Origin of the sequence: Flavobacterium chungangense LMG 26729 (assembly GCF_000735715.2) — a bacterium.
Classification (GTDB): Bacteria; Bacteroidota; Bacteroidia; order Flavobacteriales; family Flavobacteriaceae; genus Flavobacterium; species Flavobacterium chungangense.
Window position 1 is genome coordinate 57,672 of sequence record NZ_JASY01000011.1, and the last position, 57,671, is coordinate 115,342.

Annotated in this window: 57 protein-coding genes (2 of these 57 cut by a window edge); 15 read left to right on the plus strand and 42 right to left on the minus strand. The window is 31.4% G+C overall.

Translation table 11 applies throughout. From position 1 onward, the window contains the following. From JE46_RS17265 to JE46_RS17320, 12 genes are all read right to left on the minus strand, one after another. Window positions 1-816, minus strand: partial view of a DUF2157 domain-containing protein gene (locus JE46_RS17265; RefSeq protein ID WP_031456531.1) — the 5' portion only. The gene continues 180 nt to the left of window position 1, outside the view; only the first 816 of its 996 coding nucleotides appear in the window; it begins with the start codon at window positions 814-816; its stop codon lies off the left edge, out of view. A 131-nt stretch (window positions 817-947) separates the two neighbouring features. Then, window positions 948-2,228 (minus strand): argininosuccinate lyase, encoded by a 1,281-nt coding sequence (gene argH / locus JE46_RS17270; protein WP_031456532.1) that lies wholly within the window; start codon window positions 2,226-2,228, stop codon window positions 948-950. Between the two features lie 229 nt (window positions 2,229-2,457). After that, window positions 2,458-3,528 (minus strand): M20 family metallo-hydrolase, encoded by a 1,071-nt coding sequence (locus JE46_RS17275; RefSeq protein WP_031456533.1) that lies wholly within the window; start codon window positions 3,526-3,528, stop codon window positions 2,458-2,460. 96 nt (window positions 3,529-3,624) lie between these two features. After that, entirely contained in the window at window positions 3,625-4,398 is a 774-nt protein-coding gene (gene argB / locus JE46_RS17280) for an acetylglutamate kinase (protein ID WP_031456534.1), read from the minus strand. Between the two features lie 79 nt (window positions 4,399-4,477). Then, the gene (locus JE46_RS17285) at window positions 4,478-5,425 is read right to left on the minus strand and encodes an N-acetylornithine carbamoyltransferase (RefSeq protein ID WP_031456535.1); all 948 of its coding nucleotides are present in this window, start codon (window positions 5,423-5,425) and stop codon (window positions 4,478-4,480) included. An 86-nt stretch (window positions 5,426-5,511) separates the two neighbouring features. Then, window positions 5,512-6,273: a glutamate 5-kinase gene (gene proB / locus JE46_RS17290; RefSeq protein WP_031456536.1), complete on the minus strand. Its 762-nt coding sequence runs from the start codon at window positions 6,271-6,273 to the stop codon at window positions 5,512-5,514. Window positions 6,274-6,369: 96 nt separating this feature from the next. Then, window positions 6,370-7,566 (minus strand): glutamate-5-semialdehyde dehydrogenase, encoded by a 1,197-nt coding sequence (locus JE46_RS17295; protein ID WP_031456537.1) that lies wholly within the window; start codon window positions 7,564-7,566, stop codon window positions 6,370-6,372. Between the two features lie 26 nt (window positions 7,567-7,592). Beyond that, on the minus strand, window positions 7,593-8,732 hold the full coding sequence (locus JE46_RS17300; protein WP_031456538.1) for an aspartate aminotransferase family protein: 1,140 nt from the start codon (window positions 8,730-8,732) through the stop codon (window positions 7,593-7,595). An 85-nt stretch (window positions 8,733-8,817) separates the two neighbouring features. Further along, window positions 8,818-9,795: an N-acetyl-gamma-glutamyl-phosphate reductase gene (argC, locus tag JE46_RS17305; protein WP_031456539.1), complete on the minus strand. Its 978-nt coding sequence runs from the start codon at window positions 9,793-9,795 to the stop codon at window positions 8,818-8,820. Beyond that, the gene (locus tag JE46_RS17310; RefSeq protein ID WP_031456540.1) at window positions 9,788-10,981 is read right to left on the minus strand and encodes an argininosuccinate synthase; all 1,194 of its coding nucleotides are present in this window, start codon (window positions 10,979-10,981) and stop codon (window positions 9,788-9,790) included. The genes argC and JE46_RS17310 overlap by 8 nt, the downstream gene beginning before the upstream one ends. Window positions 10,982-11,035: 54 nt before the next feature. Continuing rightward, a complete protein-coding gene (locus tag JE46_RS17315) occupies window positions 11,036-11,683 on the minus strand; it encodes a GNAT family N-acetyltransferase (protein ID WP_031456541.1) in 648 nt (215 codons plus the stop codon). 466 nt (window positions 11,684-12,149) lie between these two features. Continuing rightward, window positions 12,150-14,417 carry a M1 family metallopeptidase gene (locus JE46_RS17320; RefSeq protein ID WP_031456542.1) on the minus strand — a complete coding sequence of 756 codons (2,268 nt, stop codon included), beginning with the start codon at window positions 14,415-14,417 and terminating at the stop codon, window positions 12,150-12,152. Between the two features lie 185 nt (window positions 14,418-14,602). On the opposite strand from JE46_RS17320, the gene JE46_RS17325 reads away from it, so the two are divergent. After that, window positions 14,603-15,457, plus strand: a complete 855-nt coding sequence (locus JE46_RS17325; RefSeq protein ID WP_031456543.1) for an aldose 1-epimerase family protein — start codon at window positions 14,603-14,605, stop codon at window positions 15,455-15,457. Window positions 15,458-15,519: 62 nt separating this feature from the next. Here JE46_RS17325 and JE46_RS17330 read toward each other — a convergent pair whose 3' ends face one another. The 5 genes from JE46_RS17330 to JE46_RS17350 form a co-directional block, all read right to left on the minus strand. After that, complete coding sequence (locus tag JE46_RS17330; protein WP_031456544.1) at window positions 15,520-16,362, minus strand: DUF2911 domain-containing protein; 843 nt, start codon at window positions 16,360-16,362, stop codon at window positions 15,520-15,522. Between the two features lie 72 nt (window positions 16,363-16,434). Then, window positions 16,435-17,097 carry an HAD family hydrolase gene (locus JE46_RS17335; protein WP_031456545.1) on the minus strand — a complete coding sequence of 221 codons (663 nt, stop codon included), beginning with the start codon at window positions 17,095-17,097 and terminating at the stop codon, window positions 16,435-16,437. 22 nt (window positions 17,098-17,119) lie between these two features. Then, complete coding sequence (locus JE46_RS17340; protein WP_031456546.1) at window positions 17,120-17,839, minus strand: tRNA threonylcarbamoyladenosine dehydratase; 720 nt, start codon at window positions 17,837-17,839, stop codon at window positions 17,120-17,122. A gap of 25 nt (window positions 17,840-17,864) precedes the next feature. Continuing rightward, window positions 17,865-18,521: a TatD family hydrolase gene (locus JE46_RS17345; protein ID WP_031456547.1), complete on the minus strand. Its 657-nt coding sequence runs from the start codon at window positions 18,519-18,521 to the stop codon at window positions 17,865-17,867. After that, complete coding sequence (locus tag JE46_RS17350; protein WP_031456548.1) at window positions 18,521-19,120, minus strand: DUF1684 domain-containing protein; 600 nt, start codon at window positions 19,118-19,120, stop codon at window positions 18,521-18,523. Before JE46_RS17350 ends, JE46_RS17345 begins: the two co-directional genes overlap by 1 nt. A 385-nt stretch (window positions 19,121-19,505) precedes the next feature. On the opposite strand from JE46_RS17350, the gene JE46_RS17355 reads away from it, so the two are divergent. The 4 genes from JE46_RS17355 to JE46_RS17370 all read left to right on the plus strand — a co-directional run bounded on the left by JE46_RS17355 (window position 19,506) and on the right by JE46_RS17370 (window position 22,919). Further along, window positions 19,506-20,408 (plus strand): right-handed parallel beta-helix repeat-containing protein, encoded by a 903-nt coding sequence (locus JE46_RS17355; protein ID WP_031456549.1) that lies wholly within the window; start codon window positions 19,506-19,508, stop codon window positions 20,406-20,408. A gap of 185 nt (window positions 20,409-20,593) precedes the next feature. Then, on the plus strand, window positions 20,594-20,965 hold the full coding sequence (locus tag JE46_RS17360; RefSeq protein WP_031456550.1) for a BlaI/MecI/CopY family transcriptional regulator: 372 nt from the start codon (window positions 20,594-20,596) through the stop codon (window positions 20,963-20,965). 5 nt (window positions 20,966-20,970) lie between these two features. Then, window positions 20,971-22,698, plus strand: a complete 1,728-nt coding sequence (locus JE46_RS17365; protein ID WP_031456551.1) for a M56 family metallopeptidase — start codon at window positions 20,971-20,973, stop codon at window positions 22,696-22,698. A gap of 80 nt (window positions 22,699-22,778) precedes the next feature. Further along, a complete protein-coding gene (locus JE46_RS17370) occupies window positions 22,779-22,919 on the plus strand; it encodes a hypothetical protein (protein ID WP_031456552.1) in 141 nt (46 codons plus the stop codon). 2 nt (window positions 22,920-22,921) lie between these two features. Here JE46_RS17370 and JE46_RS17375 read toward each other — a convergent pair whose 3' ends face one another. From JE46_RS17375 to JE46_RS17390, 4 genes are all read right to left on the minus strand, one after another. Further along, window positions 22,922-23,437, minus strand: a complete 516-nt coding sequence (locus JE46_RS17375) for a DinB family protein (protein WP_031456553.1) — start codon at window positions 23,435-23,437, stop codon at window positions 22,922-22,924. Between the two features lie 11 nt (window positions 23,438-23,448). Next, window positions 23,449-26,034 carry a phosphoenolpyruvate carboxylase gene (locus tag JE46_RS17380; protein WP_031456554.1) on the minus strand — a complete coding sequence of 862 codons (2,586 nt, stop codon included), beginning with the start codon at window positions 26,032-26,034 and terminating at the stop codon, window positions 23,449-23,451. A 92-nt stretch (window positions 26,035-26,126) separates the two neighbouring features. Next, window positions 26,127-26,606 (minus strand): Lrp/AsnC family transcriptional regulator, encoded by a 480-nt coding sequence (locus tag JE46_RS17385; RefSeq protein ID WP_007805990.1) that lies wholly within the window; start codon window positions 26,604-26,606, stop codon window positions 26,127-26,129. Window positions 26,607-26,683: 77 nt separating this feature from the next. Next, window positions 26,684-27,838 (minus strand): M14 family metallopeptidase, encoded by a 1,155-nt coding sequence (locus JE46_RS17390; protein ID WP_031456555.1) that lies wholly within the window; start codon window positions 27,836-27,838, stop codon window positions 26,684-26,686. A gap of 313 nt (window positions 27,839-28,151) precedes the next feature. Between JE46_RS17390 and JE46_RS17395 the strand changes: the two genes are divergently transcribed. Then, a complete protein-coding gene (locus tag JE46_RS17395) occupies window positions 28,152-28,598 on the plus strand; it encodes a helix-turn-helix domain-containing protein (protein ID WP_031456556.1) in 447 nt (148 codons plus the stop codon). A gap of 122 nt (window positions 28,599-28,720) precedes the next feature. Here the strand turns inward: JE46_RS17395 and JE46_RS17400 are convergent, their stop codons facing one another. Both JE46_RS17400 and JE46_RS17405 read right to left on the minus strand, forming a co-directional pair. After that, the gene (locus JE46_RS17400; protein ID WP_031456557.1) at window positions 28,721-29,731 is read right to left on the minus strand and encodes a hypothetical protein; all 1,011 of its coding nucleotides are present in this window, start codon (window positions 29,729-29,731) and stop codon (window positions 28,721-28,723) included. Between the two features lie 124 nt (window positions 29,732-29,855). Continuing rightward, complete coding sequence (locus JE46_RS17405) at window positions 29,856-30,407, minus strand: 1-acyl-sn-glycerol-3-phosphate acyltransferase (RefSeq protein ID WP_031456558.1); 552 nt, start codon at window positions 30,405-30,407, stop codon at window positions 29,856-29,858. Between the two features lie 63 nt (window positions 30,408-30,470). On the opposite strand from JE46_RS17405, the gene JE46_RS17410 reads away from it, so the two are divergent. From JE46_RS17410 to JE46_RS17430, 5 genes are read left to right on the plus strand one after another with little or no spacing between them, the layout of a single operon-like run. Then, complete coding sequence (locus tag JE46_RS17410; RefSeq protein WP_031456559.1) at window positions 30,471-31,136, plus strand: spermidine synthase; 666 nt, start codon at window positions 30,471-30,473, stop codon at window positions 31,134-31,136. A gap of 6 nt (window positions 31,137-31,142) precedes the next feature. After that, window positions 31,143-31,820, plus strand: a complete 678-nt coding sequence (locus JE46_RS17415) for a peptidoglycan DD-metalloendopeptidase family protein (RefSeq protein ID WP_031456560.1) — start codon at window positions 31,143-31,145, stop codon at window positions 31,818-31,820. A gap of 6 nt (window positions 31,821-31,826) precedes the next feature. Further along, window positions 31,827-32,297, plus strand: coding sequence for a hypothetical protein (locus tag JE46_RS17420; protein ID WP_031456561.1), 471 nt, complete (start codon window positions 31,827-31,829; stop codon window positions 32,295-32,297). Window positions 32,298-32,317: 20 nt separating this feature from the next. Further along, complete coding sequence (locus JE46_RS17425) at window positions 32,318-32,842, plus strand: hypothetical protein (protein ID WP_031456562.1); 525 nt, start codon at window positions 32,318-32,320, stop codon at window positions 32,840-32,842. Window positions 32,843-32,892: 50 nt separating this feature from the next. Then, window positions 32,893-33,369: a nuclear transport factor 2 family protein gene (locus tag JE46_RS17430; RefSeq protein ID WP_031456563.1), complete on the plus strand. Its 477-nt coding sequence runs from the start codon at window positions 32,893-32,895 to the stop codon at window positions 33,367-33,369. 56 nt (window positions 33,370-33,425) lie between these two features. Here the strand turns inward: JE46_RS17430 and JE46_RS17435 are convergent, their stop codons facing one another. The 6 genes from JE46_RS17435 to JE46_RS17460 form a co-directional block, all read right to left on the minus strand. Next, complete coding sequence (locus JE46_RS17435) at window positions 33,426-34,688, minus strand: nucleoside permease (protein WP_031456564.1); 1,263 nt, start codon at window positions 34,686-34,688, stop codon at window positions 33,426-33,428. A 65-nt stretch (window positions 34,689-34,753) separates the two neighbouring features. Beyond that, window positions 34,754-35,446, minus strand: coding sequence for a (d)CMP kinase (gene cmk / locus JE46_RS17440; RefSeq protein ID WP_031456565.1), 693 nt, complete (start codon window positions 35,444-35,446; stop codon window positions 34,754-34,756). 34 nt (window positions 35,447-35,480) lie between these two features. After that, complete coding sequence (locus tag JE46_RS17445) at window positions 35,481-36,080, minus strand: murein L,D-transpeptidase catalytic domain-containing protein (RefSeq protein ID WP_031456566.1); 600 nt, start codon at window positions 36,078-36,080, stop codon at window positions 35,481-35,483. Window positions 36,081-36,089: 9 nt separating this feature from the next. Beyond that, window positions 36,090-37,109, minus strand: a complete 1,020-nt coding sequence (gene porQ, locus JE46_RS17450) for a type IX secretion system protein PorQ (RefSeq protein ID WP_031456567.1) — start codon at window positions 37,107-37,109, stop codon at window positions 36,090-36,092. A 196-nt stretch (window positions 37,110-37,305) separates the two neighbouring features. Then, window positions 37,306-38,406, minus strand: a complete 1,101-nt coding sequence (locus JE46_RS17455) for a BT_3928 family protein (RefSeq protein ID WP_031456568.1) — start codon at window positions 38,404-38,406, stop codon at window positions 37,306-37,308. A 59-nt stretch (window positions 38,407-38,465) separates the two neighbouring features. Next, window positions 38,466-39,008, minus strand: a complete 543-nt coding sequence (locus tag JE46_RS17460) for a DUF1599 domain-containing protein (RefSeq protein WP_031456569.1) — start codon at window positions 39,006-39,008, stop codon at window positions 38,466-38,468. A 155-nt stretch (window positions 39,009-39,163) separates the two neighbouring features. Between JE46_RS17460 and folP the strand changes: the two genes are divergently transcribed. Both folP and JE46_RS17470 read left to right on the plus strand, forming a co-directional pair. After that, the gene (gene folP / locus JE46_RS17465; RefSeq protein WP_031456570.1) at window positions 39,164-39,985 is read left to right on the plus strand and encodes a dihydropteroate synthase; all 822 of its coding nucleotides are present in this window, start codon (window positions 39,164-39,166) and stop codon (window positions 39,983-39,985) included. 6 nt (window positions 39,986-39,991) lie between these two features. Beyond that, window positions 39,992-40,618: a hypothetical protein gene (locus JE46_RS17470; RefSeq protein ID WP_031456571.1), complete on the plus strand. Its 627-nt coding sequence runs from the start codon at window positions 39,992-39,994 to the stop codon at window positions 40,616-40,618. Window position 40,619: 1 nt separating this feature from the next. Here the strand turns inward: JE46_RS17470 and JE46_RS17475 are convergent, their stop codons facing one another. Beyond that, window positions 40,620-41,432 (minus strand): M48 family metallopeptidase, encoded by an 813-nt coding sequence (locus JE46_RS17475; protein WP_031456572.1) that lies wholly within the window; start codon window positions 41,430-41,432, stop codon window positions 40,620-40,622. Window positions 41,433-41,758: 326 nt separating this feature from the next. Between JE46_RS17475 and JE46_RS17480 the strand changes: the two genes are divergently transcribed. Together JE46_RS17480 and JE46_RS17485 are read left to right on the plus strand one after the other, a co-directional pair. Continuing rightward, window positions 41,759-43,921 (plus strand): histidine kinase, encoded by a 2,163-nt coding sequence (locus JE46_RS17480; RefSeq protein WP_244881899.1) that lies wholly within the window; start codon window positions 41,759-41,761, stop codon window positions 43,919-43,921. Window positions 43,922-43,939: 18 nt separating this feature from the next. Next, complete coding sequence (locus JE46_RS17485) at window positions 43,940-44,581, plus strand: response regulator (RefSeq protein ID WP_031456574.1); 642 nt, start codon at window positions 43,940-43,942, stop codon at window positions 44,579-44,581. A gap of 35 nt (window positions 44,582-44,616) precedes the next feature. On the opposite strand, the gene JE46_RS17490 is transcribed toward JE46_RS17485, so the two are convergent. From JE46_RS17490 to JE46_RS17545, 12 genes are all read right to left on the minus strand, one after another. After that, window positions 44,617-45,129 (minus strand): imm11 family protein, encoded by a 513-nt coding sequence (locus tag JE46_RS17490; protein ID WP_157505942.1) that lies wholly within the window; start codon window positions 45,127-45,129, stop codon window positions 44,617-44,619. Between the two features lie 130 nt (window positions 45,130-45,259). Next, window positions 45,260-45,922 (minus strand): hypothetical protein, encoded by a 663-nt coding sequence (locus tag JE46_RS17495; RefSeq protein WP_031456576.1) that lies wholly within the window; start codon window positions 45,920-45,922, stop codon window positions 45,260-45,262. Continuing rightward, on the minus strand, window positions 45,923-46,315 hold the full coding sequence (locus JE46_RS17500; RefSeq protein ID WP_031456577.1) for a hypothetical protein: 393 nt from the start codon (window positions 46,313-46,315) through the stop codon (window positions 45,923-45,925). It abuts the gene before it with no gap. A 207-nt stretch (window positions 46,316-46,522) separates the two neighbouring features. Then, window positions 46,523-48,217: a leucine-rich repeat domain-containing protein gene (locus JE46_RS17505; protein WP_031456578.1), complete on the minus strand. Its 1,695-nt coding sequence runs from the start codon at window positions 48,215-48,217 to the stop codon at window positions 46,523-46,525. Between the two features lie 246 nt (window positions 48,218-48,463). Then, window positions 48,464-49,471, minus strand: coding sequence for a hypothetical protein (locus tag JE46_RS17510; RefSeq protein ID WP_031456579.1), 1,008 nt, complete (start codon window positions 49,469-49,471; stop codon window positions 48,464-48,466). Between the two features lie 16 nt (window positions 49,472-49,487). Next, window positions 49,488-50,138, minus strand: a complete 651-nt coding sequence (locus JE46_RS17515) for a hypothetical protein (protein WP_157505943.1) — start codon at window positions 50,136-50,138, stop codon at window positions 49,488-49,490. 68 nt (window positions 50,139-50,206) lie between these two features. After that, a complete protein-coding gene (locus JE46_RS17520; protein WP_031456581.1) occupies window positions 50,207-52,120 on the minus strand; it encodes a tetratricopeptide repeat protein in 1,914 nt (637 codons plus the stop codon). A gap of 3 nt (window positions 52,121-52,123) precedes the next feature. Beyond that, entirely contained in the window at window positions 52,124-53,200 is a 1,077-nt protein-coding gene (locus tag JE46_RS17525) for a hypothetical protein (protein WP_157505944.1), read from the minus strand. Window positions 53,201-53,290: 90 nt separating this feature from the next. After that, entirely contained in the window at window positions 53,291-54,442 is a 1,152-nt protein-coding gene (locus JE46_RS17530) for a hypothetical protein (protein WP_031456583.1), read from the minus strand. 1 nt (window position 54,443) lies between these two features. Beyond that, the gene (locus JE46_RS17535; RefSeq protein WP_031456584.1) at window positions 54,444-55,547 is read right to left on the minus strand and encodes a hypothetical protein; all 1,104 of its coding nucleotides are present in this window, start codon (window positions 55,545-55,547) and stop codon (window positions 54,444-54,446) included. A gap of 148 nt (window positions 55,548-55,695) precedes the next feature. Next, window positions 55,696-57,204 carry a leucine-rich repeat domain-containing protein gene (locus tag JE46_RS17540; RefSeq protein ID WP_051872919.1) on the minus strand — a complete coding sequence of 503 codons (1,509 nt, stop codon included), beginning with the start codon at window positions 57,202-57,204 and terminating at the stop codon, window positions 55,696-55,698. A gap of 97 nt (window positions 57,205-57,301) precedes the next feature. Further along, window positions 57,302-57,671 carry the 3' portion of a T9SS type A sorting domain-containing protein gene (locus tag JE46_RS17545; protein ID WP_031456586.1) on the minus strand. Its footprint extends 1,508 nt past the window's final position, so 370 of the gene's 1,878 nt are visible here — the last part of the coding sequence; the start codon falls outside the window, past its right edge; its stop codon occupies window positions 57,302-57,304.

A 57,671-nucleotide genomic window follows, 5' to 3' on the forward strand; every position in this document is an offset into this window, starting at 1 on the left:
ATATATTGAAATTGCCTTTAATGATAAACTAACTTTGTAAAAATACAAAGATGAAAATGATATTGGGATTATAACAAGCAACCAAATATCTGAATACCATTTTAATAAATTATTAATCAATGCAATGCTAATTATATGTAGTGCAAATGTTTGAAAAATTAAATTAAAGTGAATTTTAAGAGCTATTCTGGTACTATAGATTGTCCAAAAAATTAATAACAACCCTAGTATGATTGCCGAATAACTTAAATTTTGATTAGAATAAAAGTCATTATGAAGCAAATCCTGTGGTGTAACAGAAAAACCGACATAAGCTGCTAAACCAGTAATAGCAATAGTGAGAACACTTTTATTATCAAAATAATAAGCACAAAAAAAACTGACAATGGTAGGAATCAAAGTTGCCGAACCATAATTTGTTCCAAAAAAATCATATTGAAATTGCAAATAACCAATAAAAATGCAGGTTAGAATATTGGCAATAAGTACTAAATACTCTAAAACCGGATTCTCAAAAATAGTTTCTGACTTTTGAAAACCTTTTGAATTTTTAAAACAAAAATAAAAACTGACAATGACAACGATTAACAATAAAGATAAAATTGCAATATGCCCAATTGTATCAATGTTTTTATAAATTAAAATTCCGACACCAGAGGTAAAAAGTAAAACAGATATATACAGAAACATTTTCAACTCTGCATTTAATGAAAAAACTTCTAAACTTCGATAATTTTTTATTTGGTTCAATTGTTCTTCCGTGATGAATTTTTTCTCAAAAAGATTTTGAGTTTGTTCTTCTTCAAATTTTCTCATATTTAATACTATTAACTACACTTCAAATTCATACATTTTAGGTCGAAATTTCTTAAAAATTAACCTCTATGATTAAAAAAACCGATTTGTATTGATACCAAATCGGTTTTGTAATTTTTTCAAGATGAGATTCAAAAGGCTACACTCATTTTATCTTTTATATTCGCTAAACACAAATTATTAATACTTCCCTCATGAGTATGCTTTGTTTCTCTTGGAGATTTGTAAGTTCCTGCTTCTAACTGTTCAGCAACTGCTTTGTAGGCATCTCTAAAAGGCATTCCATCAACCACCATTTCATTTAAAGTATCAACTGTAAACAAATAATCGTATTTTTTATCTTCTAAAATATGATCTTTTACGGTAATGTCTTTTATTGAAAAGATAGCAATATCCAGACATGCTTTCAGGTTTTGAATCGCAGGAAACAAACCTTCTTTTAAAAGCTGTAAATCCCTGTGATAACCACTTGGCAGATTATTGGTAATTAAAGTGATTTCGTATGGAAGTGCCTGAATCTTATTGCATTTTCCTCTGATTAATTCGAAAACATCCGGATTTTTTTTGTGAGGCATGATGCTCGAGCCTGTTGTAAGATGCGCCGGAAGACCAATAAAATCAAAGTTCTGGCTCATATACAAACAAACGTCCATGGCGAATTTTGATAAAGTTCCTGCAACACTTGTCATGGCAAAAGCAACTATTTTTTCTGCTTTTCCACGGCTCATCTGAGCTGCAACGGCATTGTATTTTAAGGTTTCAAAACCTAATTCCTGGGTTGTAAAGGTTCTGTTGATCGGGAATGAACTTCCGTAACCTGCCGCAGAGCCTAACGGATTCTGATCAACAATTTTTAAAGCAGCATTTAGCATTGTAATATCATCGATTAAACTTTCCGCATATGCCGAAAACCACATTCCGAATGACGATGGCATCGCAATTTGCAAATGCGTATAACCCGGCAATAAAACGTTTTGATGTTTTTCTGCAGATTCCATTAGCAAATCAAAAAGCGTTTTTACCTGTTCTTTTATGGCTTTTAATTCGTCTTTTAAATACAAGTGAACATCTACTAAAACCTGATCGTTACGGGAACGCGCGGTGTGGATTTTTTTTCCGGCATCACCTAATTTTACCGTTAATAAATACTCGATTTTAGAATGAACATCTTCAAAACTGTCTTCGATTTCGAAATTCCCAACCACAATGTCGGCAATGATGTCATTTAGGGCATCAACCAAAGAAGTGGTTTCTTCTGGGGTTAATAATCCTATTTGTCCTAGCATTTTGGCATGGGCGATTGATCCTAATGCATCGTATTTTGCCAAAACTAAATCCAGTTCACGGTCGTTTCCTACTGTAAATTGTTCAATTTGTTTATCGGTTGGTATTCCTTTTTCCCAAAGTTTCATAACTTAGATTTTTAGACTTCTTAGATAGATTAGATTATTAGACTTCTTAGATTTTAGACTTTTAGATTATTCTCTTTGTCGAATCTTTGAAGTTATTTTCTAATTTACTTCTAATGTCATTGTTTATATTGATAGTGTTTCTAGCCCCGATAGTAGTGGAAATCCTTTTGTTTTTTTCTTTAAAAAATAAAAGATTGTAACGGATAGCGGGATTAGCTCCTTAAAACTATTATAATTTAAAGAAATCGGTTAGTATTTTGATATACAAATCGACTCCTTCTTCAATTTCATTTACAAAAATAAATTCGTCTGCTGAATGCGACCGCAGAGTTTCTCCAGGTCCTAATTTCAAGGACTGGCAACTCAACACCGATTGATCTGATAATGTTGGAGAGCCATAAGTCGTTCTTCCTAAAGCTATTCCGGCCTGTACTAAACCGTGAGCGATTGGAATAGATGACGAATTTAAATGCATTGATCTTGGTGTAACTTCAGCATTTACATTTGCTTTAACTACTTCCAGAATTTCAGCATTGTTATAACAGTCCGTAACACGTATATCAACCACCAAATCACATTCTGATGGAACAACATTATGCTGTTTCCCTGCGTTGATCTGGGTTACAGTCATTTTTACCGGACCTAAAACGTCTGAGATTTTGTCGAATTTATAGTTTTTGAACCATTCCATTACCGGAATTGATTTGTATAAAGCGTTATCATCGTTTTGGTGTGCAGCATGACTTGCGGTACCTTTTACTTTTACGTCAAGAACTAATAAACCTTTCTCTGCGACAGCTAATTGCATCAATGTAGGTTCTCCAACAATGGCGCAATCGAGTTCTGGTAAATGTTTTAAAACACTGTTTAAACCATTTTTTCCACTGCTTTCTTCTTCTGCCGAAGCAACAATAACGATATTGTGTGATAAATTTTGGTTTTCGTAAAAGTGTACAAACGTTGCTAATAACGAAACCAGACAACCTCCGGCGTCATTACTTCCTAAGCCGAATAATTTACCATCTTTTTCAATCGCTTTGAAAGGATCATTTGTATAAGCCTGATTGGGTCTTACAGTATCATGATGAGAATTTAATAAAAGTGTTGGTTTGTTTTCGTCAAAATATTTATTGAAAGCCCACACATTGTTATTTTCTCTTTTAAAAGGAATCTCGTTTTGACTGAACCAATTTTCTATTAAAAGAGCTGTTTGATCTTCTTCACTTGAAAATGAAGGGGTTTCAATCAGGTTTCTCAGTAAATCAATTGCTTCCCGGGTAAGCGTTTCTATATTTTTCATTTTAATTAGGTACTGATACTATCCCGATAGCTATCGGGACTGAAATTCTAAGACTGCAAAAGTCTTGGTTTCTTTGAAACTTAGCAACTTTTTCTTTTATAAAGTAATCGTTGTATGCAGAACATCTGAATTTTGAAGCATTCTGTGATGCCCAATCTTAATTTTCTGCACACCTCGTGACAAACTATTGAAACAGTTATCCAATTTAGGAATCATTCCGGAATGGATTACTTTTTCTTCTTTTAGTTTGTTGTATAATGTTTCGTTGATTTCTGTAATTACAGAGGAATCGTCTTCTGAATCCTGTAAAACACCTTGTTTTTCAAAACAATATGTTAGTGTTACATCAAAAATTTCAGATAATGCAATTGACAATTCACTTGCAATGGTATCTGCATTTGTGTTTAATAACTGACCGTTTTTGTCGTGTGTAATGGCACAGAAAACTGGTACGATTCCAGCTTCTAATAAAGTCGCCAGTAATTTGGTATTGACTTGTTTTACATCTCCTACAAATCCGTAATCAATAGTTGGGTGGTTTCTTTTTGTTGACTGAATTAAATTCCCATCAGCTCCAGAAAAACCAATTGCATTATTGTTTTTTGCCTGCAGTTGCGCCACAATATGTTTGTTGATCTGACCAGCATAAATCATGACCACAACATCCAGCATTGGAGCATCTGTGATTCGGCGTCCGTCAATCATCTGAGGAACCAATCCAATGCTTTGCGCCATTTTCGTAGCCGATTTTCCACCGCCGTGAACTAATACTTTATATCCTTCAATTTTAGAAAAATCAGTTAAAAATTGTTCTAATTCAGTTGGATTATCGATGATGTTTCCACCTATTTTGATTACTGATACTTGCATAAGATTCTAAGCTGCTAAGTTTTTTTTTAGATTCTGAAATATTTAGCAGCTTAGTACCTCAGAATCTTAGAAGTTTTTTTTACAATTTCTTCAAAATCTTCTGTAGCACTAATTGCGCAGAATACGTTCTATTATTTGCCTGTTCGATTACAATAGAATTTTCACTATCGATTACTTCATCGCTTACAATTACGTTACGACGAACCGGAAGACAATGCATGAATTTTCCGTTGTTGGTTAACGCCATTTTTTCGGCAGTAACTGTCCAGTTTGGATCACTATTGGTTACTTTTCCGTAATCATTAAAATTACTCCAGTTTTTTACGTAGACAAAGTCCGCGTTTTCAAAAGCTTTATTTTGGTCGTATTCTATTTTGCAGTCTTTTGTAATTTCCGAGCTTAGCTCATAACCTTCAGGATGTGTAATGACAAAATCCATATCTTTTTGCATCTGCATCATTTCTACAAATGAATTGGCAACAGCCTGTGGCAAAGCTCTTGGATGCGGAGCCCACGAAAGTACTACTTTTGGTTTGTGCTTTGTTTTGTATTCTTCCATTGTGATTGCATCTGCCAAAGACTGTAATGGATGACGTACAGCACTTTCCATGTTTACGATGGGTACCGTAGCATGTTTTAAAAATCCTGAAATTACAGTTTCAGCATAATCTTTTTCTTTATCTACTAAACCTGCAAAAGCACGGATAGCAATAATATCCCCATATTGAGAAACTACTTCTGCAGCTTCTTTAATATGTTCTGAAGCACCGGAATTCATTACGGCGCCGTCTTCAAATTCCAAAGTCCAGCCTTCGCTGCCAAAGTTCATCACCATAACATTCATTCCTAAGTTTATGGCCGCTTTTTGTGTACTTAAACGAGTTCTCAGACTAGAGTTGAAAAACAACATTATTAAAGTTTTATTCTTTCCGAGTTTTTTGTTCTTAAGCGGATTTTTTTTGATTTTGATCGCGCTTTTAACCCATTTTGATAATGAGTCGATATCTTTTATTGAAATGTAGTTCATGTTTTTTAAATTAATTAGAAAATGTGATAATTTGATAATTAGATAATTATGACATTTTCTAATTTTCTAATTATCTAATTGACTGATTATATTATTTTTGTAAAAGGAATTTCGTCCTTTAGTGCTTTTAAAATAAAATTATCATTTAGTCCATTGACTATCCAGGTTTCAATATTTGCCGCTTTTGCAATTCCTGCAGCTTCTATTTTAGACTGCATCCCACCTGTTCCGTGTGATGATTTTGAATCTCCGATTTCTTTTTCTAAAAGTTTCAAATCGTTCACCAGTTTAATAGTTTCAGGAACTTCATTATGAATTGATTCTTTGGTATAAATTCCGTTTGTATTGGTTGCAATTATCAGAATATCAACATTTAGCAGCTCTGCAGTCAAAGCGGCTAATTTGTCATTATCTCCAAATTTAATTTCATCAGTTGCAACAGTATCATTTTCATTAATGATTGGTATATAATTGTTTTTTACTAATACATTAATTGTATTTACAATATTATCTTTGGATTGTTGTTTTTCAAAATCAGAATAAGAGAGCAGACATTGTGAAATATGCAATCCCAAATCACTGAAATTTTCATGGTAAATACGCATCAAATGAGGCTGACCAATAGATGCAAGAGCCTGTTTTACAAACACATCTTTATCATTATTATCCAGTTTTACAAATTGCTTAGCTGCAGCAATTGCTCCGGAACTCACTATGATAAATTCATATTTGTCTTGTAAAGCTGCAATCTGCATACCAATATCCTCAATCTTTCCCCGCGAAATATGATTGGTTTCTTTGGTTAAGGTATTACTTCCTATTTTTAATAAAATCCGTTTTTTAGCCATTTTTTCTAAAAGATGCTAAGGTTTTAAGACGCTGAGATTCTAATTTTTCTAGAATTTTCAAATTATCTAATTGCCTCAATTTTCACATTATCTCAATTATCTAATCTGTCCTTCTCCGTAAACATACCATTTATTCGTTACCAGATGCTGTAAACCAATTGGTCCTCTCTGATGTAATTTATCGGTACTGATCGCTAATTCTCCACCAAGACCGAACTGTCCGCCATCCGTAAAACGAGTTGAAGCATTGTGGTATACTGAAGAAGCATCAACATTATCCATAAATTCCTGTGCCAAAGCTTCATTTTCAGTAATGATAGAAGCCGAATGACCTCCACAATATTTATTGATTTTGGCAATCGCTTCGTGATTTGAATTTATCGTTCCGATTACAATTTTATAATCTAAAAATTCTTCATACCAAATCAATTCACTTTCAATAGCAAGAACTCCTGTTGCTTTAGCAAAAGCATCATCTCCTAAAACAGTAACTTTGAATTTTTTCAGTTCAGTCACTAATTGTTTAGCAAATATTTCCCAATTTGGTAAATTCGTATCAATTAATACTTTATCCAATGCATTGCAAACTGATATATTTGATGTTTTTCCGTTAATGATAATCGCCATTGCTTTTTCTAAATCCGCATCTGCGTTTACATATACAAAATTATTTCCGCGACCACTTACAATTACAGGACAAGTAGCATGCTTTTTGGTAAATTCAATCAGTTTTTCACCTCCACGAGGTACAATTAAATCTACTTTTTGCGTTGGTTTTTCGAGAAACTCCTGCGTCTGAACTCTGTCATAATTCAAGTATTCAACCCAATCAGTTGAAACGCCATTGTTTTCCAATGCCTGATGCCAAAGGCTTACAATTTTCTGATTGGAAAGTAAGGATTCTTTACCGCCCTTCAAAAGAATTTTATTTCCCGATTTAAATGCAATTCCTCCCGCTTCTACAGTTACGTCCGGACGGGATTCGTATATAATTAAAATAGTTCCAAAAGCAGCCGTTTTGTTGCTGATTTTCATTCCATTTTCATGGGTGAAAGTAAAACGAACCTGCCCTACCGGATCTTCCTGACTCGCTAATTGCTGCAGGGAAAGAATCATACCATTTACTTTAGCATCATCTACCAGCAAACGCTTTTCCATCGCCAGATCTTCACCTGAATAATTAGATAAATCATGTTGGTTGATGCTTTTAAGTGCTTCTCTTTCCTGCTCTAATAAACTCGCCATTGTAGTTAAAACAGCATTCCTTTTTTCGATTGGAAGTATTGTATTCATTGTTATTAATATTTAGCCAATGACAATTAATTTTTAAGCTCTTGTAAACTTTCTTTTAACGCTTTTACAAACGTATCGATATCACCTTTTTTCACCGTTAAAGGCGGTAAAATTCTTAATAGATTTTTGTTGTTTGCGCTTCCTGTAAAAATGTGTTTTTCGATAATTAATTTTTTTCTCAATGCTGCTACGTCAAAATCAAACTCAACACCAAGCATTAAGCCTTTTCCTTTTACTTGTTTGATTCCGTCTACTTCTTTGATTTTTTCTAAGAAATATTCATAAACTTCATTTACGTTCTTTTGTAAATCTAATTTTTCGATTACATCCAGAACTGCGATTCCTGCTGCACAAGACAAGTGGCTTCCGCCGAAAGTAGTTCCTAATAATCCGAAACTTGCCTCGAATTTTGGAGAAATCAAAATCGCTCCAACAGGAAAACCATTCCCCATTCCTTTTGCAACTGAAATAATATCAGCATTGATTCCGTGGTGTTGGAAAGCGAAGAATTTCCCGCTTCTTCCGTATCCGGATTGCACTTCGTCTAAGATTAAAACAACATCGTGTTTTTTACATGCTTTTTCTAAAGCCTGAAAAAACTCAGTTGTTCCCTGGTCTAAACCTCCAACTCCCTGAATTCCTTCAATAATTACAGCTGTGACATCACCTTTTACTAATTCAGCTTCAACCAACTCGATTTGGTTTAAAGGTAAAAATGTAACTTCCTGCTGTGCATTTATTGGCGCAACAATCTTTTTGTTATCAGTAACCGCAACTGCAGCAGAAGTTCTTCCGTGAAAAGAATTATGAAATGCCACAACTCTTGATTTTCCATTATGGAAAGAAGCTAATTTCAATGCATTTTCGTTTGCTTCAGCTCCGGAGCTGCACAAAAACAATTCGTAATCTTCTAAGCCAGAAAGTTTTCCTAATTTCTGAGCTAATTCTACCTGTAAAGGATTCTGAATTGCATTCGAATAAAAGCCTAAATGATCTAATTGATTTTTAAGTTTTGCTACATAATCCGGCTGTGTATGTCCGATGGAAATTACACCATGTCCGCTATATAGGTCTAAATATTCTACTCCTTTGTCATCAATAATTGTACAATCAATTGCTTTTACCGGAGTGATATCGTATAATGGGTAAACGTTGAATAAGTTCATCTTTTTTAGTTTTTGGTTGATTGTTGATGGTTGTTGGCTTAAGTTCTATATTCTATTAACTATAAACCAACAACTATCAACTAAATTAAAATCCGCTTGGTTTCAAATGTAAACCAGTGGTTTCTTCTAATCCGAACATTAAATTCATGTTTTGAATCGCTTGTCCTGAAGCACCTTTGGTTAAGTTATCGATAATTGATGTTATGAGAACCCGGTTTCCTTTTTTCAATAAACTAATAATACATTTATTCGTTTGTACAACCTGTTTCATATTTATGTTGGTTGTTGTAACGGTTACGAACGGTTCATTTTTATAGAACTCTTCATATTTCGCTACTAATTGCTCCAAACTATCATCACATAATGTATAAAGCGTTGCAAAAATTCCTCTTGGAAAATCTCCTCTATTTGGAATAAAAAGCAATTCGCTGTCAAAATCATCCTGCAGCTGAACCAGACTTTCTGAAATTTCACCTAAATGCTGGTGTTCGAAAGCTTTATAATGCGAAAAATTATTGTTTCTCCAGCTGAAATGAGAAGTTTCTGAAAGACTTACTCCTGCTCCTGTGCTTCCGGTTGTAGCATTAATATGAACATCATTATTCAGCAAATTATGTTTTGCTAAAGGCAATAAAGCCAATTGAATAGCAGTTGCAAAACACCCTGGATTTGCAATATAATCTGCTTTTTTGATTTCTGCTTTGTTTATTTCAGGTAATCCATAAATGAAATCTTTTCCTTCAAAATTTGCGTCTTTATTCAATCTGAAATCATTTCCTAAATCTATAATTTTGGTATGACTCGCAAACTGATTTTCTTTCAAAAAAGAAATTGATTTTCCGTGACCTAAACATAAAAAAACAACATTCACATTCGGATTGATTTCGGCTGTAAAATTCATTTCGATATCGCCCATCAAATCGTGGTGCGCTACAGAAAGTGGTTTTCCTGCATTTGTTGTGCTGTAAACAAAATCGATGCTTACATTTGGATGATACATTAAAATTCTGATGAGTTCTCCGGCCGTGTAACCCGAACCACCAATAATTCCGATATTAATCATGATCTAAATGATTTACAGATGAAAATATATTTTGTGCATTTCCAAGAATTTTAATAAATCCTTTTGCATCGTCAGATGTCCAAGCATTATTCATTTCGCCATACTGACCAAAACCAGTATTCATCAAATCATTTTTAGATTCGATCCCGTCAAGTGAAAAATGATATGGTTTTAAAGAAACGGTTACAGTTCCATTTACTGTCTTTTGAGTATCCTGAAGAAAAGTCTCGATGTTTCTCATAACAGGATCTAAAAACTGACCTTCGTGAAATAACATTCCGTACCAGTTTCCTAACTGCTCTTTCCAGTATTGCTGCCATTTTCCTAGAGTATGTTTCTCTAATAAGTGATGCGCTTTGATGATAATTAATGGTGCAGCTGCTTCAAAACCAACTCTTCCTTTAATTCCGATAATAGTGTCTCCAACGTGAATATCTCTACCAATTGCATAAGCATTTGCCAGTTTTTCAAGTTTTACAATATTTTTTTCAGGAACATCTTTTTTGCCGTTTAATGCAACTAATTCTCCTTGCTCAAAATGAAGAGTTACTTTTTCTTCCCCATCTTTTTGCAATTGTGAAGGATAAGCTTCACTTGGCAACGGCTGGCTTGAAGTTAGTGTTTCCTTACCTCCAACACTTGTTCCCCAAAGTCCTTTATTGATAGAATATTGTGCTTTTTCCCAAGAATAATGTACTCCATTTTTAGCCAAATAATCTACTTCTTCCTGTCTTGAAAGTTTTAAATCTCTAATTGGGGTAATGATTTCAATTTCCGGTGCGATAGTCTGGAAAATTAAATCAAAACGAATCTGATCGTTTCCTGCACCTGTACTTCCGTGTGCGATTGCGCTTGCTCCTACTTTTTTAGCATATTTGATTGCTTCAATTGCCTGGAAAACACGCTCTGCACTTACTGATAATGGATATGTATTGTTTTTTAATACGTTTCCGAAAATCAAATATTTTATAGCTTTATCATAATATTTGTCTACGATTGTAAGGTTGGCATGTTGTGCACTTCCTAACTCGTAAGCTCTTTTTTCAATGGCAGATAATTCTTCTTCATCAAATCCTCCTGTATCCACAAGTACGGTATGAACTTCGTATCCTTTTTCATTTTTTAAATATTTCAAACAATACGAGGTATCTAATCCTCCGCTATAAGCTAATACTACTTTTTTCATTTTTTATAATTTAGGCTAATACTTTCGTATGTAGCAGTTTGAGATTTCTTTTAATTAAATTTTGAATAAAAAAATAAATGACAATAATTTATTTAAAAATAAAGCTTGCTTAATTTTTTTAAGTCTGCTTAAAACAGCCTCGTTAAAAGGATGTCTTGGTGGATCTTTGGGCTTATCTTTTGGGTCATATAACATTCCTGTACAAAGACACATTTTATTTTCTTTACTTTGCAGAATTTGAAAATTAGTACAGGTTTTACATCCTGCCCAAAAACTTGGATCAGTAGTTAATTCGGAAAAAGGAACAGGTTTATAACCCAAATCAGAATTGATTTTCATTACAGCTAAACCAGTTGTAATACCAAATATTTTTGCATCTGGATACTTTTGTAATGAATATTCAAAAACCTTAGATTTTATCTTTTTCGCTAAACCTAAATTTCTATAATCCGGGTGTACAATTAGCCCTGAATGTGCCACAAATTGTCCGTGCTGCCAGCTTTCTATATAACAAAAACCTGCAAATTTTCCGTCTGCCAGAGCAATCATCGCATCGCCATTAGCCATTTTTTTCTGAATGTACTCAGGCGTTCTTTTAGCAATCCCCGTACCTCTTAATAAGGCCGATGATTCTATCGTATCGCAAATTTCCTGTGCGAATTTGAAGTGTTCTTCCTGAGTAACAACAATAGAGATCTTCATTTCAATAATTGAAGTTTAGCGTTAACATTAAAAAATATTGTTTGGTTTGAAATCTAAAATACCAGCTAATAAAATTAAAAGCTGTTGAAGCAGTATTCTCAAAATCAAAAATTTGATTAAGGAACTTTCTAAATAAATAAATGCTTTTGGTATATGTTTGTCCGATGGACAACTTATGTGATTTCAAAATGAAAAATGAATATAAATAAATACGCGACGAAAAACTCTTTGAATACTATATAGATAGCATCCGTACTTCGGGAGAAGTACCAGGAGAGATTGTCCGTGACAAAGAAGTTATATGTAAACTTATTTTATTCATTGGTGCAAAAGTACACTATTTTTTTATTTAGAAAACTAATTTTTAAAATTCTAACATTTTTTTAATTGTATGTTATTTTTTAAACAAAAAAAGTCCGATAGATTTCCACAAACCTATCGGACAGAGTTATTTACAAAATTTATTTTAGTTTTTAGTAAACGGTATTACTTGTCCGTTCCCTAAAACAGTCATATCAAAAGCTGTTTTTGCTTCATTAAATTTGAATTTCAAACCTGCTCTGTTAGATATAAAAGTGTCTTTTTCTCCTGCAACAGGATCAACTGTAAACTTTGGAAAATCTGTAATTTCTACATTCAAAACACTACTTTTCTCAGTTAATTCAATTTTCAAAGGTGCACTCTTTGTAGAATAAACCCCTAAATAACTGTCCAGAATAATGTCTTTTTCAATTTTTCCTTTACTTGCAGTCCAAACATTGTTACTTTCATTATTATCCGGAAACACGTGATCAGGATCTAAAGTAATACTTTCTATTTCTTCAGTAGAATTATGTTTGAAAGACCAGTCATTATTACGCTGCCAAATTTCTACAGGTAATTTAACTCTTGTAATCTTTCCGCTTTTTGCCTTAACATCTAAAACAATTGGCATTGGCATTTTATCAAAATTTTCAATATTGATGATGACACCTTTTGAAGGATCATTTTTTACATATTTTATAGAATTAATTCCCTGATCAAAACGCCAGTTATTTACATACCAGCTTCTCCAGAACCAGCTTAAATCTTCACCTGCAACATTTTCCATAGATCTAAAGAAATCATCCGGCGTTGGGTGCTTGTAAGCCCAACGTTCTATATAAGTTCTAAATGCAGTATCAAAACGTTCTTTTCCTAAAACCTGCTCTCTTAAAAGTATAAGACCTGCACTTGGTTTAAAATAACACAACATACCAATATTAGCTTCTTTCATATTATCCGGAGAACTCATAATGGTTTCTAAATCAGGTCTTGTAAAAGATTCTGCTTCTTCATGCAAATCAGTTGCTTTTTCTTTATACTCACCATTATTAAAAGCTGTAGTACTCAATGAATTAATAAAAGTATTAAAACCTTCATCCATCCATGCAAATAATCGTTCATTAGAGCCTACAATCATAGGAAACCAAATGTGACCAAATTCGTGATCTGTAACTCCCCATAAATCCTGGCCTTTTGATTTCCATCCACAAAAAACAATTCCGGGATATTCCATCCCTCCTTCGTTTCCTGCCACATTGGTAGCAACCGGATAAGGATATTCAAACCATTGTTTAGAATAATGTTCAATAGATGCTTTTACATATTCTGTAGAACGTCCATAAGCATCTTTTCCTGCACTTTCAACAGGATAGGCAGATAAAGCCAAAGCCTTTTTACCGCTTGGCAGGTTTATTTTTGCTCCATCTAAAATAAAAGCCGGAGATGATGCCCATGAAAAATCACGTGCATTTTTAATTTGGTAGTGCCATGTTTTTTCTGCTGACGCATTTGCATTTGCAGTAGCTGCAACCTCTTCTGCAGAGCGAATTACAACTGTTTTATCACTTTGAGAAGCATCTTTGTAACGTTTAAATTGCTCAGCAGGTAAAACCTCTGATCCATTTACCAATTCACCTGAACCAACAACATAATGATTTGAAGGTACTGTAAGTTTTACATCAAAATTACCATATTCCAAATAAAATTCTGAAGCTCCAAGATACGGAGCCGTATTCCATCCTCTTACATCATCATAAACACACATGCGAGGATACCATTGTGCAATTGTAAATATCTTTCCGTTTTTAGTTTCCAAAACTCCCATTCTGTCCGAACCTTCGAATGGGGCAATGAATGAAAACTCAATTTTAATTTTTACAGAAGCCCCTTTGGAAGCTAATTCCTTTGGAAGGAAAATTTGCATTCTGGTATCTGTAACTATATATTTAGCTTCAACTTCAGTTTTTTCCTTACCGCCAGAAATCACTTTTACTGATTTTATTTTATTTCCACCATCAAAAACCTGTCCCTGAGCACCATTTCGGCTACCTGTTAAAGGCACGACAGCATTTCCTCTTGAATCATTTTTAAATAAATTCTGATCTAAATTAAGCCATAGAAATGACAATTTATCAGGACTATTATTGGTATATGTAATTTCATCTGTACCAACAATTTCATTTGTATTTGCATTTAACTTTGCTGTAATTTGATAATCAGCCCGGTTTTGCCAGTATTCAATTCCCGGCTGGCCGCTTGCTGTACGGGTTGGAGTACCATTTTTTGTGTAAAAGTGCGGTGCAAAAGCATCATGATAATTGTAATTATTAACGGGAGTTACTGCTGTTGATGGTGCTTGTTGTGCCCAAACAGAAGAAATTCCTCCAAACAAAGCTATTGTCAGTAAGGCTTTAGAGAACTGTTTTTTCATATTTATATCTGTTTATATAGCAAATTAATGAAAAAAAAAGCTATTTGCAGAGAAAAGCCAAAGCATATATTTAATTTTAGCAAAATATTATCAAAAAAATAATTTAAGCGATTTTCTTAAGAAAATAAAATTTATAAAATTATATTTATAATGAACACAAAAATTAATCTTTTAAAAATTCTATTTTGAACACAACAATATCAAATTCAAAACTTAAAGCTTCTATTAAACTTCACGGAGCTGAATTATTCTCCCTTGTTGACAATGGAAACAAAGAATATATGTGGAATGGCGATCTAAATTTTTGGCCAAAACATTCTCCAATTCTCTTTCCAATTGTAGGAAGTTTAAAAAATGAAAGTTATACTTTTAACGAAAAGGAATATAATTTAGGGAGACATGGCTTTGCCCGCGATATGGAATTTCAATTGATCAAAAAAACGGAATCTTCAGCTACTTTTTCTTTATCTTATAATGAAGAAACGCTTCAAAAATATCCCTTTAAATTTGAATTGCAGATTATTTACAAACTTGAAGAACACAAACTAAATATTAAATACAAAGTAATCAATAAAGGAGAAACAAAACTTCCTTTTTCTATAGGTGCTCATCCTGCCTTTTCTTTACCTGAAAAATTTTCAAATTACAGTATTGAGTTCGAAAAAGAAGAAAAATTAAAATATTCACTTCTTGAAGATGGATTAATTTCTAATACAACTAAAATTTTAGAAACTGTAAATAATGAAGTGTCATTAAATTATAAATTATTTGAAAACGATGCTTTGGTTTTTAAAACCCTCAAATCAAATTCATTAACTATTTTTCAAAATTCAAAGCCATATATTAAAGTAGATTTTGAAGGCTTTCCAAATTTAGGAATCTGGACTAAGGAAAATGCTCCTTTTATTTGCATTGAACCTTGGTTTGGTTATTCTGATACTGTTGAAAAATTTGGTGATTTGTTTAAAAAAGAGGGAATCTTAATTCTGGAAGCAAATCAAACTTTCAATACCTCATTTGAAATAGAAATCTTTAATTAAAACAATAAAACCCATTTTGACAAACATTCAAAATGGGTTTTATTTTACAAAAAAGATAAGGATTATCTACTCCATTCTGAAATACTATCCTTATTCATTTTTACATAATCCTGATTATTTGCAGCTTCTGAAGCAGCCAAAGAAATTTTAGCCGTTTCAATAGCACCTGCTTTATCTCCTTGTTTTGCCTGAATTAATGATTTCAATCTTGATAAATAATAAGGCTTATCTGTACTTAATTCCAAAGCTTTATCAACATATTCTCTTGCACTGATCATATCGCCATTTGATTGAAATAAATATTGTGATGCCGCATAATAATCATTCCATGTTGGTCCTGCCAATGTTTTTTTAATACTTGCAGTTGCTATTTTTGCAGTAGGAACTTCAAATTTCAAGGAAATATGAGAGTTTTCCCATGCCATCTCTAAATAAGCTGAATTTTGCTCCAAACCATTTATACCAATTGTAAAAGTTTCAACCGGAGTTGGCAGACCATCTTCTTTTACAGTTGTTCGTAAAGCTACATAAGCATCGCTCCAGTTTTCAGGTAATCCCCAATTATCTGTCGAAAGATAAAAAATCACTTCCCAGCTTTCAATTTTCGGAATCGTATAGATTGAATATTTCCCTTTTTTTAATGTTTTCCCATCAATAACGACATCATCTCCAAAATTGATGATTGTATTTTCGTTAGCACCTGTTCTCCATAACTTCCCAAACGGAACTAAATTTCCAAATACTGCCCTGCCTCTGGCACCTGGTCTTGAATATGTAACTTCAACATCCGTTAATCCAACAGTTTGTTTGATATATCCTTTTGGACTAGCCTGCGGAGTTTTTATTTGTGCTTCTACAGCAAAAGGCGCCAAAATAATGGCTAATGCAATAAGTATTTTTTTCATTTTTTATAACTCTGTTTTGTTTTTTTCAAATTTACAAATTCAAAAAGGGGAAAAAGTTAAATTTTACTTAATTCAGACTATTAGTTGTGATATTTTTTCTGCGCTTAACTCATTAAAATGATTGATAATCAAATTAGCTTCGGATAAATCCTGTCCTTTAGAATTTTCACTTCTGTAACCAACACAAAAAATACCTGCACCCTTTGCCGCTTTTACACCATTTGTACTATCTTCAATTATAATACAATTTTCTTTTGGTGCGACTGATAAAGAAGCTGCATGCACAAAAATTGCAGGATTTGGTTTTGATTGAGGAAAATCTTCACCACTAACAATTGCTGAAAAAAATTGGTGTAAATTAAATCGGGTAAAAACGCGGTCAATAGTTACTTTCGAAGCAGATGAGGCCAAGATTAGCTGAATTCCGTTAGCGTGCAAATCTTTTATTAAGTCCTCAACACCTTCTAATAAATACAAATCTTCTTTTGTATCAAAAGCATCATTAAAAATGCTTCTCTTTCTTTGAATTAAATCTTCAATCCCGTATTCAATTGTTGGAAAAAAATCTTTTAATGTCTGAAAAGTATTTCGTGTCGAAAAACCTGTGAACGAAGTATACATTTCTTCTGTCACAGTAATTTTTAACTCCGAAAATTGTTTGTAATAGGCATAGCGGTGAACAGGTTCTGTGTCTACTATTACACCGTCCATGTCAAAAATTACAGTTTTTATCATTACTTTGTAAGCTCTTAAATTATTATTTATTTTTCTTTATCAAATAACGAATTACTGTTTCAGCTGCGTATAATCCAAATAGACCTGGCATGTAACTATTGGTTCCGTAAAAAGATTTTTTATAATTGGATCCGTCAGTCATTCTTAAACTTGATTCGTCCTGAATTTCCGAAGAAAAAACCACTTTTAATTTGTCAATTTTAGATTCTTTCAAACGTCTGCGAATGGTTTTTGCAAAGAAACAATTTACAGTATTTGTAATATCTGTTACTTTGACTTTTGAAGCCTCCATTTTACCTCCAGCGCCCATACTGCTAATAATTTTAACTTTTTTACGCTTAGCTGCAATAATTAAATTTAGCTTTGGAGTAACACTGTCAATACAGTCTAAAACATAATCAAACTCATCAGAAACAATTTCGAAAGCACGTTCAGGAGACAAAAACTCCTGTATACGGGTAAGTTTTAGTTCCGGATTAATATCCTGTAAACGGTCACCCACAATAGTGATTTTTGGTTGCCCAACAGTCGAATGTAAAGCTGGCAATTGTCTGTTTATGTTGGTAATATCAACCACATCACCATCAACAATTGTCATTTTTCCAACTCCTGCTCTTGCTAAAAATTCTGCTGCAAACGAGCCAACCCCGCCTAAACCTACCACCAAAACATTTGAGTTTTGTAAATTATTTAAACCTTCTTTTTTAAATAAAAGTTCAGCTCTTTCTGTCCATTCTGCCATATATTTAGTATTTATTTTTATTCAATTAAAATTTACTCACGTTAAAAACCACCTCAAAATTGCTTGAGATAATTTCTTTTAATTCACTTATTGTCAATTTCTTATATTCAGAAGCTAAATCATAAACTTTATCAATATTTTCTTCAATTGTATCTGTTTCCAAAAAAAATCTATCATTTGGAACATTCTGAAAAATTGTTTTTAAATCAGAATTTCTAAGTAAACTTTTTCCAAATGAAAGATAAAATCCTTCTTTAATAAGCTGATTAGAAATCTGGATATTTTTTGAAAATCCATGTACAATCATAGGAACAGAGATTTTCATTTTTTTCTTAATTGCAATTATTTCCTGAAAAGCCGCTACACAATGTATTACAACCGGTTTTTTATTTTTTTCGGCTAAATATAATTGTTTTTCAAAAACAATTATTTGCTGATCAAACGGAATTTCTATTCTTTTATCCAAACCGCATTCACCAATAGCCAGACATTTATTTTCTTTTAATTTTTCTTCAATAATTTTTAAATCGGCATCAATTCTGTTTTCAACAATATACCACGGATGAATTCCAATAGAATAAAACGGAATTGAAGCATCAAAATCTTGAGGATATTGATTAACTAATTCTAAAATATCAGGATCATTTGTAAACTGATGTGTATGAAAATTAAAGAACTCCATTAATGAAAAGTTTTGACACCTGCTCTGATTGCAACATTTAAATCATTTTCTAATGGGACTATTGGGCATGAATATTTATGATTATAAGCACAATATGGATTATAGGCTTGGTTAAAATCTATTGAAATCGTATTTCCTGTCGGAATTCTTAAATCAATATATCTTCCACCAATATAACTTTCCTTTCCACAGGTCAAATCTGAAAAAGGCAAAAACAGATAATCTTTATATTCATTTGTATTAGAGAGTGCAACATCCTGATAAACATTTAATTTTAGTAATATTCCATCAACTACAAACGAAACAGTACCGTATTTAATATATTTAGGTCTTCTGCTTGTAGAGGTTTTCATTTCAAAAGCTTTTTCGTTTTTTGCTTTTACAAATTTTGCATTCACAAAATATTTACTTTTTACAGGATAAAACTCTAGCGTTTTAAAAGTTTTTAAATCCTCTTCCATTAACGGACTTGTCTTAGCATCAGCATACTCAGAATTAATCTTTTTCTGAAATTTTTCAACATCTAAAGGATTAAATTTTTTTTGGCAAAAGCCTGTAGTTAAAAATAAAAACGAAATAAAAACTAAGATTTTTTTCATCATAAAATTTTTTGGCAAAATTAACCAAAAACAACAAATTAATTGTTGTCCTCCTGATTTATTGTCTGATATGTTTAAAGTTGCGGATAAATCTTATACGAATTTTTTAAAAGCTTTATTCACTTCATAAAAAAACAATATTATAAAATAAATTTATATTTTAGTTAATTTATTGAACTAATTCAATTTTTTAATTAATATTTTTCACTAATAATCATTTTTTTATATTTTTTTTTAAATAATAATCAATTTATATTATTTTTTTTACATAAGTTTGCGTAATCGATTACACACTGGTAATCAGTATTTTAATTCTAAGCGCTTAGAATTAGATAATAACATTTTTTAACCTTTAATTATTAACCACTAATCAAACTTTACTATTATGAAAACAAATTTTAGATTACTTTTTTTATGTTCAATCCTTTCTTTTACCGCTTGCGAAACCAGCGACACACCAGTAACAGAAAATGAAACCGCGATTGATCAACAGGAGACTATACCAACAAGCACTTCTCTTACTGCCAAAACCACTACAGTTACAACAGAGTCAGCTTTAAGATCAGCTGTATCATCTGCAGTTGCCGGTGACGTTATTAAAATTAGCGGAACAATAAACCTTACACAAACTCTTGAGCTTGCAAAAAGCGGTACTTCAAGTTCGAAAATAAGTTTTACAGGAGGTACATTAAACTGCTCAGGTCTGCCATCTGGAAGCTGGGGTGTAAAAGTAAACGGAAGTTATTGGAACATTACAAGTATGACAATCAAAAATGCACCTGATTGCGGTTTGGTATTTCAATCCGGGGGATACAATTATGTTAATAATGTAAGTACTTTAGCAAACGGGGATTCAGGTTTACAAATTTATAACGGAGGACATGATAACTACATTCTTTCCTGCAAGTCAAACGACAATTATGATGCCGCAAACGCAGGAGAAAATGCAGATGGTTTTGCCTGCAAATTATCAGCCGGAAAAAACAATGTATTTGAAAACTGTACAGCAAACCATAATTCTGATGACGGGTGGGATCTTTATGGACAACCTTATACTGTAACAATAAAAGGTTGTACAGCCAGTAATAACGGTTTTGGAACAAATGGAGATGGAAACGGGTTTAAATTAGGAAGTGCCGGACAAAACGTTGCTCACACTGTAACTAATAACACTGCTACTAACAATCTGGCCTGGGGTTATGATGGTAATGGAAACACAGGTCACATTACTATTACTGGAAGTGGAGGTTCTGGTAATAAAAAAGGATTATTTACTAGATTGTTTTAATTTACAAAACAAAAAATTCTCAAAGGCTATCTAAATTTAGATAGCCTTTTTTTTTATTTAAAATACTGATTAAAAAATAAATAAGCTAAAAAAAAAAATTTTAAAACTATAAAACACGTTGCTAAACTATTTTTTTAGTTGTGTAACTAAAAAAATAGTTGTAAGTTTGATTAAAATAAAACAACATGCAAAAATTAACCAACAAGGAAGAAGAAATCATGCACATTTTATGGAAGCTAAAAAAAGCTTTTGTAAAAGAAGTTCAGGCTGAAATAAAAGAAGACCAACCACATTATAACACGCTTTCGACAATTATTCGCAATCTGGAAGAAAAAGGTTTTGTAGCACATAATGCCTTTGGGAATACACATCAATATTATCCGATAATAACTTTGGAAGCATATAGCAAAAAATATATGAAAACTGCAATTGATAATTATTTCAACAGTTCTTATAAAAATATGGTTTCGTTTTTTGCCAAAGAAGAAAAAATATCTGCTGCAGAATTACGCGAAATCTTAGCTATGATTGAAACTCCAAAAGAAGAAGAAAAATAATTACTATGGAAGCACTTTTTATTTATATTGCAAAATCATCCGGATTAGTTATATTGTTTTATTGTGCCTATTATTTTTTATTACGCAAAGAAACATTTTTCAACAGTAACAGATGGTTTTTACTGACAGGTTTAGTAACGTCACTAATTCTACCTTTTTTGTTTTACACAAAAATTGTCTGGATAGATCCTGTTCCAGTCTCAAGTACTAATTATTCACAAAGTTTTATACCCCAAACTATTCAACAGGAATTATTTGAAATCAATTGGAATTACGTGATAATTTCTACTTATTGTATTGGATTCTTTATACTTATAATAAAATTTGCTGCTGATTTTTATAGTTTAAATTCAGTCCTGAAAGGAAAAAAAATACAACAGCAAGCTGACTTTAAATTCATTGATGTATCCGAAAACATTGCTCCATTTTCTTATTTTGATTATATCGTATACAACTCATCAATGTATACAAGCGCAGAATTAGAAAACATTATTGAGCACGAAAAGGTACATAGCGATCAGAATCATACTATAGACGTATTAATTTCCAGAGTGTTTTGCCTCCTGTTTTGGTTCAATCCAATTATTTGGCTGTATAAAAAAGCCATTTTACAAAATCTTGAATTTATTGCCGATAACGAAGCCTCTAAAAAAATATCAGACAAAAAAGCGTATCAATACACACTTTTAAAAATAACTACACATGAAAGCTGTGTAGCCATTACCAATCATTTTTATCAATCATTAATCAAAAAACGAATTGTCATGTTAAACAAAAATCAATCAAAAAAGAGAAATTATTGGAAGTATTATGCCATACTTCCGGCACTTGTAGCATTTGTATTTTTATTTCAAATTAAGACTATTGCACAAGAGAAAAAAGAAGCTCAGCAAATTTCTAAAAACCCAACTTCTGTTGACGTTTATAAAATTAAAAAAAGCACGACCGATCAGGAGTTAAAAGAATTTACTGAAAAATTAAAACGAAATCATAATGTAGATGTTGTTATATCTGATATTAAGAGGAATACCAAAAACGAATTAACAGCAATTAAAGTAGAGATCCAAAAAGGAACCGGTGAAGATCAAACCATACAAATTGAAGGAGACGAACCTATTAAAAGCTGTGGAATTGTTATTACAACAGAAAACGGATCTAAAAAAATCAATGTGGTTACCGATGGCGGAATGGATAAACCAATAGTTGTTGGTGATAATCTTATCATAAATGGTAAAAGCAATTCAACTAAAATAAGTACAATTTCAACGATTACACCTCCTGTTGCTCCTACTCCGCCTACATTTCCAACAGGTCCAATGCCGCAAGCTCCTGCTCCAGATATGTCAAAAATGCCAAAACCACCAGTTCCTCCATCAAATCCAAAGGATAAAGCAGCCATGAGTAAATTTGAAAAAGAAATGGCTGAATTTGAAAAAAAAATGGAGTCTTTTGAACCGGATATGTCTGCGTACGAAAAACAAGTTGAAGAAATCATGTCTAAACGCGAAGCCCTTTTTGAAAAAGAAATGGAAAAATATGAAGTAGCAATGGATAAATTCAATGCTGATATGGAGAAATATACTGAAGAAATTGAAATAAAATATGGTAAAGATTCGAAAGAGTATGAAGTAAACATGAAACAATTCGAGAGAGACATGAAACAATTCGAAAAAAACATGAAACTTCATGAAAAAGAAATGAAAGAAATGGAGAAAGAAAGCCAAAAATCTTAAATCGATTATATAAAACGTAAAAAAGACTTTGCCATTACAGCAAAGTCTTTTTTTATATCTTTGAAAAAATTAATTCACTTATGTATAAAATCCTAGCCAAAATAAATAAAATTATTTTACCAAGTTTTACCAAACAAGGTCTAGACATTTCGAAAGCAAAAAAATGGCAAATGGCAATTATTGGTTATCGTGCATATGTCACAAAACGAGCCTTAGATTAATATTACAAGTATCTTTCAGAAATCACTCTTAAATGATGATTTTGATGACCTGTAATAATAAACCCAATTGCTCTTACTGAAATAGCTGTATTTGAAGCTGTGCCCATAAAAAAAAGCTGTTCTTCATTTAGACTCTCAAAAAAACTGATTGTTGCTTTTCTGGTATTTTCATATTCAGCCAATAAACTTTCTATTGAACGAGAATTAGCAAATGCAAATGGCACATAATCATTTTCTTCAAATCCAGGTAAAGGCGTTTGATCTCCTCTACTGATTCTTAAGGCACGATATGCAAAAATACGCTCCGTGTCTATCATATGTAGCACAATATCTTTGATTGTCCATTTTCCTTCTGCATAACGATATTCTAATTTTTCATCTGGAATATTTTTTACAAAATTAACCAGCTGAGACAAACCCTCTATCAAGCCTTGCACTAATGTTTTATCACCAGCAGCTTTAATATAAGTCGCATTAAAAATAGAATATTCATTTGTTGGTAAATCTGAAGCTATCATAAATTTAAGATTTAAGCAGAGTTTCTACTTGCATTTGTATTTCCAAAAAGTGAACGCGTTACAATTTTTTCATATACTTTAATCAAATCCTGATCAATTACTTTTTCTTTGTTCAATTCATTAATCCTTAACAAAGCATATTGCTGTATTGTTAACAATGGCAACACGATACGTTCTCTAATTTGAATTGAAGCTTTACCATCAGGGTAATTTTCCATTAATGTTTTATGACCGGCAATTTTAAGCAAAAGACGTTCTGTTTCTAAAAACTCATCATAGATGATTTGCCAGAATTCACCAAATTCAGGGTCTTTTCTCATGTAAGCTGTTAATGGTAAAAATGATTTTGCCAGCGACATCATACTATTTTCTAAAAGCGTTTTAAAGAATAAGGAATTATGATACAAATCACTTATTTTATCCCATTGATTCGTTTCTTCAAAATGTTTTAAAGCTGATCCAACTCCAAAAAATCCAGGAACATTTTGTTTTAACTGACTCCATGAACCTACAAAAGGAATTGCTCTTAAATCTGCAAAATCCAATTGTTCAGATTTACTTCTTTTAGATGGACGGCTTCCGATATTTGTTTTAGAATAGTATTTTAAGGTACTCATTTTTTCCAAATAAGGGATGAATTTAGGATGATTTTTAAAACTCAAATATTTATCATATCCTAAGCTTGCCAATTGGGTTAAAATAGCTGTTTCCTCAACACTCAATTCATTTTTCTCCTTACTAAACACCTGATTTGTTACTCCGGCACTTAATAAATTTTCGATATTGTAACGACAAGAATCTAATGTTCCAAAATTAGAACTAATAGTTTGTCCCTGAACTGTAATTTGAATTTCGTTATTCTCAATTTTAGGTCCTAATGACGCATAGAACTTATGTGTTTTTCCACCACCACGCGCAGGAGGCCCACCACGTCCATCAAAGAAAATAGCTTTTATACCATATTTTCTTGAAATTTGGGTAAGCTCAATTTTCGCCTGATAGATACTCCAGTTTGCCATTAAATAACCACCATCTTTTGTTCCGTCAGAGAAACCAAGCATAATAGTTTGTTTATTATCACGGGATTTCAAATGTGCTGCATATTCAGGATTCGTATATAACTGCTCCATTATTGAATGCGCATTTTGCAAATCATCAACTGATTCGAAAAGTGGAATAATATCAACCGTAGGGTTTTCCCAATTATTTAAGCGAATCATAGCAAAAGTCTCCATTACATTCAATGCACTTTCATTGTTACTAATGATGTAACGATTTGCACCAAATTCACCATTATTTTCCTGAATCGTTTTGATTGCCTGAACAGACTCTAAAGTCAGTTTGGTAATTTCATTGTCAAAATCTGCAGGATTTAAATCACCTTTAACTTTTGACAGAACAACTAACTTTTCATCCTCGGATAAATCAAAATAATTTTCGGGGAATATTTTTGAATCTGAATTTAAATAATAACTTACAACATCATGAAAAACTGCATTGTGAATTTTACTGTTCTGACGAATATCTAAAGTAGCAAAATGAAACCCAAACAAATTAATTTTAACCAATAATGCTTCTAATTCATCCAGATATAAAGATTGATGCTTTTCTATAATTATATTTCTGATTTTATTTAGCTGAGTTAGCAATTCATCTAAAGTAATATAAATTTCACCTTTAGAATAAAAAACAGATCTATAAAGTTTATATTCAAGTTCAGCCACCAAAGTATCTACACCTGAAAAAGTTAACTTTCTTTTCAGGTTTCGCATTTCAACATAATAACATTTCAAAATTGAAGTACGTAGACGTTCTGCAACTTTTAATGTAATATCTGTAGTTACAAAAGGATTTCCATCACGATCACCTCCCGGCCAGAAACCAAGTTTTATCAACTGATTTTGAATCGCCTCTCCCTGAAGAATATTTTTCTGCAAATAATGAACTATCTCTCCTGCAGTTTCATAAAATACATTTTCCAAATACCAAATCAAGCTAACTGCTTCATCATATGGATTTGGCTTTTCATTTTGTATAAATGGAGTTTTTCCCAACTGTGCTAACAACTGTTTTATTTTTAATAAATCATTTTGCCTGATTGCCTCAGTTAAATCATTTATAATACCAAGAACAGGCCCAGGATAAAATTGTGTAGGATGAGCAGTTAAAACAGTTCTAACGTTGAAATTTTCAAGAAACTCAATCAATTCATCGTCTTTTTCTTTTGCATCTGATTTTTCTTTGATATCACGAAGAGAGCCTCGTCCTTCCATGTTATTCACCACTGGAAAAGCAGCATCCTCAATTGCATCAAACAATACAATCTGACGTTCGATATACTGTATAAATCGAAACATCAAATCTATCTTTTCTGTCTCTGAAGCGTTATTCAAAAATTTATTTGAAAAAAAGTCAAAAATCTCCTTAGGAGTTTCCTGTTTTTTAAAGCCTGTTTCGCAGGTTTCTGTAAACAAAGGAAGCAAAACTCCTGTATTATCAATAGAATCAAAAGGTAATGTTATAAAAACACTATTATAAATATGGTATTTAGAGAGAACATCCTGATTAAAACGCTCTATTTTAGGTAACGTGTACATAATCCTTTTATAGTTGATTGGTTATTTAGTCATAAAAAAACCCCAAGAAAACTTGAGGTTATATTTTTTTTAATATAGCATTCAAGAAAATATTACATATTTTTAAAAATAGTATGCATCAAACGCTTCTTATCGTTAATACTTTCTTCTAATGAAATCATTGTTTCAGTTCTGTAAACTCCTTCGATATCATCAATCATAAAGATAACTTCTTTTGCATGTTTAGTGTCTTTCGCTCTAATTTTACAAAAAATATTAAATTTCCCTGTAGTTACTGAAGCTACAGTTACGAAAGGAATTTGGTTAATTCGCTCTAATACAAATTTTGTTTGAGATGTATTATTAAGAAACACCCCTACATACGCAATAAATGAATACCCTAATTTATCGTAATCTAAGGCTAATGAAGATCCCATGATTATCCCGGCATCTTCCATTTTTTTTACTCTAACATGTACAGTTCCGGCAGAAATCAACAATTTTTTTGCAATGTCAGTAAACGGAACTCTCGTGTTATCTATTAACATATCTAAAATCTGGTGATCTACTTCATCTAAACGAAATTTACTCATAATTCTTTAATTAATATTACTAATTTGTATTACAAAGTATAAAAATATATATAAAAAACAAGAAATTCACATAAAATTTAACTTTTTATCAATCCGTTAACAAATTTAACGTTTTTATTTAAATAAAAATTTGCTTTTTGATCAGTCTTCGGAAAATTAGTAAAATCATCTGAGTATGCAGCGCCTTTTGCATCGTAGACATAATGTCCAAAATAATTTTCTAACTCCCCTACTTCAACTATATAAGCATTAAATTGAATCTTGCCGTCAATCAATTCTTCTTTGTATTGAGCGACAAAATTCGTAATAATTTCGATACCATCATAATTTATTTTGATATTTTTATACATAAAATCATAAAAAACCACTTTATTTTGTGAAATATTCAAATAATCAACAATCCTGTTATTAACTATATCGTTTTCGAAAAGCGCTTTAAAACCTGCAATAAGCGAAAAGAAGATAAACTTTCTGGTAACTTCTCTCTTGTAATCATTTTGAAAATGACCAGCTTCGAACAAAATTGTCGGCACACCTAAATATTGAAAAGTATCCCCTATACAATTAATATTAAACGAATCATCGAAACGTCCTACTTGTCCGGGTATGTATTTCTGCAACTCATCATTAATCGCAGCAATTAAATTAATTGCCTTTAATCTGTTCTCATTAATTTCCCGTTCTTCATTATAAGAAGGAGCTAAAAATGAAACAGTAGCCGGTTTTCCTGTTTCGCCAGCTCCAAAAATAGTGCGCTGATCATGTAGATTAAAACAAAAATGAGGATTAAATCCTTCGAAAACCTCTCTTAAAACTCTACTTTCTGGTTGTGTCAGATTTTGCGAATCTCTATTTAAATCAATTTCATTTGCATTGGCACGAGTATACAATTCTGCTCCGTCAGGATTCAGTATAGGTATGCACAAAAAAGTAAAAGATGAAAGCACATTTTCAGCAAACTCAGAACCACTATTCAAAACATTAATAAAATCAAACAATGCTTTAGTGGTTGTACTTTCATTTCCATGCATTTGAGACCACAAATAAATTCGCGTTTCTCCTGAACCAATTTCATAACTATATATAGGTTTACCTAAAACAGATTCTCCAACAACCTTAACCTGATTATTTTTATTAATTCTGTCTAATATTGGCTGAATATGTTCTAAGATCAGATAACGACCTTCGATAGACTGCTCTTTGTATTGATTAAATAACTCTTCTAAATTCATTGTCTTTTTAATTAGTTTACAAAAGTAAATATCTTTATTTAAACATCTGTAAACGGATAAAAATAATACTAATTCATATTTGTAAACAATTTTAAATTCAATATAAATTTAAAATACAATTTTTAAAAACTTTAAAATATAAAATGTTAATATTAAAATTAAAAAACTAAATATCAATATTTTAAAACAAATCACTTATAGTATTAAATTAAAAAATAGATTACTTTATCTTTATACAATTTCATAAAAAAGAATTAAATAATTTCTTTTTTATTTACATTTGTAAACACCAACATACAAATTATAATTCACAATGATAAACATAGATGATTTTGTAAAAAGACTTGAAGCTATACTAGACTATTACAATTTAAACGCTTCCTCATTTGCAGATAAAATTGGAGTACAACGTTCTAGTATGTCTCATCTTCTCTCAGGAAGAAACAAACCTAGTTTAGATTTTATATTAAAGATTTCAGAAGTTTTCCCTGAGGTTGATTTGTATTGGATTTTAATTGGAAAGGGAAATTTTCCTAAAAACAATGATGAAGAAATAAATACCAAAAAAAATAACACATCTGAAATTGGAAATATAACCCCTCTCCCTTCGGATGAAAATTTATCTTTTAAAACTCATGATTCTGAAAAAGTAAAATCACAAAAAAAATCGGTTTTTAAAAATTTTAATGCCGAAGAATCTGAAATTGAAAAAATCTTATTTTTTTATAAAGACGGAACTTTTAAAGCATATTCTCCATAATTCAAAAAATTAGTCACTGATTTGATTTAATACGAAAATAATTTTCATATACTCGACTCAACTAAATAAAATAACCTCAATCCAAAATTATGAACTGAGGTTATTAACAAATATTCAAATAATTATTTTCTTAAAACAAAAACAGAAGTCACACCTGCCTCTGCCCTTACATTTACCGGAGCAAAATCACCAGATGTTGTTGGAAAACTATAAGTTAAAACTTCTCCTCCTGCATTAAGCCTTTCAGCAACATAGATCTTTTTTGTTACATTATCGTACGCAACATCTACCGGATTTCCTAAAAGAGAATTAGATCCATAAACTCTTATTTGATTTGTTAAAGCAATTGTGCCAGCCGCGGCAGTTGAATTGAAAACACTGGAGAAATTTTTAATTACAACCAATCCACCATCAGTTCCTGAACTCGCACTGGCTACATCTGTCAAGATCATAACATCATCTGAAGCTGAATAAGTAATTCCATGAGTACGAACCAATCCGGCTATTGTTACACGTTTAGTTGCAGCAATTGTTCCGGAAACATTACTCATGAAATTTTTAAATAATACAATATCACCAGTCAAATCAACAACAGCGTACAAATCATTTCCATTAATATGAATTCCCCAAAGCTTAAAATCAGTTGTAAAAGTTTTTTGCAGGGCAAAACCTGTTGGCGATTTTTTATAAACAAAAAGTTTGTTTACCATACCGTTTGAAGCCAATTGATCCTGAGCCACTACAACAATATCTCCTGAAACTGCAGTTTCTCTCGCATTTGTAAATTCTCCTGTCAAACTGCTTAACGATAAAGTTAAATTATCTGTTCCGGCTTTAATTGCACTTTTAATTCCCGAATAAGTCTCTAATTTGTTGTTACTCCTTGAAGCTACAATAACAGCATCAGATTCACTATTATATGAAATTCCTTCAGCATCTAATGAAGCTATCGTAAAAGATTTTACTGTTGAAGTTGTAGAAAGCAAATCCATGTAAGTAATTTTCCCTGAAGTGTTACTGGAAGTTACCAAAGTTGATTCGGCTTTTACACTATTATTATCATTAGAATCATTATTATCACAAGAAGTGAAAAGCAAGACTAAAAAAACGGACGTAATAAATAGATTTTTCATATATATAATTTTAAGGTTAATTACATCTACGAAAATTTTAGTATTATGGATTTAATGTGATTTAATAAATCTATTTTACACAATAGTAATTTGTCTCAAAAATTATTCTGATTAAAATATAGACTCAAAGTATATATCCATTTTCAGGGATTTTACCAATAACTCCATTGTAATGTTTTTTCAATACAAATAAATCAGTTTCATAATCTCCCGTTGGAAAAAATGCTTGTCCTAAATTAACTTCTTTTTTACCCCAATCAAAAGCTACTGGAATAATTGGTACTTTTGCTTTAAGTGCAATAAAATAAAACCCTGTCCTGATTTCTTTTACTTCTTTACGGGTTCCTTCCGGAGCAACTGCTAATCGAAAAATTTCTTTCCTGTCAAAAATAGACGCAATTGCATCAACTTTATTCAAGCCACCCGATCTGTCTAATGGCTCACCTCCTACACTTCTAAAATAATAACCAAACGGAAATTTAAATAATTCTTTCTTTCCTACCCAGTTCATTTCTAAACCTGATATCCCTCTTGTAAAAATTCCTAAATAAAAATCATGATTACTTGTATGCGGCATTACCATCATCACGCATTTTTTCACTTCAGCATTCTCAATCCCAACTATCTTCCAGCCCATTAGCTTAAAAAATAGAAATTTATACAACTGTTTTTTCATTAAATTCCATATTTCGCACAAAATAAAAAAATATAATGCTAAATTTGGGTAAAAGCATAAAAAATGATTCAAAAAATATTTAGTTATTTAATACCAATTAAAGTATTCAAAAAAAAATCGGGCCGCAGTAAGACAATTGAAGTAACCTGGAATAATGGAGAGTTAGTTTTAGATTCAGAAAACACAAATTACTCATATGGCAGTTTACAACGTATATTAAGATATGGATTAAGAAATATTGGTTTTAAAACTATTCAGAAAATGAATCATATTTTGGTCTTAGGAGTTGCGGGAGGAAGTGTCATAAAAACTCTAATTGATGAAATTGAATTTAAAGGCAAAATAACAGGAGTAGAAATCGATTCTGATATGATTCAGATTGCAAATGAATATTTTAACCTTTCTGAAATTAAACAATTAGAAATTATTATTGATGATGCTTTTGAATTTGTTTTGAAAACCAAAAACCAATACGATCTAATTATCATTGATATTTTTGAAGACACTAATATGCCAAATTTTTTATTTGAACGTTTTTTTAGCGAAAGAATCTGTTCCATATTAAAAGATCAGGGATTTGTTCTTTTTAATACCATGATACTTAATGAAAAAGATAATGTTAGAAATCGTAAATACATTTCAGAAATTAATACTAAATTATACATTACTAAAATGCTACCTCGGGTAGAGCATCATAATGAATTGATTATTATTGAAAAAGTTGCTTAATCTATTATGAAACCTCTTTCTTCTATATTAAAAAGTATTCCACCATCAAAAGTTATTGATTCAGATATTGATTATTCAAAATATATAACTTTAGATTTATCTATAAACAACCAGGATTTAGCAGGAAACAAAACCGGAAATTCTGCTGATTTTGAAGAATATATCACTCATTATTTAAAAAAAAATAATGCCAAAGTAGCTTTTGGCGGTTATATTGAAGGACGGACTTTGTATCAACGAAGTTCTATTTTTAAAAATGATTTAATTTCTGAACGCAATATCCATATTGGTCTTGATTTATGGATAAAAGCAGGCACTTCAGTTTTAGCCGCTCTTGATGGGAAAATCCATAGTTTCAAAAACAATGTTGGATTAGGCGACTATGGTCCAACTATAATTTTGGAACATGAAATTGAAAATCAAAAATTTTATACTTTATACGGGCATTTATCGTTAGAAAGTATAGAAGGGATTAGCATTGGTGATTTTTTTAAAAAAGGAGAATATCTGGCTAGCATCGGGAATTCAGAAGTAAATGGCGATTATGCTCCACACTTACATTTCCAAATTATTAAAAATATAGAAAACTATTGGGGTGATTACCCTGGTGTCTGTAACACAAAAGACTTAAATTTCTATATAGAAAACTGCCCGGATCCCAATTTATTATTAAAAATAACATAAATAATTATGAAGAAAGCAGGATTGATTATATGTTTGTTACTGTTAATAGGCTGCAAATCTAAAACAGTCAGCAGAAGTACTGAAGATCTAAAAATTAAAAAAGTTTTAGAAGCCGAAATAAATTCAAATCAGCAAAATAAGGCCTATTCATTAGGAAAAAGAGTTCTTGAAACATGCAATACATCAAAGTTTAAGCCTTTTAATGAAACTGAAGTAACTAAATCAGTTATGGAGAACACGACTGAAGAACGCCTGACCAAAACCTGTTTGAGATTTCGCCAATATTATGGAAGCTTTGTAGATTTAAAATTAGATGGAGTTTACAAAACCAAACAGGAGACTATTTACCGCTATCGTGCTTTATACACAAAAAAGGTAGCCAATAAGGAACTTAGGATTTTTGTAAATGAAGAAAATTTGATTTCTGCTATAAAATCAATGGATTGGGATGAGAAATTTGATGCTAAAAACAATTAAACAAATAACTTGATATACTTATGACTTTAAAATTATCCTTCTTTTCGTTTCTTTTGATTTCATTTTTTGCAAGCGCCCAGCAAACTATAAGTATAAAAGGCTCAAAACCATTTCCTGCGACTGAAAATTATACTTTTATTTGTGAAAAATATATTCTTACCGGAGAAATAGATGTACAGATTGCAAAAACTGATAAAGGAGGGATTTTAAAACTTACAATTGCTACTGCAAATGATAAAACGAGAATTTCAGGAGGTGTATATGTTGATTTAGCAAATGCTGATGTAATTGCATGTGTTGACAAAAATATTAAGGAAACTGAAGAAGGGAAAACAACTTCTTATTATTATTTTACCCCAGCAGAATTTTTAAAACTAAAGAAAACAGATATAAAAGCAATTAGATTTATACTTACGGGGAATTCAAACACTTTTGGAAATCAGACAGGTTATTTCACAGCTATAAGCAGAATAAATTATTTTTCGACTGCTTTTGACAAATCCAAAAAAACTTTTGATACTGCTGCAGCAATTAGTCTTCTATAAAGTTTATTTAACCAAAAATAATCTTACTTTTATAGTCTAATTTTGTTAAAATGAATTCAAACGAAAATTTAATTTCTAAGTTTTATACTGCATTTGCAAATGCAGATGCTAAAACAATGTGCGAATGTTATCATCCTAAAGTTCACTTTGTAGACCCTGCTTTTGGCCTTTTAAAGGAAAAACAGGTTTCTAAAATGTGGGAAATGCTAATTTTAAAAAGCAAAGGAGATATCAAAATTGAATTTTCAAATATAAAAGCAGATGAATTTTCAGGATCTGCCCGTTGGGTTGCTACTTATAATTTTAGTAAAACGAATAGAAAAGTAATCAATCGAATTTCTGCTGAATTTCTTTTTCAGGATGGGCTAATCATAAAACACACAGATAATTTTGATGTTTGGAAATGGGCAAAACAAGCTTTCGGAATTACCGGATATTTATTAGGATGGACCGGCTTTTTTCAAAATAAAATAAAAGAACAAGCATTGCTATCGCTTAAAAAATTCCAACAGGCTAACACTAACTAGAATATATTTTTATAAAAAAATCCCACCTGTTATGGTGGAATTTTTTTGTCTCTATATTAATGCTCTAAACTTTCTAACTCCTTTGGATTGTGTTTATATTTAAACAAAATTGCAAAAGCTATTGCAATAACAAACGCATAAGCCGCAAATGAAAACCATACATTTGGCCATTGTATTTTATTTCCAATGGTAAAATAACTTACTGTTCGTCCTGCCAGCTCACCACCAATTATAGCTCCTATACCATTAGTCATTAACATAAAAAGTCCCTGAGCACTTGATCTGATTTTGCTGTCGGTTTGTTTTTCAACAAATAGGGATCCTGAAATATTAAAAAAGTCAAATGCCATTCCGTATACTATCATTGATAATATGAGAAAAATAACTCCTGAACCTGGATTCCCTATTCCAAATAATGCAAAACGTAAAACCCATGCAATCATACTAAAAATCATAACTTGTTTAATTCCGAATCGCTTTAAGAAAAATGGAATTGTTAAAATAAACAGCGTTTCTGAAATTTGCGATAACGAAATAATAAAAACAGAATGTTCTACTCCAAAAGTCCCCTGATATTCCGGATTAGAACCAAAATCCCTTATGAAGGTATCACCAAACATATTCGTAATTTGTAATGCAGCACCGAGTAACATAGCAAAGACAAAGAATATTGCCATTTTCTTTTGTTTAAAAAGTACAAAACTATCTAAGCCAAATTTACTTGTCAGCGACTGATTACTATTTTTGTTTTCTGCAGGAACATCGGGTAAAGTAAAACAAAAAAGACCTGTAATAATCATAGATACTGAAGCAAAAACAAATTGAAGCGTATTCGATTTCCAATCCGTTAAATCAGTTATCCACATGGCTATTATAAAACCTACAGTTCCCCATACACGAATTGGAGTAAAAGTTTTTTGAACATCAAAACTGAATTTATTTAAAACGGCATAACTTACAGAATTGTTTAACGCTATAGTTGGCATATAAAAACAACTTGTTGCAAAAATAATCCAGTACATTTCTGTTGAATTGGTTGCTCTGGTTGCAAAATATATGGCAACTCCGGCAATAATATGTGAAATTCCCAATACTTTTTGTGCACTGAGATATTTATCTGCAATAATACCAAGTAAAGCCGGCATAAATAAACTTGCCCAGCCCATTGAACCATATGTTCTGCCAATAGACAAACCAATACTACTTCCTTCTAAAGGACCAAAAACCTGCCCCATATATCCACCTAACGAAATCAACCATATTCCCCATACAAAAAACTGGAAAAAATTCATGATTGTAAGCCTTAGTTTTATATTCATAATAGTTATTTGTCTTTAAATGATTAAGCGGTAAAACTACTATTAAAAATGAAATCTACAAAGAATTAAACTTTTTTAACAACTTCATTTACTAATTCTAAAACTGCGGCAAATTGTTCTTCCTTATTTAGGTAAGAATTATCAATTTCTATTGCATCTTCAGCAATTACTAATGGAGAATCTTCACGGTGTGTATCTATATAATCTCTTTCGACAACATTTTTTAAAACCTCGTCATAAGATACTTTATCACCTTTTTGTTGTAGTTCATCAAAACGTCTTTGTGCACGGGTTTCTGCACTGGCTGTCATGAAAATTTTGAGTTCTGCAGCAGGGAAAACTACAGTTCCAATATCCCTTCCGTCCATGACAATAGCTTTATTAGTTCCCATTTCCTTTTGTTGTTCTACTAATTTAGAACGAACTTCAGAAACTTCTGCAACTTTACTCACAAAACTGGAAACTTCTATAGTACGGATTTGTTTTTCAACATTTTCACCATTCAGATACATTTCTGCAAAACCTAAATCAGAATTGTATTTAAACTCCAATTGAATTTTAGGCAGTGAATCAATTAAAGCTTTTTTATCAAAAAAATCGGCTTTAATAAAATTATTATTCATTGCAAAAAAAGCAACCGCTCGGTACATTGCTCCAGTGTCTACATAAACATAAGCAAGTTCCTTCGCTAATTGTTTTGCTAAAGTGCTTTTTCCGGTTGATGAAAAGCCGTCAATAGCAATGGTAATATTTCTCAAAGTGGTGGTTTTAAATTATGGAGTTTTATTAATTTTAATAATAAATATCTAAAAGTATGTTTGATTTTGAAGAATCAATAATTTTTTCAATTCTTTTAAAAAATTGCTCATTCACCATTGGGCAACCATGGCTGCGGCTGATGGAACGATCTTGTTCTTCGTATGGCACGGCCGAATAATAATGCAGAACAATAGCTCTCTTGAATGCATTACTATTGGTTTCATCCAGACCAGAGAGTCGATATGCTTTTCCAAAAATTCCATTATAATTATTTCCAATAGAATATCTTCCCAGCGAAGTGCAATTTGAATTTGGCACATTGCTAAATTTTAAGTTGCCTATAATTCCGGTTTCAGAACCACATCCATGGGCAACAAGCCCCTGATCTAAAATTTTATTGTTCTGTAGATCATAAACAAAAAAACGATTTTTCCCGGATGGAATTCTCATATCAATAAAAAATGCAATTTTAGAGTTGTATTTAGAACTGGCATTCAACATTGATTTCATTTCATCAATTCTAAAATTAATTCTTTCAATTTCCAGACTATTAGGTTCATCTTTAAAAAAAGGTTTAGCGCTGATAAATAAACCAGAAATAATTACAACTAAAATTAAATTAAATATTTTCATATAAAATTATTATTGAAGATTAATATTTAAACCAAAAAGACTTGTATTTGCTGCTAACGTATATTTAGAATACGAATAATTAAATTTTAATCGATTCATTTTTAATCCAAAACCTAACGAAACCCCTGAGAAATTACGTTGTTCTTCAATTCTTAATTCTTCAGCTCTTCGAAAATTGTATCCTAATCGAATGTTGAATGCTTTTTTAGGAAAAAGTTCTATTCCAAAAACCACATGTCTCAAAGCATTATTTACGAATGAAACCTTATCTTCCTGCGTTGAACCATCTATATTGCCTTCTCCTCGCACAGGGTTCGAAAAAGAGATGTTCCATTGTTGCAAATTTTCTAAAGAAAGATGCCATCTGATTGGCACGTGATCCAATTCCTGAGAAACCCCTGCAATAATCTCAAGCGGTAATTTTTCCTTAATCCCTGAATAAGTGGTAAACTGAGTCCCAATATTACGAATTGACAAAGCCCAATTTACATCATTCCTCTCATCAATGAACAAAAAACCTAAATCTAATGCACCACCAACAGAATTATAACTCTCTAAAGTTGATGTGATTAATTTTGCATTTGCACCAATATGAATATCTGTATATGGAATATTATATGCATAACCTACTGCAAGAGCACCCTCACTTCCTGTAAAATCTGAAGTAGCCTGGCCATTTTCATCATATCCCTCAAAAGTACCATAATTTATGTAGCTTATACCCGCATAAAATGTTTGTAAATGTCTGTCGTACGTATAGGCATACGAAGCTGTTCCGTAAGTTGCTTCACCATAATAATTACCATAATTCATTGCTAAATGATTATCCATATCTGTATTTAATGTTGCCGGGTTAAACATTACCTGATTTACATCTTCATCATAAATGGTAATTGCTTTTCCGCCCAAGGCTGCCTGTCTTGGCGAACTTGTCAAATTTAAAAACTGATAAGCATACCTCCCGCCTATTTGTCCATAAGAGAAGGAAACATTCAAAAACAAAAAAAACAGAGTAATTTTTTTCAACATGTATGTTAAGGGCTTAATCTGCATTAGAACGTAAATATGAAGATAAAATTATAATTTTGAAACATTTATATTTTAAAATATAACTCAAAATCTACATATATTTTGTAAACTGCAGCAAAAGTACAAAAAAATAAATTGCAATAACAACTTAATTATGAAACATTTACAACTTAAAAATTCTTTTTAAACAGTAGGATTACAATATCAATTTCTCGATATCATTATAATGTACTTTTTGAATAATAGTACCATTTTGAATAACAACAATACTTGGATTAGACCTTTCAATTGTTTTTAAAGCGATTGCATCACAAAAGTAAAAATCAACGTTTAAGCCATATTGTTTTTTAGTTTTTGCAATTATTTCATCAGATGATGCAGTCATTGCAATTACTTTATATCCTTTAGATTTGGCTTCGACATTTAACTTTTCTAAGTTTTTCATACCATCAGGATTAGACAATGCCAAATCATATGTTACAAAAACCAGTAATTTTGGCTCTTTCAGCAATTCTTCTTTATAATCAGAACCCTCTTTGGTCATTGTAAAATCATGAATTGGCGGCACATAACCTTCTGTTATTACTTTATCTTTTCGGTCAACAAATATTGCCCCTTCAGGGATGTTCATTAAATCTTTTTCGGTGAATTCCTTATCAACACCGTTTACTTTATAGATAAAAATCATTTCAACTACAGATTTTGGGACACCCTCCGGAATTTCCATTCCTTTTTCGATGTTTGTTCCTACTTTATAAGGTCGGAAATCTTTTATTGGATTATGATTTAAAACCCATACAGCCATAAATGCACATAAAACGACACTTAAATAAACTGCAAAATTGGTTTTTGGAGTTGCAAATAGTGGTTTTATTAATTTCTGATTGAAGAATAAAATCAGAATAAAGAATAACAAAACAACATCTTTGGTAAATGATTCCCAAGGAGTTAAATGCAAGGCATCACCAAAACAACCACAATCTTTAACTACATCGAAGTAAGCAGAATAAAAAGTTAAGAAAGTAAAGAAAATTATTAAAAGCAATAAACTCCAGATTGTAGTTTTTGTTTTATATCCAACTAATAACATTACACCCAAAACAACTTCAAAAATCACCAAAAAGATTGCTAACCCTAAAGCAAGAGGCGTTAAAAACGGCATGTTAAAAACCGGCTCGCTAAAATACTCGGCTAATTTATATGAGAAACCAACCGGATCATTCAGTTTAATTAATCCAGAGATGATAAAAAGTACGCCGACAAATATTCTTGAGAATTGAGTAATGAAATTTTTCATAATTTTAAAATAGGTACATGTAAATCCAAATGAATCTGGATTGAATTTATTTGAGGTTTTTATTTTTTAATTGGGTTTAAAATCAATGCAAAAACAGCATAATTGATCATATCCTGATAATTAGCATCAATTCCTTCAGAAACCAAAGTTTTGCCTTTATTATCTTCAATTTGTTTTACGCGAAGTAGTTTTTGAAGAATCAAATCGGTTAGTGAGCTTACGCGCATTTCACGCCAAGCCTCACCGTAATCATGATTTTTGGCTTCCATTAATTCTTTTGTCAATTTAATTTTAGCATCATATAATTCTGTTGCCTTCTCAATATCCAGATCTGGTTGTTCTACAACTCCCAATTCTAACTGAATTAAGGCCATTATCGAATAATTAATAATTCCTATGAATTCTCCTTTTTCGTCTTCATCAACTTTACGGATTTCGTTTTCCTGTAAACTTCTGATTCTTTGTGCTTTTATAAAAATTTGATCCGTCAGTGATGGAAGTCTTAAAATTCTCCATGCACTGCCGTAATCTTTCATTTTATTAATAAATAAGGTGCGGCAAACCGTAATTACATTATCAAATTCTAAGGAAGTATTCTTCATTTATTGCTGTATATTTGCTAAAATTTGTTCAAAAATAAGGATTAAATTAAATAGTTTCAAGTTTCATGTTTTCTTTGTTTCAAGTTTTTTCTAAACAAATTGTTAATCGTACAACCTGAAGCTTAAAACCTGAAACAAATAAAACTAAAAAGAAAATGTTTATTAACTGCAAAAGCCGTTTGATTGATTTAACAATTCCTAAAGTAATGGGGATTTTAAATATAACTCCTAATTCATTTTATGATGGAGGAAAATATAAAAATGAAGACGACATTCTATCGCAAACAGATAAGATGCTTTCTGAAGGCGCAACATTTATAGATATTGGCGCTTACTCCAGCAAACCAAGTGCAGAATTTGTTTCGGAACAAGAAGAGATAGAAAGGATTTTACCTGCAATTGAACTAATTTTAAAACATTTTCCTGATACTTTATTATCAATCGATACATTTAGAGCTAAAGTCGCTAAAGCCAGTATAGAAAGTGGTGCGGCAATTATAAATGACATTGCAGCTGGAGAATTAGACGATAAAATGTTTGAGGTTATTTCGCATTATAACGTTCCGTATATTATGATGCACATGCGTGGAAATCCACAGACCATGCAGACTCTTACACAATATGATGACATTGTAAAAGAAATACTTTTCTATTTTTCTGAAAAAGTAAAAAAGGCCCGAAGTTTAGGGATTAACGATTTAATTTTGGATGCCGGTTTTGGTTTTGCTAAGACAACAGATCAAAATTATGAAGTTTTGCAGAAAATGGAACTCTTTAATTTGCTCGAATTACCTGTTTTAGCAGGCGTTTCAAGAAAATCAATGATTTATAAAACACTTGATATTACACCACAGGAAGCCTTAAACGGAACAACTTTTCTAAATACAATTGCTTTGACAAAAGGAGCAAAAATTCTTCGGGTTCATGATGTTAAAGAAGCAATGGAATGTGTTACTTTGTTTACTAAAATGAGTTAAATTATTATGAAATACTTCTGTTTAATTTTTATCTGTCTCCTTTTTTCATGTGAAGAAAAAAAGGATGTTTTATTACCACAATCAAATGTTTCAATTGTAAAAGATGTTCAGGACCATTCGCCAATTTATATTTTCTTTAAAATTGAAGGGAAAGATACTTTAGCAGAAGTAAACCGAAAAAACAGCATAATTTCAACTAACTGGATTTTCAATATTGACAAACGTCTGCCTTTAAAATTAGTAATTCCTGAAGTTATAAAATTACAGGAAAAGAAACGCAAAGATAGTGCACACAAAAACGAAAAGGCGCAGAATTATTATTCCTACGCCGATTCTGTTGGAAAGAATTTAGCTTTTTTACCTTTCACGAAAGTGTATTATAAAATGAATAAGCCTAAATTTGGCATCTTGATTTATTTCACAAAAAAAAATTCAATATTAGTTAATGGGATTTCCGTTGAAAAATCCAATTTACAAAATTATTTAACTAATCTTGAGAGTGATAAACCTAACAAATTTATGTTTTCGTTTAGCACAAATATGAGTTTCGAAAATTATATTCAAAACAGAATATTAATTACTAGCTTAAAATTACCGGATTATAATTTAGTAAATGAGGAGTTTATATTTTAAATTAAATTCTAATAACCCCAACTTTTGCAGCTGTTTCTCTTGCCTGCGGAATTAGTGATTTTAAATTCGCAATTCTGGTTGCGTCAGACGGATGTGTACTTAAAAACTCAGGAGTTCCGGAGCCTCCCGATTTAGCAGACATTCTTGTCCAAAACGCAATTGAATCATCAGGATTATACCCGGCAATCGCCATAAGTGTTAGACCAATTTTGTCGGCCTCACTTTCGTTACTTCTGCTAAAAGGCAGCATCACTCCTACTTCTGATCCTAATCCATAATATTTTTGCCACATTGCCTGATTTTCCGCACTTTGATTTCCAGTAGCCACTGCAACCCCTACTGCTCCTAATTGCTGTAATTGAGCAGCACTCATTCTTTGAGCACCGTGATTTGCCAATGCATGTGAAACTTCATGTCCCATAACAGTAGCTAAACCTGACTCATTTTGTGTAATAGGCAAAATACCCGAATAAACTACAATTTTACCGCCGGGTAAGCACCAGGCATTAACTTCTTTGTTTTCTACTAACTTATATTCCCATTGATAATCTTTCAGGTATTGTGTTTGTCCTAAATAAGTTAGGTACTTTTCTGCTGCAGCTTTTATTCTTGCTCCAACAGCACTCACTTTTTGGGCATCTGCAGTTCCCGTAATTACTTTATTTTCTTTTAAGAAGGTATTATATTGTTGAAAAGATGAAGGGAATAGTTCGCTATTGGAAACAAAATTAAGATCTTTTTTTCCTGTAATTGGATTTGTTGCACAGGAAAAAACTATAAACAATGCAGCTAAGATGAATAGGTTTTTTTTCATGATTTCATTAATTTTTGATTACTGTAAATTTATTGTAATACTAACTTTTTTCCTTATAGAATTTATTTGAAAAGTACTATGATTTTAATTTTAAATACAGTTTAAAGTTTTCTTTGACTGAATATACTGCCTAAATTATTTAACTAATTTAGGCGTTTTTTTTACATAAAATAAAGATTATCAATACTTTTTATCTTATTTTTATATGCTTTATGAAAATTTTAAAAAAACACATAAAGAACAGATATTCAGCACTGTAATTTTATTTTTTTCAATTAATTTTAATGGTTATTAACTTTAAATATTTCTTTTTATTACTCTTTTCAATGATGTCAGTCTGTTTGTCTGCACAAATCGATGGCCATAATAAAAAACAATTTTCTGTTGTAAAAAAATCTCCCGAAGCCGAAGAAAAAAAAACTGTTACAGCCCTCTATAAATTATACAATAGCGGAGATGAAAAAAAAGTGCTCAAAAACACCAAAACTTTTTTAAAAAATGCAAAGTATCCCACAAATATATCCTGTGCTATTTTATTACAAGCTTATTATTATAACAAAAGAGATCTTTTAGATTCAGCAAACTACTATACCAATCAGGCACTAAAATACAGTAACAAAATAACCAATGATTCTTTAAAAAACAGACTTCAATGTTTAGGATACAATTTGTTGGGATTAAATTATAAAAAGCAAGGATTGTTTGATCTAAGCAAAAAATGGCATTTAAAAGGGCTTGACGTTTCTCAAAAATACAAAGAAACCAATTTATACTATACAAACTTACATGGTCTAGCCACTTGTTATAAAGCATTAAGAGATAACAAAAATGCTTTAAAATTATATAAAGAATGTTTAGACTATAAAAAAGATGAAGAAATAACTCTAGGGAGTTATATAAATATTGGTGATATCTATTCTGATTTAGAAGAATATGAAAAAGCCAATTATTATTACAATAAAGGAAAACAACTCAGCGAAAAAACAAATAATAAGCAAGCCGAAGCCTCAATTACCCTTAGTATTGGTGTAAATTATCAATTACAGCAAAAAACAGATGATGCCATCAAAGCTTATAATGAAGTTATATCTATTACTGATAAAAATGAATTAAACCGATTCGGTTTAATTGCCCGTGAAAATATTGGAGACACCTACATTGATTTAAAAAAATACAAGGAAGCAAAAGACGTTTTTTCGCATGCTCTTCAAAAAGCCATCCATTTTGGTTATTTAGATAATCAGGCCTATTGTTATGATGAGCTTAAAAAAATTGCTGTTTTACAGGAAGATTATAAAAGTGCTTTCGATTATCTGACTAAATCAACCAAAGTAAAGGATTCGATAAGTAAAATTGAGCAAACAAAGGAGATCAAAGAGCTCGAGATTAAATACAAAACAGCTCAGAGGGAAAAAGAAATACGTTTTTTACAACTTGACAATACAACCAAGAAATTAAAGCTCGAAAAACAGGAAGAAGCTATTGAGAACATGAATCTTCAGGAAGAAATTTCTCAAAAGATAACTGAAAATACTATACTTTTTTTTCAAAATTCATCTCAAAAAAAACTAAGCGAAATATCTCTGTTAAAAAAAGACCAACAGCTAAAATCACTTCAAATTAAACAGGAAAAAGAAACCAAATTATTAACAATTTTTGGTTTCCTGATTGTTTTGATACCTATTATCGGATTGATGCTTCAATATTATAAACGACTTAAAACGCAACGATTATTAAATATTCAACAAGCAGAAATAAGCACTCAAAATATTAATAATCTCCTGAAAGATCAGGAATTAAAATTGATAAAGGCTGCGATTAGCGGACAGGATAAAGAAAGACAACGAATTTCTCAGGAATTACATGACAGCATTGGCGGTAATCTTGCTGCCATAAAACTTCAATTGAATCATTTAATAATTTCAAATTCTCCAAAAATTAAAAATCTTAATGCCTTATTAGACGAAACTTATCAGCAGGTCAGAAATTTATCGCATACATTGATTCCCAAGAAATTTACACATCACAAATTTTGTGAAGTTTTAGAATCCTATTTTAATAATATTGGTGAAGCCAGTAATATCAAAACGGATTTTACAGTATACCCAAAAAAAGAAATTGATGCTTTACATGAAGAAATCCAGATTGAGATTTTTAAGATAATTCAGGAACTTCTGACCAATACAATAAAACATGCAAAAGCCTCAAAAATTGACTTACAGCTCAACCTTATTGAAAATGTCCTGAATATTTTATTTGAGGATAACGGTATTGGATTTAATCCGGAAAATTACAAACCCGGAATTGGTTTTATCAACTTAGAGAGCCGAATAACCAAACTAAACGGTTCTTTTGTACTAGACTCTAAACCTAAAAGAGGTACGATTGCCAATATTGAAATTCCTCTTTTATCATTATCTATAGCTGAAAATGATATAACAAAAGGAATTAACGTAAAAAAACAACTTGATAATCTAACCAAATTATAACCCCAAATTATTGAATTAATGGAAAAATTAAAACTTATTATTGCTGATGACCATACGATGTTTCTACAAGGAATTGTTTCATTAATTGAACACGAATCCGGTATAAAAATAATTGGCAAAGCGGTAAATGGCATTGAAGTTTTGAATATTTTAAAAATTCAAAATGCAGATATGGTAATTCTGGATATCAGTATGCCGGAAATGGACGGAATTGAATTAAGCAAAATATTAAAAAAAGAATATCCTTTTATAAAAATTATAATTGTGAGTACACACAGTAACGCTAAAATAATTTCAAGATTAATCAGAATTGGTGTAAATGGTTATTTATTGAAAAATGCTGAAAAGGCAGAATTATTAGAAGCTATTTACAGTGTTGCTGATGGCAAAAATTATTTTTCTAAAGAAGTAGAAGAGCAATATTTGAATAACAGCCAAAAAATAGAAAAGCAAATCTCTACTATTACTGAACTAAGTTCTAGAGAGAAAGAGATTTTAGTCTTGATTGCACAAGAATATAATACAGCCGAAATTGCCGAAAAAACCTTTATCAGTTTTAACACAGTTAATACACATCGACGTAATTTATTATCAAAATTAAATGCCAAAAATACGGCTGGACTTGTAAAATATGCAGTTGAAAATGGATTGGTTGATTGATTATAGCTAGTAATAAAACCTTTATTATATGCTTTTTACACTCCTTCATAATCCTCGGTTTTTTGCAATAAAATTCCTGACCAGGACTCAGTTTTAAGTGCATCAGCAATATTTTTAGAAATGACTATAAATCCCGGGCCATATGGTGTACGGAAAAAAGATGAATCACCTGCTTTTAAATCGTCTATCACAATGGTGCCCGTAAAATAAGGTTCTCCAAAACGAAGACGATACTGAGAACTTTCAAGTTTTTCCGCATCGATACAACCTATGACATTTACTGCAGAATACCCAAACACATCTTCGCCAGAAACATTGTTATGCAGTACAACAGGATAAGTATCCATATTATCAACACCAAGATTAACTAAAAAAGCGATTAGTCGATTTGACATTACCGGCACAGTGGAATCAAAAAAATCGGGAAAATCATTACCATACTCAGGATCAAGCATTAAGATTTGAGGTTTTAGAGGAGCGGTAAACTTATGACCCGCAATCCAGCTTAGCGTTCCTGTTTCTGAGGTGTGGCCAACAAGCTGCACCATATTTTGTTGTTCAAAAAGATTTTGCCTAAGAAAATAAAACATATTGTATTATTGTGATAACCATTAGAATTGAAAAGGGTTATTCCAAAATATTTCCGAATAACCCTTTATTTTGAATTGAAAAAAATCATTACAAAGCGTTCTCAATTTGTTTTTTGATTCTTTCTTTTTCTTTGTGTGTAAACTTGTATCCAGAACTAATTTTGATATGAAGTTCCTTATTTTCTAAAACAATTGAATCACCTTCTGCTATTGAAATTTTAATATTCTTTATGTTTTCAATAACTGCTTTTTTTCCTAATTCATCTTCAATTAAAGATTCAAAAATTGTGGGTAACAATTTTATGGTTTCCAGAACAATTTTTCTGTTATTTTCAGGGTAATTATCAGTATCTAAAACCAAATTGATTTTTTCTGTTGTACTTTTTTCTAAATCTTCTTCGGCTTTTTTGGCGGTACGCTTTAATTCTAAAGTGCTGACTACAGAATTAGACTCAAGAACCCTTACCGTAGTATCGGCATCCATAAAAGTTATCGCTGCAACCTGAGAACCCGGAACCAATGTGATTTCAGATTTTGGATTAGTATCAGGAATCCCTATAACCATCAATAGTTTTTCCTGTCTGGTTCTGTCATATCCTATAATACAACCCCGAATAACATTTCCGGTATGCAATAACAATTCTAATTTAGGCAAACTGTAAACGTCCTCTGCCTTATCAGCAAAATCGGCAAGTTTTATAAACCAGCCTGAAAATTCTATGAACAGATTCTTTTTATAAGATTGAATCATTTACAATAACTTTTCTACGTAATCTGAAATTTGAGAATCAGTTTGAGAGCTAAAAGATCCCTGAACCAACTGAACTGTTAAAGATAATGTATTGTCTTTAAGTTCCATTTTTACATCATCATTGTTATCTGAATTTGTTAAATGAATAGTTGACATTTTTTCCTGTAAAGCCTCTTTTCCCATATCATCAGAACATATTCTCTTCACGAATGATTCTAAATCATCAAAAACGATGTCTAATCTTGAAAGCGGATATTCATCATATGCTGTAAATGTATTCCAATCCACATCTACTTTGATATCATATCCGGCCTTGTCTTTTAATTTTGCTTCAAAAGCCGGAATTTTTTCTACTTTAATTGATTCTGCTAAACGTTTTTCTGCTAAACCCATGATTTAATTTTTTTATTATTAATTACTTTTTAAAACTTATTATGCAAATCTAATGCTGCGTTTTTTATCAGTAATCACTATAAATGATGATTTTACATTTTAAGAAAGTATTCGTCGAAATTATTCTAACCAAAAAATATCAGCTAAATTTTTACCAATGATTTTTATTTTATCTTAGAAGCTGTTTAAGATTTAATGAGTATTTTTTTAATAATCAGGCAATGTTTTCTTATAATCAAATAAATGATTGTACGATTTCGGTAATTTTCCTTGTATTTTACTATCGCTGGCAACATATAATTTTTTCATCCCAATCATTGATTCGGGAAGTGCTGCAACCTGGGTTGAGGTTATATTGAGATGCTCTAATTGTTCTAAAATAGTAATATCATCGGGGATATTTGAAATTTCGTTGTCTCCAATATCCAGTCTTTTTAGTTTTTTGAGTTCCAAAACTATTTCCGGAAACTGGGTTAGTTTATTTGAAGATAAATCCAACTCGTTTAATTCTGTAAGTTGGGCCAGCTGAGGCGAAATTTTTTGAATTTTGCAGTTCAAAAACTTCAAATGCTGCAATTTGGGAAGTTTGGAAATGGCATCAGGAATTTCGTCCATTGTAATGCTTATTTCTAAATGAGTAAGGTTTTTCAATCTTTCAATTTCAGGAATCCATCCAATATGTTTATGATCAACTATTTTTAATGATGTTGTTTCAGGATGCAAAAGTGCTTCCTGCAGAGTAAAGGGTAATGTATTAAAATGATCTTCTGTCATGTCTGACGGAATATCGCCCGATGCATTCCTATTTGTAGTGGGACGAACCACAAATACACCTCCGCCTAAACGGTTATCTCCACAATTTTGTACAGATTCCATAAACACCAGTGAATTCTTTGTACGGAGGTTTTTCGGCACCTTAAAGGTTCGGAGACCTAAATTATAGGCTGGTCCAAACTTTTCAACATTTAAAATTTTTATTCGAAAAGATTCCCCTTTCGTTCTAAAACGTACATATACCGTACCCGAAGTTTCACCGGGTACGTAAATTGGGATACCTGCAAGCTTCATAATACCCTGCCAGCCGGAATTATAAGTATTAATGTATTTTTTTATACGAAACTCATAATGTAAACCTGTACGCCAATACACAAAAGGATTTGTGTCATTTGTACGCATCCAAATCATCTCAATGGACGGATTCGATTGTGGAAAAGTTTCTACACCTGGAATATCGGGAAGGTAATAATCACCGAAATTATTAATTGTCTTGTCTTCCTGAAACTTACGGATCATGCGACTATCATTGACACCCGATAATAAAATTTCAACCTTACCTCCTATTCTAAAAATAATCCCTGCTTCATGAATTTGATCTCCTAAAACCCGAAGATTTACAAACTCTACATATTCAGCAGCTGCGTATAATTTTATAAAAAGCTTTTCAAAATCCCTTCGTCCTAAATCCAAAGCTGAATTATGTATTTGATGATAAGGATGTTCTTCTTTTTTTCCGGTCTCTAAAAACGGAATATAGGAAGCAGATCCGTAAAAATAACCGCTTCGGTAAGAAAAACTTAGAGGTGTTTCGAAGGTAATAATATTGTTTCCATTTTCGTCCAGTAGAGAATAAGCCTTTCCGTAAGGCTTACTTGTCATTTGGTAAATTCTAAAAGAACCGCTTTCGTCCAAATCTGAATACACCATGTATTGTTTTAACGACGGAATGTAAAAATACTTAGGATAATAAACTCGTCCCCGAAGTACAGGAGATAACTCATACTTTTTGGAACTGCCTAATATATTATTCCGAAAAAGGTATTTGTACTTTGCTGAATTGTGAATTCGTCCAAAAAGAAATACTGTCAATAATAAAACGGTAATTAAAATATAGAGGTTTTGCATTAAAAAATATTTAGTCTAACCCGTTGGGTGAAATTGATTAAAAAAATTGATTTGATTATAAAAAGTATAAAATCGGGAGTAAAACATCATTTATAACTTAAGGAATTAATGTGATCCTGAGCGGAGTCGAAGGCTTTTGAACACCAAAGGGCTTCGACTAAGTTTATCCTGAGCGAAGACGAATGGACTCAGCCTGAGACTTATTTTTAATTTAATCCAACGGTTATCTAATCTGTTCTTATGATTCTATCTCAAATTTCTATTGTATTTTATGTAGGACTCTTTAATCGTTGCATTCAAATCAAAAAAATCCTTTTTATCTTTACCATTAACTGCACTTTCATTATTCACCGGAATGTCTACTAATATTGCATTCTTATAAAAAAATCTGATTCCTCCATTCAAATAAAGATGGAGATATAAAGGTTCTGTTTCCCTGGCTCTAAATATTTTAAATTTATCTGTCGAACATGTTTCCTGCTCTGCAATAAACTTCTCAAAAGGAAAAGGAAATTCTACAGCATAATATTTATTTTCAGTGTATGAAAACCACGATAATAAAAAGGCATTTGCATTAAAAGGAATCTGAACCGTCTCTCTAAAACCTTCTTTATTAACATAATAATGTCTGGTTTTTGTCTTCAATGCAATAAATTCTTTTTGAGAATATGATTGTATGTTATTCGTAATTTTTATATCAGAAGAATTTCTATTTGCCGTATTTACAAACTGAATATTGTCTATAGCCAGAAAAAGATCCAGATCATGATTAATGACTAACACTATATTTACAAAGTGTTCGTCCTGCTGTTTTTTTATGTAATAATACCGAACTGATCTAAAGGCATAATAAAATAGCGGAAAACCAAATAAAATTAGCAGCCATAAATAAAAATGAAAGATGTTGAATTCATTATTTTTTTGATACAAAACCAATAAATAAAATCCGAAACCGGTAATTAATAAACTGCTTAATATGATTAAAAAAGAAACAAAAGAGTAAAAAACCGATTTAAAACCTGTTGTATCCCTGTCATTTAATATTGGTATGAATTTCTTCAAACCATCAAAGAAATAAGTCGCAATAACAGCAAGAATACTATTATAAACAAGGGCAGACTCAAGACCCAGAAAGTATAAAAACGGATAAGAAGCATAAGAAGCTATAACTAATGGCAAAATAATATGGCTCAGTAATTCTTCAAAATTGCAACAGACAGGTTCTGCTTTTTTATATAATTTATATCTTTTCATAATTTTGCATTATTAATCAAGATTGACTTATATATTCCTGAATTCCGGAATACCAGTGTCCAAATAGAGCAACACAAAAATAACCGGGCTTCACTCCTGTTATATTTGAGTAAGCAGTATCTAATAAGCTAAAGAATTTTAATTTAAATAATTCATCAAACATTAGCATATAGGGATTATCGTAATCATCAGCTTCATATTCTGGTTTCTGATTCTCTGCTAACAATTCACCATACCAGAATTTCATTACAAGATAAGCTGATAAACTTTTTAGATACAACGGTTCGCCAGTTAGTACAGGTTTGTCAGAATCAAGAACAATCCAGTTATTATCTGGTCCGGTATCGGAATTTGACAAAAAATTATACGTACATTTTTCATATGCATTTCCAATAGCACGATTTTCTAAATCATAACTGTCATACCTCCATTCATAATTTACGGCTTCATATGTTTTGGACTGGCTGCTTATCTGGTCAAATGATTCCTGAAGTTCCTTTGTGATCTGATTTAATATAGCCTCATCATCAATCTCATTCAGTTTCTTTTGTACATCCGCAGATGAAACCAGTAAACTGTCAATTATTTCTGAATCGGCTTTATTTATTTGTTCCCAGATATTTTTATTACGGGCTTCAATCTTAGACAGCATTTTTGACTTCACCATATTTTACAATTTGAAATCAAATTTAGATCTATTGATTTTCTTAATTGTCACTATTTGTAGTGATTTTGCTATACATAACGTGTGCCTTTGCTTTCTAAAATTGCATTTAATGTAGTAGACTGGTGACCTGCTTTTTTAGATTTTTCTGCAGCTTCAAGAGCTTTTTTGGGATTATTCAATTTGCAATAAATCTCTGCAAGATTGCAGGTATAAATTCCTTCTTTAGGATTGTTTGAAATTGCTTTTTCAAACTCAGCCAGGGATTCTTCATATCGGGATTCCTGATCATATAAACATCCGTAATTATTGTGCATATGTGCCAGAGCAGCCAGTTCATGCTGCGTTTTTGCAATAAAATAATCTTTTTTGGCATAACAGGCTTTCGATCCTTCTTTATACCACAATAATCTGACTTCCAGAAAATAAGCAAAACCATACCTTGGATCTATTGCCTTAATCATGTCACATTTTTCCTGAGCCTGATCGTATTGTTTATCAAACACCAAATCCCAGGCTTCTTTATATAGCGATCGCTTTTGTTGGTCTTCATCACTATCAAGCAAATGATCCACCATATCTTGTTTGCGGTCTTTTTTAACCTGAATCTCCCAATCACCAAATAATATGGATTTATCATTTGCAATGATTCTAAATTGTAAATCTGTCTCGTCTCCGTTTTCAAAATTAAGATCAAACCTAACAGCAACCTCATCATTTCCGTCTGTCAGTTTTTGTATACTTTGAAAGAGTTTCTGGCTATTGAAGATTAGAGTGAGCCAATCGTACAGATAATTTCCTCTGTACACAATTCCGATTTTTTTGGGCAGAAATCGCAATTTATCTATTTCCATTTCAGCGATTTCACTTTTGTATTCACTAAATGAAACATCATCAACATCCAGATAATTATTCCCTCTAAGGCCAGAGATAGTCATTCGCCAGGGAATCAATTTGTTTTGTATCAAAAATCGCTCTTCAATTCCTCCTGAAGTTTTAATTTTTTCTATCAAATTCAAAAAAGCTTTGGGATTGCTGTAATAATCATGTGACTGGCGGTGAAGGTCTATTTTTTCATTTCGTACCTCCTCTGAAATAACAGTTGAAATGTTTTCCTTAAGATCAATTAAAACCATATCATCGTTAAAAAGACGGATTCCGCCATTGGCATGTATGTGCAGATTTAACCTTTTGGTTTTCTTGCCACGCAAAACTTTGGATACATTTGTGGGATATTTTTCCTGTTCGATTGTGAGTTTTTCAAATGGAAAAGGTAATTCAATATCATAATATTTATCTTCAATAACAGAATACCAGGACATCAAAAGAGAATCTGCACCAAAAGGCATATGTATGATCTCGCTATAAATAATTTCTACGAGATAATAGTTTCTATTGCTGCTATCCATTTTATTTAATTCAGATTCCGAATAAAAACAATTAGGCTTCTCTAATTTAATATCTGACATGGTTCGCCTTGAAGTATTAACAAACTGAATATTGTCAATATACATAAGCAATTCCCTGTCATGACGTATTTTGAGTGGTACTCTTAAATATTCTGTTGCCATGGATCTTTCTGCCAAATAATAACTTCCGTGACGAAAAGCATAATAGGCTATTGGAATACCAAATAAAATAAAGAGCCATAACTGAAAGTAAAGTTTATTAAACATCCCTGTTTTTTGATAAACAACCAATGCATAAACTCCGTAATCAACAAATAGCAGCACTCCGGATATACAGGCTACACCTAATAAAAAATCAAAAGTTATTCCTGTATTTGATTTTCCAAAATAATACATAAAAAAATAGACGCACCAGGAAATAACCACATTAAAAATAATTCCAACTGTAACACCAAAAAAATAGAATAATCCATAAGTGATAAGAGCAGCCAGTAATACTGCTGAAACAGGAAAAGCAAGGTCTCCACCAAAATAAACCTCTTTTGTTTTTTTATAAGAACTGTAATTTTTAGTCATTTTTTAATTATTTATTTCTGTAAATATATTCAAATCTTCAAATCCGTTTGGTGCAGGCATTGGCACATAAGATCCTTGCATCATTGCCTTTTTTTCACCTGTTTCTTTATTTAGAACATATTTCCCGTATGAATATTTATTTGTACTGGTTATAGAATAGTCTTTTTCGCCTTCGTGAATTGTATTTTCAAAACTGGCAGAAAACCCTCCAAAATTTTTCTCTATAAATTCAATTGCCTTTTTATCTTCTTCGGTTTCAATATAAAACTCCGACTTAAAATAATCATCAAAAGGAGCAATTTCGTTCGTATTTAAATTAACTGTTATATCGTACGAAAAACGTTTTTCAGGATCCGTTCTAAAAGGGACATAGCGTATAATCCTTTTAAATTCAACCAGAGTATTTTTACTGTCCCCTAAAATGTTACTTTCATAATCATCCAAATTAAATATCAATGAAGGATGTTTTTCCTTCAGTAACGTAATTCCCATCTCAATAATGGCTTTTTTTGTTTTTTGAGTCGTTTCTTCTTCGTCAAAAAATTGAATCTTTTCTTCCTGTTCATAAATAGATTCCAAAACTCCTTTAGGACGAAATTCTGAAAATGTATTTTGCATTATAGCCGATTTAAAGCGGTTACCCTTTTTTATAAAAAACTTATTTAAGGAAGTCTTACTAAAATTACTTATCCAATAATAATCCATGTTTTCGGTAATGGTTATTTCAGAATACGGATCTTTTTGAAAATCTGCTTTTTGTTTGATAAAATTCAGTTTCTCTTTATCTTTTTCTGATGGAATGTAAAAACTAAAATTATAACCGGATTCAAACGGCAAAATTTGCTTTGTGATCAGGTTTATGGTGATGTCATAATATTGATTCGGCTCAGCATTTAATGGAATAAACCGAATGTATCTTCTAAATTTGATTAGTATTTCTGTACTGTTTTTCCATGCCTTAGTTTCAAAATCATCAGGATTAAGTACTAAAGAAGGCTGCTTCTCTTTTAGGATTAAAAGCGCCATCTGAATCAGTTCTTGTTTTGGCTTAGATTTTAATTCTTCTAAAGTATATTTCATTTTTGCTTGCTGGGAGAAAGAAGTAATTGTATTCAGAATTAAAATAAGTTTCACGAGGAGAATTATATTTCTTCTTTTTTTTTACACAAATTAGTTTTCATCAGTTTCATATACCGTATCATCAATAGCTATTTTTTGTTTTGCACGTTCTACAAAAACATTATCATTTTCGGCACCCAGAGCCCTTTGTGCAGGAGTCAGGTTTCCGTTTAGCCAAATCATTCTGTCTTCCTTCTTTTTGGGAATATAACCAGACTGAAGCCTTTGAATAGCTTCATTATAAATTTCCCACATTACAGGATTTTCTTCTTCTTTTTTCTTTTCGATAAAGAATGGAAGTGCCTCTTTAAAACCTAAATCTGTTAAAGCAAAAATGGCGAATATTGGATTGCTGTTTTTTTGAAAATAAAGAAATGCTTCTTTTGTATTTTCTTCAAAAAACCATTTTGCATACAAAGTCTGCTTTACGAAGGTATCATCGGCATGATGTTTACCCGTTATTTCAATAGCACCTATTATAACATTAATATCAAAAGTGGTTTGAAAATAAGTTAACTGAATTGCCATAAAGCCCGATGCCTGGTTCATTTCGTAACTTCTTTTATTATGGGAGCTGTAGGTATAAATTTCAAATACAATACTGGCTAATTGTTCTTTGTCTTCATCATTAAAAGACGAAATAGCCTGAACCAGTTCTAATAAGGTTGCTCCATCTGGATCTGCACTTGTACTTGTACCTAATTTATCATTGTCTCTGGCGTAATTTTTAGCATAATCAAACGCTGTTTTAAAAAACAAAACCACATCACTCTTAAACTTTGGATTGTAATACGCTTTTACCAATGCATAAAGTGATTGACTGTTTACATATAATTGTTGAAAATATAAAAAATCTCCACCTTTCAAAAAATCAGTTGCATATCCCAAAACCTTTTGAAAAGCTTCATCCTCATCCAAAGAAATCATTACATCATAACGCCTGTCAAGCATATAGTCTGCGATCTCGATGATTTGCATCCTAAGATCTTTGCTTTTTGAAATTTTGTATTCCTTAATGGCCTGATCTATGTTTTTTTTTATTAAGCCTTCTATAAACGATTTAAAATAATAGAAGTCAATTCCCTGTGAGTAACTACTCCCAAAGTATGATCTTATTTTATCGGCAATTAAATTATAGTTACCTGTATTATCTTTTGCAAAATCCAGTATTTCCTGATCGATTATTTTTTCAAAATTTTTCATGTTATTGTTGCTTTGCGTTTAGAATTAATTTTTTCAGGGATTCTAAAGTCAATGAATCCTTTTTGGAAACTATTTTAGAATCTTCATACTGGGTGTATTTATACTTATCAGACTGCTGTTCGATTAAAAATCCTCTGACTGGATTTCCTTTTTCGTCAACATATAGCGCTACATGGGTATTGATGCTTTCATCTAATTCTAAAACGAGCGAATAATCATTTTTGCCTTCATTAGAAAAATAAGGAATTGGCTGATTGTTCATCATTAAAAAAACCTGCGAAATTAAATTAGAATTTGGTCCGTAAGCTTCCTTATATAACTCTTTATTGGTTTCCAGAGTAACATTTTGAGCCATAAGAATTTGGTCATCATTGAAGAAAAAGTAAGATATAAATCCTTTTGAAGGTTTTATTTTTTGAGATATATCAGAATAACTGAATTGAGATTTTGCTATTAATTTATTCTCTACCTCAAAAAGTACATTTCCATTTTTTGAGTCTTCAAATTCAATCGTAATACTTCTGAATTTATTGTCAATTGCTTCATCCTCTGCGTTTGGTAAACTTTCTTTATAAATTGTATAGCCTTTTGGCAAAAACTTAAGTTTAATCAATTCGGCATAATGCATCGCCATAATCCAGAAATCTGCGTTTGTAATTTTGCCATCCGTATAATATTCAGATACTAAAAGATGAGCTTCTCCCAAACGAAATTCATCCGTATGGACTAATCCATTATCAGGTTTGTTGTTTTTATAAGTTGTTTTAGTGAATTTTAAATTAAATTCCTGTCCTTCATATTGCATTAAATCAAGCAAAGAACAAGTATATTGGGCTTTAAATATTCCGTTTTCATAATAATCAATAAGTGGAATTTCTAATTCATTGCTGTAAACAAAATATCCTTCAAAAGGTTTTTCGTTCTTGTATTTGCCAATCAAAGGTTTGATTCCCTCAAGATTATAACGATAATTTTCTGCTTGAATTAATTTTCCTTCTTTATACAAATGTTTGTATTCTGTCATTTCATTATAAGAAGTATGAATTAATTCGCCTTCACGCTGTCCGGCACCATTTAATTTTTCCTGATCGTATTCGTATTTCATATTTTTGTTTTGGGAGTGAGAGATTACAGCGTTAAAAAGTAAAAAGAGTAAAATGATTTTCTTCATCTGAATCCGGTATTAATAATATAGTTTGTTTTTGATCCCGAAGATGACCGTCATTTTCAAAATCCCTATTTTCCTGCTAATTCTAATGGATGATAATTTTTCGCCTTGCTGTTTTATTGTCCTTTTCTAAAACAACTATATAAGCTCCTTTTGTCAGTTCAGATAAATCGATGGTATGGTCTTCAGTATTGTTTAAAAACACAAATGTTTTTTGTAATTGTCCTAAAACATTATATACTATGACTTTGTCTAAAATTCCATTTTTAATAGTAAGCAAACCACGGGTTGGATTAGGGTAAAGAACTGTTTTCTGAAAAACCGAATTATCCGTTCCAAGACTACAATTTTCTGAATAGTTAGATGTTTGGTCTTTTTTAGTATTCCAATTGGCATCAGAATAGCTTTGGTTATCGACTAAAATACAGCTTAGATCAGGATTGTTTTTAAAATTGGGATAATTACTAAACGAATAGGAAATTTTTGCATTATTTGTATTCTTCAAATTCAATGTGGTTAGTTTGTTGTTTTCACATTTTAAAAATTCCAAAATCTTATTTTGAGAAAGATCAAGACTTGTCAATAGATTATCCCCGCACTCTAATCGGTTTAAATTTAATTGTTTAGAAACATCAAGAGCAGTAATTTGATTACTCGAAATGATTAAATTGATTAAAGCTCTATTATTCTGAATATCTAAAACACTCAGTTTATTTAAATTACATTGTAATGTTTCGAGCTTGTCATTCTTAGAAATATTGATTGAAGTAAGCAGATTTGATGAAAAGGATAAATTTTTCAGCATCAAATTTTGCGAAACATCCAGACTTACCAATTCATTTGTTGGACAGCTCAGATAGGTTAACATTTTACAGCCGCTGACATCTATGCTTTTTAATGTATTATTTCCCAGCACTACATAATCTAATTGGGTATTATTAGAAATATTTATAGCGGTTAATTGGTTTTTAGAACAGTCCAGTCTTTTTAGCAAAGTAGCAGTTGAAACATCTAAACTTGACAAATTATTAGTGTAACAAGATAGATTGAGCAGTTTTGCCGATTTTGACAAATCTAACGTATTTAATAGGTTTCTGTGACATAGCAGTTCTTCCAGAATACCATTTTGAGGTAATGTTATATTTGTAATTTGATTTAAAACACATTGCAGTGTCTTCAATTCATTATTAGCAGAAACATCCAGACTTTTTAAATTATTCCCTGAACAATCTAAATAATTCAAACTTACATTTTTTGTAACATTCAAATTATTCAAACTGTTGTTATAACACTGCAAAATAGTTAAGTTGGTATTTTTTGAAAGATCCAGACTTTCTAATGAATTATAATAACAATAAAGCTCCTTTAGTGCCGTAAAAGCTTCAATCCCTGTTAAGTCTGCTATGCTGCTATTGTCTACAGACAGTGAGGTTACAGCTGTAACAGCCGTGGTTAAAACTCTGGAATCAGGATTTCCGCTATCGATTCCTAAGGATATGAGTTTTTTTTCAAAATTTACATCAGGAATCTTGGTGTATTGACCGTAATTTGAAATACTAAAAGACAGAAATAAAGCTAGTACAATATTTTTCATTAAATAAAAATTGAAATTAGATTGGAACACTTGATTTATAAACCTGCGATATTTAAAAAAATTAAAGTATCGCAGGAAGATTATCATCTTAACTAAATTATGGAACCATAATCTTAAAAGTTTCTGTTCTTGAATTCTGACTTACGCACAGTATATAAGTTCCACTTGATTTCAAAATTGATCTATCTATTTTAAAATCATCACTTTTAGTTTGTGTCTGATATAATAATTGTCCTTGCAGGTTTAAAATTTTAATAATAGTATTTGAAGAATCATCCAGTCCTTCAATTGTCAAATTTTTATCCTTCCATGGATTTGGATACACGTTGAACTTTTTTAAAGTATTTGTGGCTACAGATAAAACCGGATCCTGAACCGATAGAATTTCGAATCCATTTTTCCCGGCATACAAAGCCCGTTTACCTGCAGAATTATTGATTGTTCCATCAGAATTAAGATCTGTGGCC

Bases quoted from the DNA above. Each gene is read 5' to 3' on its own strand.
- argH (WP_031456532.1), bottom strand. From the start codon at position 2,228: ATGAAACTTTGGGAAAAAGGAATACCAACCGATAAACAAATTGAACAA.
- JE46_RS17275 (WP_031456533.1), bottom strand. From the start codon at position 3,528: ATGAAAAATATAGAAACGCTTACCCGGGAAGCAATTGATTTACTGAGA.
- argB (WP_031456534.1), bottom strand. From the start codon at position 4,398: ATGCAAGTATCAGTAATCAAAATAGGTGGAAACATCATCGATAATCCA.
- JE46_RS17285 (WP_031456535.1), bottom strand. From the start codon at position 5,425: ATGAACTACATTTCAATAAAAGATATCGACTCATTATCAAAATGGGTT.
- proB (WP_031456536.1), bottom strand. From the start codon at position 6,273: ATGGCTAAAAAACGGATTTTATTAAAAATAGGAAGTAATACCTTAACC.
- JE46_RS17295 (WP_031456537.1), bottom strand. From the start codon at position 7,566: ATGAATACAATACTTCCAATCGAAAAAAGGAATGCTGTTTTAACTACA.
- JE46_RS17300 (WP_031456538.1), bottom strand. From the start codon at position 8,732: ATGAACTTATTCAACGTTTACCCATTATACGATATCACTCCGGTAAAA.
- argC (WP_031456539.1), bottom strand. From the start codon at position 9,795: ATGATTAATATCGGAATTATTGGTGGTTCGGGTTACACGGCCGGAGAA.
- JE46_RS17310 (WP_031456540.1), bottom strand. From the start codon at position 10,981: ATGAAAAAAGTAGTATTAGCTTATAGCGGAGGATTAGATACCTCGTAT.
- JE46_RS17315 (WP_031456541.1), bottom strand. From the start codon at position 11,683: ATGAAGATCTCTATTGTTGTTACTCAGGAAGAACACTTCAAATTCGCA.
- JE46_RS17320 (WP_031456542.1), bottom strand. From the start codon at position 14,417: ATGAAAAAACAGTTCTCTAAAGCCTTACTGACAATAGCTTTGTTTGGA.
- JE46_RS17330 (WP_031456544.1), bottom strand. From the start codon at position 16,362: ATGAAAAAAATACTTATTGCATTAGCCATTATTTTGGCGCCTTTTGCT.
- JE46_RS17335 (WP_031456545.1), bottom strand. From the start codon at position 17,097: ATGATAAAAACTGTAATTTTTGACATGGACGGTGTAATAGTAGACACA.
- JE46_RS17340 (WP_031456546.1), bottom strand. From the start codon at position 17,839: ATGGCAGAATGGACAGAAAGAGCTGAACTTTTATTTAAAAAAGAAGGT.
- JE46_RS17345 (WP_031456547.1), bottom strand. From the start codon at position 18,521: ATGGAGTTCTTTAATTTTCATACACATCAGTTTACAAATGATCCTGAT.
- JE46_RS17350 (WP_031456548.1), bottom strand. From the start codon at position 19,120: ATGAAAAAAATCTTAGTTTTTATTTCGTTTTTATTTTTAACTACAGGC.
- JE46_RS17355 (WP_031456549.1), top strand. From the start codon at position 19,506: ATGAAAACAAATTTTAGATTACTTTTTTTATGTTCAATCCTTTCTTTT.
- JE46_RS17360 (WP_031456550.1), top strand. From the start codon at position 20,594: ATGCAAAAATTAACCAACAAGGAAGAAGAAATCATGCACATTTTATGG.
- JE46_RS17365 (WP_031456551.1), top strand. From the start codon at position 20,971: ATGGAAGCACTTTTTATTTATATTGCAAAATCATCCGGATTAGTTATA.
- JE46_RS17370 (WP_031456552.1), top strand. From the start codon at position 22,779: ATGTATAAAATCCTAGCCAAAATAAATAAAATTATTTTACCAAGTTTT.
- JE46_RS17375 (WP_031456553.1), bottom strand. From the start codon at position 23,437: ATGATAGCTTCAGATTTACCAACAAATGAATATTCTATTTTTAATGCG.
- JE46_RS17380 (WP_031456554.1), bottom strand. From the start codon at position 26,034: ATGTACACGTTACCTAAAATAGAGCGTTTTAATCAGGATGTTCTCTCT.
- JE46_RS17385 (WP_007805990.1), bottom strand. From the start codon at position 26,606: ATGAGTAAATTTCGTTTAGATGAAGTAGATCACCAGATTTTAGATATG.
- JE46_RS17390 (WP_031456555.1), bottom strand. From the start codon at position 27,838: ATGAATTTAGAAGAGTTATTTAATCAATACAAAGAGCAGTCTATCGAA.
- JE46_RS17395 (WP_031456556.1), top strand. From the start codon at position 28,152: ATGATAAACATAGATGATTTTGTAAAAAGACTTGAAGCTATACTAGAC.
- JE46_RS17400 (WP_031456557.1), bottom strand. From the start codon at position 29,731: ATGAAAAATCTATTTATTACGTCCGTTTTTTTAGTCTTGCTTTTCACT.
- JE46_RS17405 (WP_031456558.1), bottom strand. From the start codon at position 30,407: ATGAAAAAACAGTTGTATAAATTTCTATTTTTTAAGCTAATGGGCTGG.
- JE46_RS17410 (WP_031456559.1), top strand. From the start codon at position 30,471: ATGATTCAAAAAATATTTAGTTATTTAATACCAATTAAAGTATTCAAA.
- JE46_RS17415 (WP_031456560.1), top strand. From the start codon at position 31,143: ATGAAACCTCTTTCTTCTATATTAAAAAGTATTCCACCATCAAAAGTT.
- JE46_RS17420 (WP_031456561.1), top strand. From the start codon at position 31,827: ATGAAGAAAGCAGGATTGATTATATGTTTGTTACTGTTAATAGGCTGC.
- JE46_RS17425 (WP_031456562.1), top strand. From the start codon at position 32,318: ATGACTTTAAAATTATCCTTCTTTTCGTTTCTTTTGATTTCATTTTTT.
- JE46_RS17430 (WP_031456563.1), top strand. From the start codon at position 32,893: ATGAATTCAAACGAAAATTTAATTTCTAAGTTTTATACTGCATTTGCA.
- JE46_RS17435 (WP_031456564.1), bottom strand. From the start codon at position 34,688: ATGAATATAAAACTAAGGCTTACAATCATGAATTTTTTCCAGTTTTTT.
- JE46_RS17445 (WP_031456566.1), bottom strand. From the start codon at position 36,080: ATGAAAATATTTAATTTAATTTTAGTTGTAATTATTTCTGGTTTATTT.
- porQ (WP_031456567.1), bottom strand. From the start codon at position 37,109: ATGTTGAAAAAAATTACTCTGTTTTTTTTGTTTTTGAATGTTTCCTTC.
- JE46_RS17455 (WP_031456568.1), bottom strand. From the start codon at position 38,406: ATGAAAAATTTCATTACTCAATTCTCAAGAATATTTGTCGGCGTACTT.
- JE46_RS17460 (WP_031456569.1), bottom strand. From the start codon at position 39,008: ATGAAGAATACTTCCTTAGAATTTGATAATGTAATTACGGTTTGCCGC.
- folP (WP_031456570.1), top strand. From the start codon at position 39,164: ATGTTTATTAACTGCAAAAGCCGTTTGATTGATTTAACAATTCCTAAA.
- JE46_RS17470 (WP_031456571.1), top strand. From the start codon at position 39,992: ATGAAATACTTCTGTTTAATTTTTATCTGTCTCCTTTTTTCATGTGAA.
- JE46_RS17475 (WP_031456572.1), bottom strand. From the start codon at position 41,432: ATGAAAAAAAACCTATTCATCTTAGCTGCATTGTTTATAGTTTTTTCC.
- JE46_RS17480 (WP_244881899.1), top strand. From the start codon at position 41,759: ATGATGTCAGTCTGTTTGTCTGCACAAATCGATGGCCATAATAAAAAA.
- JE46_RS17485 (WP_031456574.1), top strand. From the start codon at position 43,940: ATGGAAAAATTAAAACTTATTATTGCTGATGACCATACGATGTTTCTA.
- JE46_RS17490 (WP_157505942.1), bottom strand. From the start codon at position 45,129: ATGGTGCAGCTTGTTGGCCACACCTCAGAAACAGGAACGCTAAGCTGG.
- JE46_RS17495 (WP_031456576.1), bottom strand. From the start codon at position 45,922: ATGATTCAATCTTATAAAAAGAATCTGTTCATAGAATTTTCAGGCTGG.
- JE46_RS17500 (WP_031456577.1), bottom strand. From the start codon at position 46,315: ATGGGTTTAGCAGAAAAACGTTTAGCAGAATCAATTAAAGTAGAAAAA.
- JE46_RS17505 (WP_031456578.1), bottom strand. From the start codon at position 48,217: ATGCAAAACCTCTATATTTTAATTACCGTTTTATTATTGACAGTATTT.
- JE46_RS17510 (WP_031456579.1), bottom strand. From the start codon at position 49,471: ATGAAAAGATATAAATTATATAAAAAAGCAGAACCTGTCTGTTGCAAT.
- JE46_RS17515 (WP_157505943.1), bottom strand. From the start codon at position 50,138: ATGGTGAAGTCAAAAATGCTGTCTAAGATTGAAGCCCGTAATAAAAAT.
- JE46_RS17520 (WP_031456581.1), bottom strand. From the start codon at position 52,120: ATGACTAAAAATTACAGTTCTTATAAAAAAACAAAAGAGGTTTATTTT.
- JE46_RS17525 (WP_157505944.1), bottom strand. From the start codon at position 53,200: ATGAAATATACTTTAGAAGAATTAAAATCTAAGCCAAAACAAGAACTG.
- JE46_RS17530 (WP_031456583.1), bottom strand. From the start codon at position 54,442: ATGAAAAATTTTGAAAAAATAATCGATCAGGAAATACTGGATTTTGCA.
- JE46_RS17535 (WP_031456584.1), bottom strand. From the start codon at position 55,547: ATGAAATACGAATACGATCAGGAAAAATTAAATGGTGCCGGACAGCGT.
- JE46_RS17540 (WP_051872919.1), bottom strand. From the start codon at position 57,204: ATGAAAAATATTGTACTAGCTTTATTTCTGTCTTTTAGTATTTCAAAT.